Genomic DNA, 49,769 nt, shown 5'->3' with positions numbered 1-49,769 from the left:
CCCCGCCGCCGCTCCGGCCGCGCCGGCGCAGCAGGCCCCCGCCGCGGCGGCCGCCCCGGCGCCGATCCAGGTCGACACCACCCTGCGCGGCACCACGCAGAAGATGTCCCGCCTGCGCAAGGTCATCGCCGACCGCATGCTCGACTCGCTGCAGACCACCGCGCAGCTCACCACGGTCGTCGAGGTCGACGTGACCCGCATCGCGCGGCTGCGCGACCGGGCCAAGGCGGCGTTCGAGGCCCGCGAGGGCGTCAAGTTGTCGTTCCTGCCGTTCTTCGCGCTGGCGGCGGTCGAGGCGCTCAAGGTCCACCCCAAGCTCAACGCCGTGATCAACGACGAGACCAGTGAGGTGACCTACCACGACGTCGAGAACCTCGGCATCGCGGTCGACACCGACAAGGGCCTCATCGTCCCGGTCGTCAAGGGCGCCGGCGACCTCAACATCGCCGGGCTGGCCCGCAAGATCGCCGACCTGGCCGAGCGCACCCGCACCAACAAGATCAGCCCCGACGACATCGCCGGCGGCACCTTCACGCTGACGAACACGGGCAGCCGCGGCGCCCTGTTCGACACGCCGATCCTGAACAAGCCGCAGGTCGGCATGCTCGGCACCGGCGTCGTCGTGAAGCGCCCCGTCGTCGTCGACTCGCCCGAGGGCGAGGTCATCGCGGTCCGCTCGACGGTCTACCTCGCGCTGACCTACGACCACCGCCTGGTCGACGGCGCCGACGCCGCCCGCTTCCTGACGACGATCAAGCGCCGTCTCGAAGAGGGCCGCTTCGAGGGCCAGCTCGGCCTCGCCTAGCCGCACCTACGGAACCCCCGCTCGGGCCGAGCGGGGGTTCTCGTGTTTCCGGGGCGATCCTTCTTCCCTCACGGCTCCGCCCACCCCGGGGCCCCGGCCGCCGTCTCCGCATCGCACCGCATCCGGCACCCACGACCCGCTGCCGCCCCACGCCGTCACGTCCTCTCCCGCACGCGCGAGATCCTCGGGGGGCACGTTTGAACGAGTCCGCGTCCGGTACGTCACCAAACGGGGGCGTGCTACGAAGGGGTGGTTATGAAGATCGCGGTGACGGGGGCCTCGGGCCTCATCGGGACGGCGCTGACCGCCTCCCTTCGGCAGTCGGGCCACGAGGTGCTCTCGCTGGTCCGCAGACCGCCCACGAGCCCCGGCCAGGTCCAGTGGGACCCTTCGGGCGGGGTGCTCGATCCGGCCGACCTGGCGGGCGTCGAGGCGGTCGTCCATCTGGCGGGGGCCGGGATCGGCGACCACCGGTGGACCGACTCGTACAAGAAGACGGTCACGGAGAGCCGGCGCAAGGGCACCTCGACGCTGGTCAGGGCGCTCAACGCGATGGACGAGCCGCCGTCGGTGTTGTTGTCGGGGTCGGCGGTCGGCTACTACGGCGACACCCGCGACCGGGTCGTCGACGAGACCTCGCCCCGCGGGGCCGGGTTCCTGGCCGACGTCTGCGGGGCCTGGGAGGAGGCCGCGCAGCCCGCCCGGGAGTCGGGCATGCGGGTGGTGACCATGCGGACGGGCGTGGTGTTGTCGAAGCGGGGCGGGATGCTGGGGCAGATCCTGCCGATCTTCCGGATCGGGCTGGGCGCCCCCCTCGGGTCGGGCGAACAGTACCTGTCGTGGATCTCGGTGCCCGACTGGGTGAGCGCCGCGCGGTTCCTGCTGGGGGCCGACATCGACGGCGCGGTCAACCTGACGGCGCCCGAGCCGGTGACCAACAAGACGTTCACCAAGGAGGTCGCGGCGGCGGTGAAGCGGCCGTCGATGCCGCTGGCCGTGCCGGGGTTCGTGCTGAAGGCGGCCGTCGGCGGGTTCGCCGAGGAGGGCGTCCTCATGGGGCAGCGGGCGGTGCCGGCGCGGCTGACCGCGGCGGGGCACCACTTCTCGCACCCCACGATCAAGGAAGCCCTGGCAGACGCCCTGCGGTGAAGGAGCGTCTCCCGTAGCATTGGCCCCCTCATTTGGCCGACGACACGGGAGTGAAGCATGGGACGCAGCGGTCAGTCGCACATCGTCGCCATCGGTGGCGGCTCGTTCCGCCCGACGAAGCGCTTCGGCACGATGGAGGCCACCGGCCTGCTGCGCTACGTGCTCGACCTGACCGGTGTCGACCGGCCCAGGCTGGGGCTGATCGCCACGGCGGTCGGCGACTCCGCCGAGTGGCTGCTGAAGATGTACGAGGCCTTCCGGTCCTTCGACGTCGACCTCAGCCACCTGTCGCTGTTCCCGATGCCCAACGTCGACGACCCGCGCGAGTGGCTGCTGGAGCAGGACGCCGTCTACGTCAGCGGCGGCAGCGTCGCCAACCTGATGGCGTTGTGGCGGCTCCACGGCCTCGACGAGGCGATGGAGGAGGCCTGGAACAGCGGCGTCGTGTTGTCGGGCCAGAGCGCGGGCGCCCTGTGCTGGCACGTGGGCGGCAACACCGACTCGTTCGGGCCCGAGCTGCGGCCGTGGGCCGAGGGGCTCGGCCTGCTGCCCTACTCGTGCGGGGTCCACTACAACAGCGACGCGCAGCGTCGTGACCTGCTGCAGCGGTCGGTCGCCTCGGGCGAGCTGCCCGACGGTTACGCCGCCGACGAGGGTGTCGCGCTCCACTACGTCGGGACCGAGTTCATCCAGGCCGTGACGGTCGACCCCGACGGTTACGCCTACCGGATCGAAAGAGACGGTGAAGAAGGGGTCAAGGAGTTCCGTATCGAACCACGGCGACTCGCGTCTACAGTTGACGTGTGAGGCTGGCGATCGTCCGACTTGGTGTCGATGTCCCCTATGAACAGGCGTGGAGCCTGCAGCGGGTCGTCCATCGGCGCCGGGTCGCCGACGAACTGCCCGACACGGCGCTTCTCCTGGAGCACGCGCCGGTCTACACGGCCGGCAAGCGCACCCGCCCCCATGACCGGCCGTCCGACGGCACCCCCGTCATCGACGTCGACCGGGGCGGCAGCGTCACGTGGCACGGCCCCGGCCAGCTCGTCGGCTACCCGATCGCGAAGATCGACGACGTGATCCCCTACGTCCGCCTCCTCGAAGAGGTCCTGATCCAGGTGTGCGCCGACTTCGGCGTGGTCGCCGGGCGGGTCGAGGGGCGGCCGGGGGTCTGGGTGCGCGGCGAGGCCCACCACGGCATCCCCGACCGCCGCCTGGGCGCGATCGGCATCCGGGTGGAGCGCGGCGTGACGATGCACGGTTTCGCGCTCAACTGCGCCAACGACCTGAGCTGGTTCAACCGGATCGTGCCCTGCGGCATCCCCGACGCCGGGGTCACCTCGTTGTCGGCCGAGACCGGGCGGCGCATCACGGTCGACGAGGTCATTCCGTTCGCGGAGAAACGGCTCGGCGACGCGTTCGGAGCCGAGCCGGTGTCGATGTTCGAAGAGGAATTGCTCGGACGCCGGCAATAACGCATCTGAATTGGAACACCAGGTGGCCGCATTCCATGCCTAGACTGCGATCATGACGAACGGCGAACCTCGTCCGGACGCGATGCTGGACCATCTGATCGCCGTGCTCTCCCAGCTCACCACGGAAGACGCGCCGAGCGACCCGCAGGCGGCCGAGGCGCGGGCCATGCTGGAACTCGGGATCGACGTGGCCTATCTCGACGACCCGGAGGGCGCGGCGAAGGCCGCGGAATGGCTGCAACAGCGAGTGAAGCTCATATTGGGGCAGCTCGAAGAATGCCGAATGGGTTTCGTGGAGTAGCGGGGTACTCAAGCCTTCCGGCCGAAAGAGCACGACCGTCGGAGACATGCCGACCCGTACCCTCCGGGTGGTCCCTGCCCTGTTCCTGACGCTGTTCCTGACGCTCTCCGGGATCGCCCTTCTCACCGCACCAGCACGAGCGGCCACCACGCAGCCGCTCACCGTCCGCGTCCTGCTCGTCTCCTGCGTCGCCGACTGCGACGAGGCGGGCCTGGAGGCCCTGGGCGAATCGACCCCCGACTTCTACGCGGAGATCACCTACGCCGGGTTCCCCGTGCACATCACGCCCCGCGCCCCCGACGACTAGGTGCAGATCGCGCCGTTCTGGACGCTCACCCAGCAGATCCCCACGACCGTCGTGGTGCAGGAGATCTCGGTCCTGGTCAAGGACCACGACTCGACCGGCGGCGACGACTGGGCCGACACCTCGCCCCGGGCGGGCGACCCGTTCACCCGGTTCAAGGTCAGCATGATCGACGGCACGGTCACCGGCGACCTGACCGGGACCGGCTGCGTCACCGGGAACGGCGAGCCCGGCGGCGGCGTCTTCGGCGCCGACCCCCAGCCGTCGGTGCGGCTCTGCCTGGAGATCAGCCCCGGCCCGGGATTCGACTCCGACGGCGACGGGTTCTCCGACTGGGAGGAGTACCGGGGCCGGGACTTCGACGGCGACGACGTCGTCGACATGACGCTCCCGGACGCCGACCCGAACCGCCGCGACCTCTACGTCGAGCTCGACTACATGGCCGGCCACAAGCCCCTCGACGACGCCGTCGCCGACGTCGAGGACGCCTTCGACATCGCCCCGGTGAGCAATCCGAACACCGGCGCGACCGGGATCAACCTCCATCTCCTCGTGGACGAGGAGGTGCCCGCCGCCGACGAACTCGACTTCGACGACTACTCCGACCCCGGCGACCGGCCCTCGGGCGCCTATGACGACTTCGACGACCTGAAGTCGGGCAACCCGGCCCGGCCCTGCGGCGGCGGGAACACCGGCCGCTTCCTGACGCCGGCCGACCGGTCGAGCCCCCACTGCCAGGACATCCTGAGCTTCAAGCGGCTGAAGTTCCGATACGGCGTCTTCATCGACGAACTCCTCGGCGGCGGCACCATCTCGGGGCGGGCCGAGCTGCACGAACGGGGCGGCAACGACTTCGTGGTGTCGCTCGGCGGCTGGGCCGGCTTCGACGACGTCGGCGGACGGCGGGCGGCCGAGGCGGGCACGCTCATGCACGAGCTCGGCCACACCCTGGGCCTGGCCCACGGCGGCCGCCGCGACAACGGCACCCTCGACGAGATCAACTGCAAGCCGAACTACCAGAGCGTCATGAACTACATCTGGCAGTTCCCCCGCTACGACGCGGGCCGCCCGCTGAGCTACTCCCGCCTCACCTCGACTACACGGAGGTGACCCGGAGCGCCTCCCCCGACCTGAAGGCGGCGCTGGCGTTCGACAAGGCCCAGGCCGCCCCCGGCGAGACGGTCACCGCGACCGCCACGCTCACCAACCAGGGCGCGGTGGCGTCGGAGAACACGTCGGTGACCGTCGACGGCGTGACCCGGCAGCTCCCGCCGCTCGGATGGGCGGCGGAGGCGTTCACCTCGACGGTGCCGTGTGACGCCGCCGACGGGACGACCCGGCGGAGCGGCGCGACCGTGACCGCCGCCAACGAGAACGCCGCGCTGAGAGCCGACAACACGGCCACGGCGAGCTACACGGTCAAGGCGCCCAAGGTCACGGTGTCGGTCGCCGCCACGCCGTCGGTGAAGGCGGGCGAGACCGTCACCTATGTGGTGACGTACAAGAACGAGGGGACCTCGGCCGCGAGCGGCGCAAGACTGGCCTTCACCCCGCCGCCGGGCGTGTACACCACCGGGCCGCTGACCCGGGAGCTGGGCACGCTGGCCCCCGGCCGGCAGGGCACGGCCACTTTCACCGGGCGGCCGGGCCTGCTCACCGAGGCGGGCACGCTCCAGGCCGCCGCGAAGGTCGCCTACGGCTCCAACGCCTGCGCCTACGAGGCGTCGGGGTCGGCGGCGACCACGGTGACGGTCCAGGCGCCGGGCCGCGACCCGATGCTCCCGGCCCTGTGGGCGCTGCGCGGCGACCTGCAGACGGACGAGGTGCTGGCCCGGGTGCACGCCACCGACCAGCGCTACGACACCGGCGGCGACGGCACGCTCAGCCGCCAGGAGACCGGGGCGGCGTTCCTGCTGCCGGTGCTCCAGCCCCGGCGGTTGCGGGCCGAGATGCCGGCCACGCTGCTCAACCTCGGCACCCGGCGGATCAACGCCGGCACCCGGGTCGAGACCGTCACGATCAGGAGACTCGGCCTGAGAACGGCCGGCGACGCCGTCAGGTATGCCCAGGCCACCCTCGCCCAGCCGCCATCGCTCCAGAACGTGATCCGTTACACCGACGCCACACTCGCGCTCACGGAAATCAACTCCGGAATCGCGGAACGTTACTGACCACGGATGACGCGGGCGCCCCTCGGGTGCCCGCGTTTCCCTTTGTTTACATCACGCCGGAAAGTAACTATCTTGCTCCCACATGGGCGGCGCCATGGAGCGCACCCGCACGCGTTCGGGGGCGCTGAACGTCGCTCTGAACGAGACGAGAGCCATGGGTTTCAATCGTGACACGATCAGGTCTAAGGCGTTCTCCCTGCTCGTCGTGCCCCTGCTGGCCCTGACCGCCGTCTGGGCCTACGTCGCCGTCACCTCGGTCGCCGAAGCCACCAGCCTGTTACGGTCCGGTGAACGTTACACGGCCTATCTGCGGCCCGTGGAGGCCCTCCGCGACGCCCTGCGGCAGGAACGCCGTTTCAGCGTCGCCGCGCTCCGCGACGCACGCGTGAGCGCGGTCGAATACCTGGCCCAGCGCCGCGCCGACACCGACCGGGCGGTGGCCGGCTTCCGCGAGGCGACCGCGAGACAGGACCCGGCCGCCCTGCCGAGCACGACCCGGCTGCTGCTGGCCCGGCTCGACGGGCTCACGGCCGTGCGGGGCTCCGTCGACGGAGGGGTCTCGACCGCGGTCACCACCGTCGGCGTCTACAGCGACCTCGTCGACGAGATCTACAACCTCACCTCCAGCCTGGCCAGGGACGGCGGGCTCACCCCCGAGCAGTACTCGCAGGTCCGGTCGCTGAACTCGCTCGACTTCGGGCTCGACCTGCTGGCCCGCGAACAGAGCCTCATCGGGTACGCCATCGCCGACGAGAACCTGGCCCCCTCGATGCACGCCTCCTTCGTCGAACTGGTCATCAGCCGCCGGTTCCTGCTGCGCAACGAGGCGGCGGCGCTCGACCCCGGCGTGCGGGCCGGGCTGGAGGGGCTCTTCGCCAAGCCCGTCTACAGCGCGCTGACCGAGGGCGAGAACCGCATCGCCGCCTTCGTGCCGACCGACGGCGAACTCCCCTACGGCCTGCAGCAGTGGCTCAGGAACGGCACCGAGGTCATCGCCGAGGTCGAGGGCCTGACCGGCGCGGCGATGGACCGGGCGCTGGGCGCGGCCGGGCAGCGGGTCAGCACGATCCTGTGGCGGACGGCGATCATCACCGGCGCCGGCCTGGTCATCCTGATCGTGTCGGTGCTGATCTCGGTCCGGTTCGGCCGCCGTCTCGTGCGCGAGCTGGGCGACCTGGAGACGACCGCCACCGACGTGGCGCGGTCGCGGCTGCCCGAGCTGGTCCGGCGGCTGCGCGCCGGCGAGTCGGTCGACCCCGCCCAGGAGACCCCGCGGGTGGCCGAAGGCCGCACGGTCGAGGTCAGGAACGTTTCAGGGGCCTTCAACCACGTGCTCGGCGAGGCCGTGCGGGCCTCGGTCGGGCAGGCCGAGCTGCGGCGCAGCGTCGGCCAGGTGTTCCTCAACCTGGCCCGGCGCAACCAGTCGCTGCTGCACCGCCAGCTCTCGCTGCTGGAGGTCATGGAGCACCGCGTCGACGACCCGGCCACGCTGGAGGACCTGTTCCGGCTCGACCACCTCTCGACCCGCATGCGCCGGCACGCCGAGAACCTGATCATCCTCTCGGGCGCGGCGCCGTCCCGCCGGTGGCGGGAGCCGGTGCCGATCCTCGACCTGGTCCGGGGCGCCGTCACCGAGGTCGAGGACTACACCCGGGTCGTGGTCCAGGAGATGCGGCAGGCGCCGACCGTGCAGGGCCCGGCGGTCAACGACCTGATGCACCTGGTCGCCGAGCTGATCGAGAACGCGACCGTGTTCTCCCCGCCCGGCACCCGCGTCTACGTGCGCGGCGAGATCGCCGCCAACGGCTACGCGCTGGAGATCGAGGACCGCGGGCTCGGCCTCGACCCCGCCAAGCTGGAGGCGCTCAACCGGCGGATCGCCGAGCCGCCGGAGTTCGACCTGGCCGACAGCGAGCGGCTCGGCCTGTTCGTGGTGGCCCGGCTGGCCGCCCGGCACGGCGTGCGGGTGCTGCTGCGCAAGTCGCCGTACGAGGGCGTGACCGCGATCGTGATGATCCCGCCGGGCCTGCTGGCGGCGCCGGAGGAACGGCGGGCCGGCTACTTCCCCCCGCCCCCACCGGCTCCCGTCCCGGCGCCACCGGCCCGGCGCATCCTGCCGCCGCCGTCCGCGCCGCCGGTCGTCCCGGACGACTTCGACATGGAGGGACTGCCACAGCGGGTCCCGCAGACCCATCTGGCGGCGCCCCTGCGCGGTGCGGCGCCACCACGGGAGGAACCACAGCAGACCGGCGCGGACGCGGACTCCGCCGAACGGCGGGCCGGTCTGATGACGTCCATGCAGCGCGGCTGGGAACGCGGCCGGCGCGAAACGGGGATATGGAAGGACAGGACCGATGGCTGATCTCGCCAGGGAACTCGACTGGTTGCTCGACGACCTCATCCGGCGGGTACCGGGGGTGCGGCACGCGGTGGTGCTTTCCGCCGACGGGCTGGCGATGGGCGGGTCCCAGGGGCTGAGCAGGGAGGACACCGAGCACCTGGCCGCCATCGCGGCCGGGAGCCACAGCCTGGCCCAGGGAGCGGGCCGGCGGTTCGGCGTCGGCAACGTACGCCAGACGATCATCGAGCTCGACGGGGCGTTCCTGTTCGTCACCGCCGCCGGGGACGGCGCCCGGCTGGCCGTCATGACCAGCCCCGACTCCGACCTGGGCGTGGTCACCTACGAACTCACCATGCTCGTGAAGCGGGTCGGGGAGCACCTGAGCGCGCGGCCAAGGGCGGTACATGGCCGCTGACGAGGACCCGGAGCCAGGGCCCCTGGTCCGGATGTTCGCCGTCACCGGCGGACGCGCCCGCCCGGTGGGCGAGGCCTTCGACGTGATCGCCGTGGTGACCACGATCGGCATGCCGTACGACCCGGCCGGCCTCTCCCCCGAGCACCTCGAAGCGCTCCGGGTCGCCACCCGGCCCACCACGGTGGCCGACATCGGCACCCGGTTGCGGCTGCCCCTGAACATCACCCGCGTACTGCTGAGCGACCTGCGGCGCGAGGGACTGGTGTCGATCGACCCTCCGGCGGCGACGGCCGGAGTCCTGAACGAGCGGATCTACCAGGAAGTGCTCAATGGACTACGCGCGCTCTGACGCCCGGTCGGGCGCGCTCGCGATCAAGATCCTGATCGCGGGCGGGTTCGGCGTGGGCAAGACGACCATGGTCTCGGCGGTCAGCGAGATCCAGCCGCTGTCCACCGAGGAACTGCTCAGCGACCGCGGCGCCGGGGTCGACGACACCAGCGGCGTGGAGGCCAAGACGACGACCACGGTCGCCCTGGACTTCGGCCGGATCACGCTCCGCGAGGGCCTGTGGATCTACCTGTTCGGCACCCCCGGGCAGGACCGGTTCTGGTTCATGTGGGACGAACTGGCCATCGGGGCGCTGGGCGCGGTCGTGCTGGCCGACACCCGCCGTCTCGGCGACGCCTTCCCCGCGGTCGACTTCTTCGAGCAGCGGCGGATCCCGTACATGGTCGCGGTCAACCTCTTCGACGGCGCCCGCCGCCACGACCCGGCCGTGATCCGCCGGGCGCTGGCGGTGCCCGGCCACGTGCCCCTCGTGCCGTGCGACGCGCGCGAGCGGGAGTCGGTCAAGGAGGTGCTGCTGACCCTGATGCGCCATGCCCGGGAGATGTCGCGGGTCGGGGCCTGACAGGACGGCCCGCCGATCTGCACAATGCTGACATGTCTCGCGTGCCGGCCGTCCTGGTGGCCCTCGTGGTGCACCTGTTCACGCTCGCGTTCGTGGCCGTCGGCGTCGCGCTGGTCGCCGCGGCGCCCGGTTTCCCGCCCGCCTGGCTGCTCGGCCTGTTCCTGGTCGCGGTCGGGGTCATGCTCCGGCCCCGCCTGGGGCGGGTGCCGCCCGACGCCGAGGTCCTCCCCGAGGACGAGGCCCCGTTCCTGTACGGCCTCGCGGCCCGGGTGGCCGCCGAAGCCGGGGTGCCCCGGCCGCTGGTGGCCGTCCACGACCTGGGCCTGGGCGCGACCTACGAGCGGGTCGGCCTGCGGCGGCGGCCGGTGCTGACGATCGGCCTGCCCGTCTGGCTGGCCCTGTCCCCGTCGCTGCGGGTGGCCCTGCTGGCGACGGCGTGCGCCCAGGACCGGCTCGACGACGGCGTGATCGTGGGCGGGGCGAAGGCGACGCTCGCCGAGGTCAAGGTGGCCCTGTTCGGGCTGGGCGCCAACGAGGTGCGGCAGCGGGCCCACCTGGAGATGGCCATGACGCTGGGGGCGTGGGCGCCCAAGACCGCCTACGAGACGGCCGGCTGGTTCGGCCGGATGCTGGGCTGGATCGTGGGATGGCCGGCGGTGGTGGCGGGGGCCGTGCTCGACCGGCTGACCCGGGCGGCCACGGCCCGCGCGGAGGCCGGCATCGCGGCGACGGCGGCGGCCGTCGCCGGCCCGGACGCCATCGCCGAACTCGCCGAGGTGATCACCTCCCGGAGCTACCTGGCCCCGATGCAGGCCGCCGCGCTGCGCGGCGAGGACGTGACCACCATCCGCCGGGCCGCCCTCGACCGGGCGGCGGTGCGCGAGATGACCTCCGGCGACCCCGGCCCCCCGGTGGCCGTGCTGACCGAGTCGGAACACGTCGATCAGGAGCTGCGGGTGCACTACGAACGGGCGGTCAGGGGGCTTGGCCTGCTGTCCTGAGCGAGGGCATAAGCTGTCAAGGTGAGTGTTGCCCCTGACGGCCGTAAGCTCCTCCGCCTGGAGGTGCGCAACAGCCAGACCCCGATCGAACGCAAACCAGCGTGGATCAAGACCCGGCTGAAGACGGGCCCTGAATACACCGAACTGAAATCCCTCGTCCGCCGCGAGGGCCTGCACACGGTGTGCGAAGAGGCGGGTTGCCCGAACATCTACGAATGCTGGGAAGACCGCGAGGCGACCTTCCTGATCGGCGGCGACCAGTGCACCCGGCGCTGCGACTTCTGCCAGATCGACACCGGCAAACCCGCCGAGTACGACCGCGACGAGCCCCGGCGCGTCGCCGAGTCGGTCCAGCAGATGGGCCTGCGCTACGCGACCGTGACCGGCGTGGCCCGCGACGACCTCCCCGACGGCGGCGCCTGGCTCTACGCCGAGACCGCCCGGCAGATCCACTCGCTGCTCCCCGGCTGCGGCGTCGAACTGCTCGTGCCCGACTTCAACGGCAACCCCGACCAGCTCGCCGAGGTCTTCTCCGCCCGGCCCGAGGTGTTCGCCCACAACATCGAGACGGTGCCGCGGATCTTCAAGCGCATCCGCCCCGCCTTCCGCTACGAGCGCTCCCTCGGCGTGATCACCATGGCCCGCGAGGCCGGCATGGTGACCAAGTCGAACCTCATCCTCGGCATGGGCGAGGAGCGGGAGGAGGTCGTCCAGGCGATGCGCGACCTCCACGAGGCGGGCACCGACCTGCTGACCATCACGCAGTACCTGCGGCCCACGCCGCGCCACCACCCGGTGGAGCGGTGGGTCAAGCCCGAGGAGTTCGTCGAGCTCCAGGCCGAGGCCGAGGCGATCGGCTTCGCCGGGGTGTTGTCGGGCCCCCTGGTCCGCTCGTCCTACCGGGCCGGAAGGCTCTACCAGCAGGCGATCGAGCAGCGCGCCCGCGCCTGAGCCGGACAGACGGGAACGGCCGGGGAGACGACTCCCCGGCCGTTTTTATACGTGCCGGAGCACTTCCGGCACCGGGATCAGCGAACCTCACCTACAGTCGGGTGATCTCCAGGTAGGAGACACCCGGCATCGGGAGGTCGAAGGCCACCCTGATCGACGGGCCGCTCGTGGTCACCGGCGGGGTGAGCTCCTCCAGGACGTTGGCCGCCCGCAGGGTCTCCCATTCCTCGCCGGTCGGCCAGTCGGTCTTCCCGTGCCAGTGGGCGCGGATGTTGGAGTGGCGTTCGTCGATGCGGTGGTGGGTGACCGTGTGGTCGCCCTCGGCCAGGTCACTGATGGTCAGCGTCACCGTCCGGGACAGGCCGGGGTCGCCGTCGGCCTTCGCCTGGTTCAGGGTGCCGTTCCAGAGCAGGACGCCGACCGTGCCGTCGGCGCGGCGGGCGGCCCAGACCTCCACTCCCCCGGCGTCGCCCTCGACCTTGGCGGCCAGTTCCGCGTCGCCGAGGCGGTTCGCCAGTTCGAGCGCCCACCAGCGGGGTTTGCGCAGGTTGCCGACGGTCAGCAGGCCGAAGCCGCCGTGGAACAACCTCGGCGGGCGGCCCAGTTCCTCGAAGTGGTCGGAGGCCACCCAGTGCGACAGCGACTCCACCCGTCCCGCCGCCGACCGCATGCCGTGCAGGAGGAAGGACGCGCCGAACGGGCCGTCGCCGATGCCGTGGAAGTGGGTCGGGGTCGGGCCCCATTCGGTCCACCAGATCGGGGTGCCCTCCCGGCCGTGCCTGGCCAGCGCCGGACGCCAGTCGAGGGGCGCGTTGCCGTAGGTGTGGGTGGAGACGAAGTCGACCGGCAGGTCCCGGGCGATCAGCTCCTCGACCCAGCCGTTGGCGGCCGACGACGGGCCGCCCACCCGCAGGTCGGGGTGCACGTCCTTCACGGCGGCGGCGCTGATCGCGTACAGGCGGAAGTACTCCTCCGGGGTGCCGGACCAGAAGACCTCCAGGTTCGGTTCGTTCCAGACCTCGAAGGCCCAGTCGTCGATCAGCTCCTGGAGGCCGTAGCGGTCGGCGCAGTGCTGGGTGAAGGCGCGGACCAGGTCGCCCCAGGCGTCCCAGTCCTTCGGGGGGCTGATGATCGCCTCGTAGCCGAAGACGGTCTTCGACGGGTCGGCGGCCAGTTCCGCCGGCATGAAGGAGAGTTCGACGATCGGGCTCAACCCCAGGCCGGTGATCGTGTCGTAGATCTGGTCCACCCGCGAGAAGTCGTAGCCGTCGTCGAGGACGCGGACCTCGTCCAGGATCGCGTGGGCCCGGACGGTCGCCACGCCCAGCTCCGTGCGGGCCAGCCGGAGGGCCTCGACGAGCTCCTTCTCCTCGAACAGGTACGACAGATGCTCCGACCCGATCATGAACCGCCACGGCCGGGGGAGTTCGCGGGCGACATCTCCGGAGATCTCGACCCGCGTCACGCCCGATCCGCCCGGCGAACCGTGCACCGGTGAGCCCGCCGGGCCGCCGACCGCCGACACCCGGTACCAGCACGGGTCCTGGCCCGTGTCGACGTAACGGCACGACGGCACCGCCGCGACGTCCACGTCGGGCTGGCTCGTCACCCCGTAGGGGCCCTCGCGGAACGGCGAGCGTTCGACCGTGTAGCCGGTCGCTCCCGGGACCGGCTCCCAGGTCAGGGTCACGCAGCCGCGGCCGGGGGTGGCGCGCAGGCCCCCCGGCGGGGGAAGGTCCACGGGCGGGACCGCGGTCACCTCCCCCGACCGGCGATGGATGCGAGCCTGCCAGTCGTGACGGGCCTTCACGAACGGACCTCCCAGGTCTCCTGCGACAACACCGGCTTCAGGGCCCTCTCGACGTCGCGGGAGGCGAAGTAGCCCCGCAGCCCGTCCCCGGTCAGCCGGTTGCCGAGCGCGATCATGATCATGCCCTGGTCGAGGGCGAGGTACTGCTTGGCGACGGTCCCGCTCTTCACGGCCACCGCGTCGTAGAAGCCGCCGGGGCCGTAGGAGTCGAAGTCCTTCCTGATCTCGGCGAGGTTGGCGAGCGCGTCCTTCTCGGCGTAGCGCAGCGCCAGGAAGGAGGCGTGCGGGGTCACCACGCCGTCGCCGTAGGCCGCGGGCTCGGGCTTGGCCGGGCGGCAGTCGCCGTAGCCGTAGTCGACCGAGGTGCGCTCCTGGTCGGAGGTGTAGCCGTCGGTGTCCATGCCGAGCGCGTCGACGCCGTACTCGCGGTAGCCACCGGCCGGGTCGTTCGACGGGGAGAAGCCCCAGTAGCCGTACTTGGCGTCGTCGAGCCCGTGGACCTTCTGGGCCTTCACGTAGACCGGGTGGTTGCGGCCCCACGACTTCGCGCCCCAGACGTCCTCCGGTACGAGCTGCGGCACCATCAGCGCCTCGAACATGCTGCCGCCCCACGTGGGGACCAGCCGCATGCCCTTGTAGCCGTAGGTGCCCTGGAAGACCCGGACCCCCTCGAACGTCCGCCACGAACCCTCGGCCCGCTGCTCGGCCCACCCGAAGGCGCAGTCGTCGTTGGGGTGGGTGCGCAGCATGCCGAAGTAGTGCGCGCGGGGGATCTGGCCGAGGGCGATGCCGACGTAGGAGGTGATCCGGGTCTCGGTCATCGCGCCGTAGTGGTGGCAGGTCGAGTAGACGGTCGTGCCGGAGTCGTTGTAGTCGCTGGGGGTCGAGCAGCCCTCGGGCTCGTCCGGCCAGAACCCGCCGCGCAGGAGCCCGGTGCCCTGGGCGGCGGCGCCCTGCGGGTCGTAGTAGGAGGAGAAGTCCATGCTGCGCACCAGCCGGTCGGCCTCCCGCGCGACCGACGGCACGGCCGAGCGGATCATGAGTAAGGCCGCGCCGAGCCAGCCGTTGTCGACGCTGGAGGCGAACGGGGCGACCGGGTCGCCGCTGTCGGGCCAGGTCGTCACGAGTGCGAGCGTGTGGGGGTCGTACCAGTTGAAGAACTGGCCGGTCGGCTCATGGCGTTCCAGCTTCTGGACGTTCCGCAGGACCGTGGCGACCCGCTGCTCGGCCTCCCGTTTCGAGATGATCCCGGTGTCCCGGGCCGCGACCGTGCTCCACAGGTAGGTCGCGATGTTGGTCGGCGAGGTCACCTTGGCCCGCGTGGCGGGGTCGAGGTCGCCCTCGATCTTGTCGGCCGGCAGGCCCGTCGCCGGGTCGACCATGGCCACCATGGACTTCCAGGTGTCCTTCGCGTAGGTCGTCAGGGTGTTCTCCGCGGGTGCCGCCGGGGATACGGCCAGCAGCACGGCCAGCGCCATTCGCATGCGCGGTTCCTTACTTGAGTCCGGTCGAGGCGATGCCCTGCACGAAGTAGCGCTGCAGGAACAGGAAGAGCAGGAGGATGGGCGCGACCACCACGACGGCGCCCGCGATGAGCAGGCCGTACTGGGTCGCCTGGGCGTTGCTGAAGATGGCCAGCGCGACGGGCAGGGTGTACATGTCCTCGCTCTGGGCCACCACGGCGGGCCACAGGAAGTTGTTCCACGAGGTCATGAACGTGATCAGGCCCAGGGTCGCGAGCGCGGGCCGGCACAGCGGCAGCACGATCGAGAAGAAGACGCGGAACTCCCTGGCCCCGTCGACGCGGGCCGCCTGGAGGAGCTCGTCGGGGATGTCGGCGATGAACTGGCGCATCATGAAGATCCCGAGCGGCGCCACCACGAACGGCAACACGATCCCCAGGAACGTGTTGACCAGGCCCAGCTTCGCGATCAGCACGAACTGCGGCACCATCACGACGATCGCCGGCACCATCATCTGCACCATCACCAGGCCGAACAGGGTGTTCCTGAACCGGAACCGCAACTTGGCGAAGGCGTAGCCGACCATCGAGCAGAACAGCAGGTTCGCGACCACCAGGGCGATCGCGATGACCGCGCTGTTGAGGAACGCGGTGCCCATGTTCATCCGCTCGAACAGGCCGGTGTAGTTGCTCGCCGTCCACTCGGCCGGCAGCAGCGTGGGCGGGTTCCGCCGGATCTCGCCCTCGGGCTTGAACGAGGCGAGCAACGTCCACAGGAACGGGAAGACCACCACGAGCAGGCCGGCGGCGAGCAGGACGTAGGTGGACACGCGACGTCTCACGACCGCCTCCCGATCCGGAACTGGAGGAACGCCAGCGCGACGATCACGGTGAACAACACGGTCGCGGCGGCGCCCGCGTAGCCGTAGGCGCCCGCGCCGAACTGGTTGTAGATGGCCAGCGACGCCGACGTGGTCGCCCCGGCCGGGCCCCCCTTGGTCATGACCAGGGGTTCCTCCATGAACTGGGCGAACCCGATCGACGAGTAGACCGTGCAGAACAACAGCGCAGGCTTCAGCATCGGCACGGTGACCGACCGGAACCGCTGCCGGCGCCCGGCGCCGTCGATGTCGGCGGCCTCGTAGAGCTCCTTCGGGATGCCCTGGAGCGCCGCCAGCAGCACGACCATGTCGAACCCGAAGCTCCGCCAGGCCGTCATCACGATGATCACCGGGAGGGCGGTGCGCTCGTCCGACAACCAGGCCGGGCCGTCGATCCCGATCCAGCCGAGGAACTGGTTGACCGGCCCGGCGTCCGGGTCGAGCAGGAAGCGCCAGGCCACCGCGATGCCGATGATGCTGGTGATGTACGGGGTGTAGTAGCCCAGCCGGAAGAACGCGGCGGGCAGCCGGGCGATCCCCGAGTTGAGCGCGACGGCGGCGGCCAGGCCGAGCACGATCGTCAGCGGGAGCGTCGTCACCACGAAGATCAGCGTGTTGAGCGCCGCCTTGCGCATCAGCTCGTCGTCGAACAGGCGCAGGTAGTTCTCCACGCCGACGACGTCGACGGCGAGCGGGTCGCGGACGTCGGTGCTGCGCATGTCGGTGAAGCTCATGCCGAGGCCGGCCAGCAGCGGACCGGCCCAGAACACGACGAACACGACGAGGAAGGGCAGCACGAAGATCCACGCCACCCAGGAGTTCGCGGGCCTTCTCGGAACCGCCGGCGGTCGCTTCAGGACCGCGGGTCTTTCGAGCGTGGTCGCCATCGCTCAGGCCCCGGTGCCGATCTGGTCGGCCTGCTCCTGCATCCGCTTGGCGGTCGTGGCGGAGTCCTGCTTGCCGAGGGCGTACTTCTCCAGCTCGGTCTCCATCACCCGGGCGACCTGCTCCCACGTCGGCACGGCGGGCGCGGGCTTGGCGTCTTCGAGCTGCGCGCCGAACACCTGGACCCGCTCGTCGGCGGTCAGCGCGGGCTCCCGCCAGGCGGCCTGGACGCTGGGCAGCGACGAGGCCGTGGTATACCACTCGGCCTGCACCTTCGGGTCGGTCAGCCAGGTGAGGAACTTCCAGGCGGCGGCGCGGTTCGGCTTGTCCTTGAAGACGACCATGTTGCTGCCGCCGACCAGGCTGGTGCCGCCGGACGGGCCCTTCGGGTAGGGCGCGACGGCGAACTTGTCCTCGAAGCCGTCGCCGCCCTCCTGCTCCATCGTGGTGATCATCCACGGGCCGGAGTAGAAGGCACCGACGCGACCGGCGACGAAGGTCTGCGGGAACGCGCCCGTCGGCTGGTCGGTGACGGCGAGGCCGTCCTTGAAGAACGAACCCCAGTGTTCGAGGGCCTGCACCATCTGCGGGGTGTCGAGGGTCCACTTGCCGTCGGCCTGGAAGTCGCCCCCGGCCTGGTAGAGCAGCGGGGCGATCTCCTGCCAGGAGCCGGTCCGGAAGTTCTGCTCGACGCCGAGTCCGGCGCCCTCGTCCTTGAGCCGCTTGACGAAGCCGGTGACCTCGTCCCAGGTGGCGGGGGCCTTGGCGTCCTTGACCAGGTCGGTGCGGTAGTAGAAGGCGCGGGTCTCGACGTACCAGGGGATGCCGTAGGCGGCGCCGTCGACGACGCCGGTGGCCCACGCGCTGGGGAAGAAGGCGTTCTGGTCGACCAGGCCGGCGGGGGTGGGCTCGATCGCGCCGGTCTTCACCATCTCGCTCAGCCAGGTGTTGCCGATCATCGAGACGTCGGGGGTGGCGTTGCCGGCGATGGCGGCGGTGATCTTGTCGTGGGCGACGTCCCAGCCCAGGGCGGTCACGTTGACCGTGATGCCGGGGTTGGCCTGCTCGAACTTCTGGGCGAAGGCGTCGAGCTTCTCCCCCTCGGTGCCCATCGCCCAGACGGTGACGGTCCCGCCGGCCTTGGCGGTGTCGACGGCCTGGGCCTCCTCCGCGGCCCCGCCGGAGTCCCGGCCGCAGGCGGTGGCGGCCAGGGCGACGGCGAGCAGGCCGATGGCGTACTTCTTCACTTCTCCTCCTGGTGTGCTGGGGGGTGCACGCCGCAACTCGCCCGCACGACGAGGTCGGTGGCGAGGACGCGCGTGGTGTTCGTGGGCTCCGCTCCGGCGATCAGCTCGTCCAGGAGGCGGGCGGCGGCGGCGCCGAGCTCCCGCAGGGGCTGGCGCACGGTGGTGAGGGCGGGCCGGGAGTGGCGGGCGGCCATGATGTCGTCCCAGCCGGTGACGGCGACGTCGTCCGGGATCCGCAGGCCGAGCTCCTCGGCGGCCAGGATCACGCCGAGGGCGACCTGGTCGTCGGCGCACATGACCACGTCGGGGTGGTCCCGCAGCAGCCGGAGCCCGGCTTCGTGGCCGCCCTCGACCGTGTACGGGCACTCCACCGGTCGCGGCGCGGTGATGCCGTGGTGGCCGAGGGTGCGGGCGACGGCCGTCCACCGCTGGCTGACGTCGCCCTCGTCGTGGCCGCCGGCCAGCACGAACCTCCGGTGCCCGTGGGCGATCAGGTGCACGGTGAGCGCCTCGGCGGCGTCGGAATTCTCGCTCCGCACGGCCTCGGTGCCGGGGTGGGCGTCGCGGGCCAGCATGACCATCGGCAACCCCGAATCGGCCAGTTCGGCGAGCAGCGCGCCGGGCAGCGTCTGGCCGAAGACGACGAGCCCGTCGACCCGGGTGGCCAGGTCTTTCACCGTCTCCGGCATCCCGGCCCCGTCCCGGGTCGACAGGATCAGCACCGACCGGCCGAGTTCGGCGGCCACCTCCTCGTAGCCGAGGAGGACCTCGCCGAAGTAGGGGCCGGACAGGTCGGGGAAGACGATCCCGTTGGCGGCGTGGCGGCCCTCGGCCAGCGAGACCCCGAGGCGGCTCGGCGTGAACCTGAGCTGCTCGACCGCCCGCCGCACCTTCTCGCGGGTCGCCGGCGACACCGGCCCGGTGCCACGCAGCGCCCGGGAGACCGTGGCGATCGAGACCCCGGCCAGCCGCGCCACTTCGTAGATCGTCGAATCGGACACCCGTTGACCCCTCGCTCTGGGCTGTAAGCGCTTCCACTGCCCGTGCGCATGGGGATCACACCGAGTTTTATTACGGTTTTATAACTACGGCTCCGGTCGGCTCCGGTCTCGTTTTCACGATTGGAGCCCGGGATTTGTATCCTTCAGGCATGGCGAAGGACTCGGCGAACCCAGGCCGCATCAAGCAACTCCGGATGGTCGCTCAGATCATCAAGAAGGCCAACCCCAAGGGGATGCCGATCGTATACGCGACGGTCGTCGCGGTGATCGCGCTGGCGGTCGTCATCGGCCTGCTGACCGGCGCGTTCTGGTATGCGCTGATCCTCGGCATCCCGGTCGCGCTGCTGGCCGGCATGTTGCTGTTCGGCCGGTTCGCGCAGCGTGCGCAGTACTCCCTGCTCGACGGCCAGCCCGGCGCGGTCTACGCGATCCTCCAGGGCATGCGCGGCAACTGGATGGTCGAGGAGAAGCCGGTCGCGGTCAACCGCGAGCAGGACCTCGTCTTCCGCCTGGTCGGCTACCCCGGCGTGATCCTCGTCTCCGAGGGCCCCGGCACCCGCGTCCAGAAGATGCTGGTGGCCGAGAAGAAGCGGGTCCAGCGGGTCGCCATCGACGTGCCGGTCTACGACGTGCAGTGCGGCGACGGCGAGGGTCAGATTCCGCTGGCCAGGCTCCAGCGCCACCTGATGAAGCTGCCGCGCAACCTCAAGAAGCCGGCCGTCTCCGAGGTCAACAACCGCATGCGCGCGCTGACCCCGTCGATCCCGATGCCGAAGGGCCCGCTGCCCAAGGGCGCCCGGCTGCCGAAGGGCGTCCGCCCCCGGTGAGCGTGCCCGACAGCGCCGTCTCCGCGCGCGCGAACCGGGGCTACTGGGACTCCGCGGCCGACGACTACCAGGCCGAGCACGGCGAGTTCCTGCGTGACGACGGGTTCGTCTGGTGCCCCGAGGGCCTCGACGAGGCCGAGGCGGGGCTGCTGGGCGACGTGCGCGGCCTGGCGATCCTGGAGGTCGGCTGCGGCGCGGGCCAGTGCGGGCGCTACCTCGCCGCCCAGGGCGCGTCGGTGGCGGCCTTCGACGTCTCGCACCGGCAGTTGCAGCACTCCCGCCGCATCGATCTGTCCGCCGGTACGACCCTGCCGGTCGTGCAGGCCGACGCCGAGAAGATCCCCTTCCTCACCGGCACCTTCGACCTGGCCTGCTCGGCCTTCGGCGCCATGCCGTTCGTCGCCGACGCCACGGGCGCCCTGCGCGAGGTGGCCCGGGTGCTGAAGCCGGGCGGGCGGTTCGTCTTCGCCGTGTCCCACCCGATGCGCTGGGCCTTCCCCGACGACCCGGGCCCCGGCGGCCTGACCAGCGACCGCTCCTACTTCGACCGCACGCCCTACGTGGAGCGGAACGAGGCGGGCGAGGTGACCTACGTGGAACACCACCGCACGATGGGCGACTGGATCACGGCGATCACCGGGGCGGGGCTGCGGCTCGACGAGCTGATCGAACCCGAATGGCCTGCCACGCACGACCGGGTCTGGGGTGGGTGGAGTCCTCTGCGCGGGCGGCATTTCCCCGGGACCGCGATCTTCCGGGTCGTCTCCCCCTGAGCCCGCGCGGCGGCCGGCCCCGGGCGGCGCCTGGGCAGGCGGAGTCGTAACGGAGACGAAGGATTTACTTCTCTTTGAGGACGACGGTTCCGGCGGCGCGGTCGTGGAGGCCGCGCTGGTCCTTGTCGAAGATCAGGGCCGGCACCGCCAGGACGAGCAGGACGGTCCGGATCAGCACCGCCTTGGGCGACGGCTGGCCGCCGTCGAGGGTGGCGACCCTGACGTTGAGCAGGCGCATGCCGAAGGTCATGCCCATCGTGCCGACGAGCAGGATGTATTCGAGGGCGAGAATGCCGATGGTGACCAGGGCGGCGTCGGTGCCGGTCAGCCGGAGCAGCCCCTGGCTGATCGCCCACGCGCAGATCAGCCAGTCGATGAACAGCGCCCCGAGGCGTCTGCCGAACCGCGCGATCGAACCTTTACCCTGCTCAGGCAGGCCCAGCCGCTGTCCCGGATAGTCTTGAACGGCGGGCGTGCCGCTCAACCAGGTCTGCGTCCAGCGGGGTTCTCTGCTCATGACTCCAGAGTAATGGCCGCCCTATTCGGTCGTAACGATGACCTGCGGCGACGCCGGTAGTTACACCCTGCGGTCAGGTTTCGACAGCGTGCTTCCCATTAACACGTGTGAAACAAACGAGACATGGGACGGAAACGGCACAGTCCTACTTTCAGTCTGCTAAGCCAGTGCCCCTGGGAGGTTCGAGAGTGTTTAACTCCGCCGACGACGTCCTGTCGTACATCCGGGACGAAGGCGTGCAGTTCGTTGACGTCAGGTTCACCGACCTGCCGGGGACGACGCACCACTTCACTTTCCCCGTCGAGAACTTCGGCCCGAACGTCTTCTCCGACGGCCTCATGTTCGACGGGTCGTCCATCCGAGGTTTCCAGGCCATCCACGAGTCGGACATGCTGCTGCTGCCCGACCCGTCCACGGCCGTGATCGACCCGTTCCGCCAGCACAAGACGCTCAACATCAACTTCTTCGTGCACGACCCGCTGACCGGCGAGGCCTACAGCCGCGACCCGCGTAACGTGGCGCGCAAGGCCGAGGAATACCTCAAGGGCACCGGCATCGCCGACACGGTCTACTTCGGCCCCGAGGCCGAGTTCTACATCTTCGACGACGTGCGCTTCCAGACCAACCAGCACTCGTCGTTCTACTACATCGACTCGATCGAGGGCGCCTGGAACACCGGCACCGCGACCGAGGGCGGCAACCTGGGCTACAAGCCGCGCTACAAGGGCGGCTACTTCCCGGTCCCGCCGATGGACCACTTCACCGACCTGCGTTCGGAGATGGTCCGCCGTCTGATCGACTCGGGCATCGAGACCGAGATGCAGCACCACGAGGTCGGCACCGCCGGCCAGGCCGAGATCGACTTCCGCTTCGGCACGCTGCTCAAGACCGCCGACAAGCTGATGCTCTACAAGTACATCATCAAGAGCACGGCGCTGGAGTTCGGCCACACGGTCACCTTCATGCCCAAGCCCATCTTCGGCGACAACGGCTCCGGCATGCACTGCCACCAGTCGTTGTGGAAGGACGGCGAGCCGCTGTTCTACGACGAGGTCGGCTACGCCGGCCTGTCGGACATCGCCCGCTACTACATCGGCGGCCTGCTCAAGCACGCGCCGTCGCTGCTGGCCTTCACGAACCCGACGGTGAACTCCTACCACCGTCTCGTGCCCGGCTACGAGGCCCCGGTCAACCTGGTCTACTCCCAGCGCAACCGGTCGGCGTGCGTCCGCATCCCGATCACCGGCTCGAACCCGAAGGCCAAGCGCATCGAGTTCCGGGTGCCCGACCCGTCGTGCAACCCGTACTTCGCGTTCGCGGCCATGCTGATGGCCGGCATCGACGGCATCCGCAACAAGATCGAGCCGCCGGAGCCGGTCGACAAGGACCTCTACGAGCTTCCCCCGGAGGAGGCGCGTTCGGTCCCGCAGGTGCCGGGGTCGCTCCCCGAGGTGCTCGACGCCCTTGAGGCCGACCACGACTACCTGCTTGAGGGCGGCGTGTTCACGCCCGATCTGATCGAGACGTGGATCGCGTACAAGCGCGAGAACGAGATCGACCCGATCCGGCTGCGCCCGCACCCGCACGAGTTCGAGCTCTACTACGACGTCTGATCGTCGATTCGGGACAGGCCACCGGTTTCCGCCGGTGGCCTTTCTCTTTGCCGGGTGAACCAGGTCGCGATCGAACGTCTGTAGTTCTCCGGCATACGCAGCGCGGCGGCCTCCGCTTGGGTGAACAGGCCGAACTCCCGGTGTTCGTGACTGAGGACCGGCGGCCGGCCGGTGGCGACCGTGACGCCGTAGGTGACGATCAGGACGTCGGCGCCCTCGAAGATGTGGTACTGCCAGGAGTCGAGGATCGGGCCGACGTCGGCCCGCCAGCCGGTCTCCTCCTCGATCTCCCGTGCCAGGCAGCCGGCCGGGTCTTCGCCGAGTTCGAGCCGTCCCCCGGGCAGCTCCCATTCGTCGCGTTCGTTGCGGAGCAGCAGCACCCGGTCGTCCTGGACGACGACGCCCTTGATCGAGACGGGGAACCTCGGCGGGCGTTGCCGGACCCGCACCCCGGCCCGTTCGGCGACCTTCGCCACGTGGGACTCGTAGTCGCCGCGGGGGTCGTCGCTGAAGGAGGCGAGGGCGATGAGGGCTGTGACGGCGACGTCGCACAGTTCGTCCACGACGTCCTGACGGGTGTGGGCGCGGGCCTTGCGGGGGTTGTGGCCCAGCAGGCCGATCACGGCCTCGGCGGCCTCGCCCGCCTCTTCGGTGATCTTGAGGACGCGGAGGAGCGGGCGTTCCGGGCCGTCGGGGCTCGACCGGTCGAGCCACTCCACCAGACCGGCCAGCCGCTGCCACGTGGTGTCGCTCATGCACCGTCTCCCCTCACGACGCTTCGTCGGTCTCGGTCACCAGGGTGCCCCGGGAGGAGGTGCTCGCTCAGCCGAACCGAGTTCCGGCCGTCAGCGGCGTGCCGGGACCGGGCGTGCCGTAGGTGGTGGATCCCACCCGGCTCGCCGACGGTCACGCAGCGACGATGTGGGTCCTGTAGTCGTAACGCGTCAGCGTGCGTCTCACGACGCCCATCTGAAGGCGACGCGGTGCTCGCGCAGGAAGCGGCGGCGGGTCAGGGCCAGGAGCAGCCGGAGGATCGGCCCGCCCTCGGCCAGGGCCTCGCGGAAGGTGTCGGGGGGCACCTCCAGTGCCGTCCACGGCAGGGTGAAGCTCAGGTCGGCGAGCTTGAACTCCGCCTGCGCGGCCTTCTCGCTGTCCTGCCAGGCCGCCAGGCTCAGGTGGCGCTGGATGAGCGGCAGCGCCTCGGTCTCCTCATGGGCGAGGTGGTCTTCGAGCACGTCGCGGAAGCGGGCGACGTCGGCGGCCAGGGTCTCGCGGGTGCGGGCGTCGGGGATCAGGGTCATGCCGTGGAAGCCCTCGGCGCACTTGTCGAGCAGCGGGTCGATCAGGTCGTGCTCGGCCTCCATCGCGGCCATCGTCGCGGCGACGTCGGCACGTTCCAGGACGCGGGGCCAGATCGCGGTGTCCTCGATGGTGTGGTGGTGGTGCAGGGTGGTGGCGAAGGACGTCCAGCGGCGGGCGAGGGCGGCCCAGGCCTCGCGGTCGGTGAGCGGGGTGGCGGGCACCGCGCGGGAAAGGTCGCGCAGGTCCCGGCGGAAGGCGTGGTGCATCACGTACATGGTGCCCAGCGGGATCGGGCCCTCGGCCGTGCACGACTGGCCCAGCCGGGGCTGGCGGGCGTTGCGGCGGCCTTCGACGAGGTCGGCCATGCGGTCGAGCGACCCTGCCATGTCGGGGCGGCGGTCGCGGTGGCGGGGCATGATCAGGGCCGCCGCGCGCTGCTGGCCCGGGGTCATGCGGCGCACGATCTCGTAGGAGTGGGTGACGCGGGTGCCGCCGTCGGCGGGCTCGAAGCGGTAGCTCCAGACGGTCGAGTCGGTGATCTTGCCGGCCGGGACCGTGCGGAACGCGAACTCGCGTCCGGGGTCGGCGGCGACGACCTCGCACTCGCGGGTCCAGCGCCACAGGCCGTACACGTTGAGCCCCTGGAACCGCGCGCCCACCCCGCGCCCGTCGCCGAGCCAGTCGCACCGGCGGGTCTCGGGGCTCCATTCGGGTGTACGGGTGACGTCGGCCACCCATTCGTAGAGGTGTAACGGGTCGGCCGCGATGACCCGCGACATGCTCCCCTCCGGACGCAGGACCTGGGGCGGTTCGGTCGTCGTGGCCACCATCACGTCTCCTTTGGTACAGTATTCGAACCAGTCAAACTTGATTGGATACATGATGACTGTAGCCAAAAAACCCGACGCGTCAAGGCGCTACCGATCGCCCCTGCGCGAAGAACAGGCCCGCCGCACCCACGCCGCCGTGATCGAGGCCGCCACGGCGTGCTTCGTCGAGAAGGGCTACGCCGCGACGACGATGAAAGACGTCGCCGCCCGCGCCGGGGTGTCGGTGGAGACCGTCTACGGCCAGGGCGGCAAGGCCTCACTGCTGCTCGCCGCCGTCGACCGCACCCTCGTCGGCGACGACACCCCCGTCCCCGTGATCGAACGCGCCCCGCTGCGTGAGGTCATGGAGACACCCGACGCACGCGCGGCCCTGCGCCGGTTCCGCGACGCGGTGATCGAGGGCATGCCGCGGGTGCTCCCGGTCATGCACGCCTTCCACGTCGCGGCGGGGGGCGACGCGGAGATCGGGGCGGCGTACCAGACCTATGAGCAACGCCGCCTGGCCGACATGACGAAGATCGCCGAGTCGCTGGAACCGGGCCTGCGCGTGCCGACGGCGGAGGCGGCCGACGTGATCTGGGCGCTGTTCAGCACCCCGGCGGTCCAGGCGCTGATGGTCGACCGGGGGTGGGGAGTGGAACGCTGGGCCGACTGGGCGATCTCGGTGCTGGAACGCACGCTGCTCGACTAGCCCTGCCGATAGGGATCGGTCAGCGTGAACGGCTCGCGGGCGATCTCCCGCACCTCCTCGGGGAACCGGGGTCCCGCGGTGTAGAAGCGGGCCCTGGTCCGCCCGACCGACTCGATGACGCCCGCGACCGTGAGATCGCGGAGATCCCGCTGCGCCTGCTGCACGCTCAGGGCCTCGGCCTGTTCGTAGCGGCTGCGCCGCACCCGGCCCTCCATGGCCACGTCGTGCAGGGCCGTGGCCATGCGGGAATCGAGGCCCAGCGCCCGGACGAACGCCTCAAGCGCCTCCCACACCCGGCCCGACCGCTCGATCCGCTTCGCCACGGTCTGCGCCTGCTGGTGATAGGCCACCAGGTTGAACCGCACCCACGACGAGACGTCCTGGTCGGGCCGGTAGTCGGCGCCTCGGGCGGCCAGCTCGCGGTAGTAGTCCCAGGTGTTCCCCGGGCGGCCCAGCCACGCCTCGATGGAGGAGAACTCCGGCGCCAGCACCCCCTCACGGCCGATCATGAGCGTCTGCAGCGACCGCGACAGCCGCCCGTTGCCGTCGGCCCATGGGTGGATCGAGACGAGGTGCAGGTGCGCCATCGCCGCCCGGATCAGCGGATGGCTGCCGTCGGGCGCGTTCAGCCAGTCGACCAGCTCGGCCATCAGCGCGGGCACGTCCGCCGCGCCGGGCGCCGTATAGGCGGCGATGCCGGGGTCCCGGGCGTCGCTTACGTAGACCGGCCCGCGCCGCCACTGGCCGGCGGGCGAGCGCGGGGTGTGCCGATGGCCCTGCAACATCCAGTGCAGTCCGTTGAGCAACCCTTTTCCATAGCGGAAGTCGGCGGCGTCGTGCAGCGTCTGGACGTAGGTCATCATGCGCCGGCAGGCGAGCGTCTCCTCCCGGTCGACGGCGGAGACGTCGACGTCGCGCTCCCCCGCGAACAGGTCTTCCACGTCGACCGTGGACACCCGGAACCCTTCGATGGAGTTCGACGCGGCCACCAGATCGGCGGTGAGGTATTTCCGCATCCCCGCCGTCCATTTGGCGGGGGCGGCCCGCATCTGGTGCCGCAGAGCCTCCCGCATCTGGTCGATCTGTTCCAGCACCCTCTCGTCGGAGCCGCTGGTTCGCGGAGTGGGGTACAACATGCACCGCGTCATCGGACTAGCCCTGGGAGGTGTTCGGGGCCTTCGACTTCAGGCCGGTGACGCGGCGGAGCATGTCCCACCAGAACGACGAACCGAACAGCAGCGCCACCAGCGTCAGCAGGAAGCCCGGCCAGTGGCTCGGGCTCTTGAGCCGGTCCCACCAGTCGCCGCCGCCCCACTTCCACACCGGGGTGCCCGTGCCGGGCATCTCCACGCTCACCGGGGCGTGGGTGAAGATCTTCACGAAGGCCGGGGTGCTCAGCACCTCGGTCACGCACGCGTAGGTGTCGGCGCCGGGCGCGCACTGGTCTTTGATCGGGGCCAGGGCCTCCTCGCCCTGCTCGGCGAAGGCGGCGATGGCCGAGCGGTGGGCGCTGTCGTTGAGCAGGGTCTTGCCGTATTCGAGGGAGTCCATGCTGAACAGCAGGGTGACCAGCAACGACAACATGCCGACCGCGACGCGCACGTAGCGACGGTAGAGGACGGTGAGGCGCTCCATCTCGCCGTCGAACCATCCCTCGACGCCCTTGCGGAAGGTCTCCAGGTCGACGCCCGCCTTGGCCCACAGGCCGGCCAGCGGGCGGTAGAGGGGCGAGTCGAGGCGCTTCAGCTCGGCCAGCAGGGCGTCGACGCCGCCGCGTTCGCTGGCGATCTCCAGGACGGCGACGCTGAAGCGGGACGGAGGGATCTCGGCGATCGACGTCTTGCCCTGGCGCGCCTCGTCGATCTCCTGGAGGCGCTCGTGGAGCAGGTCGGTGAAGGGTTCGCCCTGGTGGTGGGCGGGGGCCTCGGCGGCGGTGGCGGGGGCGATGTCGACGGGGGCCGGGGTGGGGCTGAACTTGGGGCGGGGGTCCTTGCCGAAGGGGAGTTTGACGAAGACGCCGAGGATCGTCGCGGGCAGCCGCGAGCGGGTGGAGCTCCGGCGCGGCGGCAGCAGGTCGGCGAGGGCGCTGCGGAGCCGGCGTCCCAGGACGGTCACGCCGTGGAGCCGCTTGTCGAGGAAGCGGACCAGGCCGGAGACCTTCTCGATCTGCTCGCCGCCGTCGAGGGTGTCGCGCAGGTAGGCCCAGAGGAACTTGCTCCGGATCCCCAATAATCGGACGATGCCCTCGTTCAGGCCGCTGACCAGGAGGGATAACAGCAGGAACGCCAGCACCAGCCCGATGGCCAGATCCACGTAGTAGGACACCACGGGACCGTGATACACCCCCTCCGGCACGGCCGCAACAGGGTGATCACGCTTGGTAGGGAAACGCAAGATTCCCGGTCAGCCGAACTTCACGACACCTTCCGTGTCATGAAATTTCCGGACAGCGCGGAGCGCTGTCCGGACACCGCCGCCCGGATTTCAGTCCCGGATTTCAGTCTTCGTAGAAGACCCTTTCGACCACCGCGCGAGCTCGCCGGGTCGTCCGGCGGTAGTCGTCGATGAAGTCCTCCGACCCGTCCGGTGGGTAGCCCAAGGCGCGGGACACCAGGGCCCGCTCCCGGACCAGCCCCGGGATCGAGTCGGCCGAGCGGCCCTTGACCAGCATGATCGCGTCGCGCACTCGGGAGGCGAAGCGCCAGGCGTCGGCGAGGGTCTGCTCGTCGGCCGCGTTCAGCAGTCCCTCGCCGACCGCCGAGCGCAACGTGTCGAGGGTGCGGGTGGTGCGCAGGGCGGGGACCGTGCCCGCGTGGCGCAACTGGAGGAGCTGGGCCACCCACTCCACGTCGGACAACCCGCCGCGTCCCAGCTTCGTGTGGAGGGTCGGGTCGGCGCCGCGGGGCAGGCGTTCGGCCTCCATGCGGGCCTTCAGTTTGCGGATCTGCAGCAGGGCGTCGGGGGCCAGGCCCTCCTCGCGGTAGCGCAGCGGGTCGATCAGGGCCGTGAACTCGGTGCCGAGGTCGAAGTCGCCCGCGCAGAAGCGGGCCCGCAGCAGCGCCTGGGCCTCCCACGGCGACGACCAGCGTTCGTAGTAGGCGCGGTAGGAGGAGATCGTGCGGACCAGCGGGCCCTGGCGGCCTTCGGGGCGCAGGCCCGCGTCGACGGCCAGCGGCGGCTCGGGCGTCGGGAGGATCAGCAGGCGGCGCAGTTCCTCGGCGACCGCGTGGGCCGCGTCGGTGGCGTCCTTCTCCTCCGCGCCGGGGAGCGGGGCGTGCACGAACATGACGTCGGCGTCGCTGCTGTACGAGCACTCGAAGCCGCCCAGCCGCCCCATCGCGATGACCGCCATCCGGGTCGGGAACTCGCCCCGGCGTTCCTCGGTCACCTTGCGGACGGCCGCGTTGAGCGCCCCTTCGATGGTCGCGTCGTTGAGCTCCGACAACGCCTGCCCGACGCCCTCGATGTCGAGATGGCCGCCGAGGTCGGCGCAGGCCACCCGGAACAGCTCCCGCCGGCGCAGCGCGCGGACCGCCGCCACCGACGACTCGGCGTCCTGGCCGTAGCGGGCCACGGCCGCGTTCGCCTCGGCGTGGAGGGCCTCGACGGGGCGGACGGCCAGGTCGGTGGACGACCCGAGCATGGCCACCGCGTCGGGGGCGTGCTGGAGCAGCGTCGTGACGTAGCGGGAGGTGCCGAGCAGCCGGGCCAGGCGTTCGGCCACGGCCGTCTCGTCGCGGAGCAGCCGCAGGTACCACGGGGTGGCGCCGAGCTTGTCGCTGATCTGGCGGAAGCCGAGCAGGCCCGCGTCGGGGTCGGGGGCGTCGGCGAACCAGCCGAGCATGACCGGCAGCAGCGTGCGCTGGATGGCCGCGCGCCGGGAGACGCCGCTGGTCAGTGCGCTGATGTGGCGCAGGGCCCCGGACGGGTCGGCGTAGCCGAGCGCCTCCAGCCGCACGTGGGCGGCCGAGGTCGACAGGCGGGCCTCCTCGGAGGGCAGCCGGGCGGCGGCCTGGAGCAGCGGCCGGTAGAACAGCTTCTCGTGCAGCCGGCGCACTTCGAGGGCGTGGCGCTTCCAGGTCGTGGTGAACTCGCCGACCGGGTCGGTCAGCATGCCCAGGCCCCGGCCGATCCGCCGCAGGTCGGCGCTGTCGGACGGGACGACGTGGGTGCGCCGCAGCCGGTGGAGCTGGAGCAGGTGCTCGACGTGGCGCAGGAACGAGTAGGCCTCGGCCAGCGCCTTGGCGTCGTCGCGGCCGACGTAGCCGCCGCGCGACAGGGCGGCCAGCGCGGGCAGGGTGGCCTTGCGGCGCAGCAGCGGGTCGGTGCGGCCGTGGACGAGCTGGAGGAGCTGCACCGCGAACTCGATGTCGCGCAGCCCGCCCGGCCCGAGCTTGATCTGCCGCTCGGCCTCGGAGACCCGTACGTGGGCCTCGACCCGGCGCCGCATGGCCTGCACGTCCTCCACGAAGTTGTCGCGGGCCGCGGCCTCCCACACCATGTCGTTGACGAGCTCGACGTACTCCTCGCCCAGTTCCACGTCGCCGGCGACCGGCCGCGCCTTCAGCAGGGCCTGGAACTCCCAGGTCTTGGCCCAGCGGCGGTAGTAGGTCAGGTGGCTGTCGAGGGTGCGGACCAGCGGGCCCATCTTGCCCTCGGGGCGCAGCCCGGCGTCGACCTCCCACAACGAGCCCTCGGGGGTGCTGGTCGAGCAGGCCCGCATCATGGCCTGGGCCAGCTTGGTCGCCGACTTCAGGGCGAGCGCCTCGTCGACGCCCTCCTTCGGCTCGGCCACGAAGACGACGTCGACGTCGGAGATGTAGTTGAGCTCGCGGGCGCCGCACTTGCCCATGCCGATGACGGCCAGCCGGGCCTGCTCCCAGCCGGGGGTCTCGGCGCGGGCGACGGCGAGGGCGGCGTCGAGCGCGGCGGCGGCCAGGTCGGACAACTCGGTGGCGATCTCGGCCAGGGTGAGCACGCCGGTGACGTCGAGCCCGGCCAGGTGGAGCAGGCGGCCCCGGTAGGAGGCCCGCAGGGCGTCGAGGGCCTGCTCGCCCGACGCGACCGGCTCGGGCAGCGTCGGGTCGGCGCCGACGGCGAACAGCAGCTCCTCGCGGTGGGTCAGCGGTTCTTCCGGGTCGGGGCCGGTGACGTGTTCGGGGTGGCGGACCACGTGGTCGCCGAGGGCGGCGCTCAGGCCGAGCACCCGCAGCAGGCGGCGGCGCAGGCCGGGATCGGCGCGCAGCGCGCCGAGCACGCTCGGGTCGCGTTCGACCAGCCGGCTCAGCGAGGTCAGGGCGAGATCGGGGTCGGCGGCGGAGACCAGGTCGTCGAGGAGGTCGAAGTCGGCGACGGCCTCGGGGCCGAGCGCGTCCAGCAGCCGTTCGGCCCTGGCGCCATCGGCGAATCCGAGGCGGGCCAGGCGCCCGGCGGTGGTCTGCATCCGGAACGCGGCGTTCACCGGTCCTTCCTCCGCCTCGATGTCCGCGACGTCAATGCGCAATGGTCTTCCTTTTCCAGGAGGAATCCTCGCGACATGACCACTTGACCTGTTACCCCGCGTTTCTCAGTTTCATGGCCGTGTCGCAAACTTTCGCACACGGTAACCCCACGGCTTGTGCGACGTCGTTAGTGGTTTCGGACCGTAATCGAGCCACTACGCGCGTTTTCCGCGACGACCGCCGCGAACGCCTCGGCCAGCGGCCTCCACGAGGCCACCAGACCAGCTTCGGCCGCACTGACCTGCTCGTTCAACTCTTCGGCGGGGTGTGTTGTCAATTCCGTCGTCCATTGCGCGAAAATGGCGGGAGTGGCCTCCGGGTGGAATTGCACCCCCCACGCGCAGGGCCCCATGCGGAACGCCTGGTGGGGATACTGCGTGCCCGTGGCGATCAGGACCGCTTCGTCGGGAAGGACGGTCATCGCGTCCTGGTGGTACTGGATCGCCGGGACCGGGCCGGTCAGATGCCCGAGCAGCCGGTCGTCCGTCAATGGCACGATCTCGCCGAGCCCGACTTCGAGCCCGTTCGCGCCGCGCGTGACCTGGCCGCCGCAGGCGAGCGTCATGAGCTGGGCGCCCAGGCAGACGCCCAGGGTCGGCACCTCGTGCTCGACCGCGGCGCGCAGCAGCGCCCGGGTCGCGGGCAGCCACGGGTAGTTCGCGTCGTCCCAGGCCGACGCCGCGCCGCCGAGGACGAGCAGGCCGTCTCCGGGCTCGTCGGGCAGGGCCTCGCCCAGGTAGGGCCGGTGGACCACCACGTCGCCGAGCCACCCGGCGAAATATCCCAGACCGGCTTCGGCTTCGTGCTCGATCACGGTCACGCGCGCACTCACCCCCCGAGCATAAACAGGCCCGATCGTGGGACAGGATGGCGGGATGTACGTAGAGAACGTCCCCGTGCCCGGCGGCGAACTGCGCCTGGCCCGGTTCGGGAGCGGCCCCCGCCTGATCATCGCCGTGCACGGCATCACCGCGTCGCTGATGGCCTGGGCGGCCGTCGGCGAGGCCCTCCCGGAGGGCTGGACGCTGGCCGCGATGGACCTGCGCGGCCGGGGCCACAGCCGCGACGTCCCGGGCCCCTTCGGGCTCCAGGCGCACGCCGACGACGTCGGGCGGGTGGCGGAGCATCTGGGCGCCGACGAGACGACGGTCCTGACGGGCCACTCGATGGGCGCCTATGTGGCCGTGCTGCAGTCCGTCCAGCGGACCTACGCCAAGACGGTGCTGGTCGACGGCGGCCTGCCGCTCCCCCTGCCGCCCGGCCTGGACGTCGACCAGACGCTGGAGGCGACCCTCGGCCCGGCCCTCACCCGGCTTAGTCAGATATTTCCCGATGAAGATTCTTATGTCGCCTTTTTTCAACAACACCCTGCCTTGCAGGACTGGTCCCCCGCCGTCGACCGCTACGTCCGATACGACGTCCTCCCCGTCGAGAGCGGGGTCAGGTCACGCGCCGTCGAGAAGGCGGTGCGCGCCGACGGCCGCTGGTTGTTGTCGGAGACGGCCGCGATCAGTGCGGCCCTGCACGCCATCGGCCACCCGTTGTCGCTGATCAGGGCACCTCGCGGGCTGCTGAACCAGGAGGTGGGCCTGCTCCCCGACCCCCTGGCGGAGGCCTGGCGCGCGGAGCTCCCGGCGCTCGCCGACGAGGTGGTGCCCGACTGCAACCACTACACGATCGCGTTCGATCCGCGGTGTGTGCGGGTTCTGGTCGAACGTCTCACCGATATACGGCAATAGCCATTTCTGTTGCGCGCCGCAGGAAATTTCCTGAAACTGTGGCTGGCGCCAGGCTTTCCGGATCACTTGACGGGATTCGCATGCTTCCTGAGCACGACCTGACCTCCGATCTCGCGGCGACCCTGGCGCGGCTCACCGAGGAGGTCGGGCGGGAGCACGAACGCGCCGCCCACCGTGAGCAGATCATCGACCGGCTGCACGCCGAGAACCAGGAACTGCGCCACGGCCTGCTCCAGGAGGCGCTCACCCCGGTGCGCAACGGCCTCTACCGGCTCCACGACACGGTCACCCGCGAGGCGGCCCGGCTGGAGCCCGGCCATTCGCGCGCCCTGCTGGAGGCCATCGCCGAGGAGGTCGCCGAGGTGCTGGCCCGGACCGGCGCCGACCGGATCGAGGTGGCCGAGGGCGACGTCTACGATCCCGCGCTCCACCGGCCCGCGGGCACGGCCGAAGGCCCGCCGAACAGGGTCGTGAGCGTGGTCAGCGAGGGGTTCCGCGCCGGGGAGCGGGTGCTGCGCAAGGCGGGGGTCGTCATAGGAAAAGAGGAGATCTACTGATGGCCGTGCACGGCATCGACCTGGGCACCACCTACTCCTGCATCGCGAGCGTCGACGACGTGAGCCGGCCGACGGTCCACCGCAACGCCGAAGACGCCGACACGACGCCCTCGGTGGTGTTCTTCGAGACGCCCGAGAACGTCGTGGTCGGCCAGACCGCCAAGGACAGCGCGGTCCTCGAACCCGACCTGGTGGTCAGCCGCGTCAAGCGCGACATGGGCCTCGACGTCACCCGCACCATGCACGGGCGGCCCTACACGCCCGAGGAGATCTCGGCGTTCGTGCTCCGGAAGCTGGCCGCCGACGCCGAGATGGCCACCGGCTCCCGCGTCGAGGACGTCGTCGTCACCGTCCCGGCCTATTTCGGCGCGGCCGAGCGCGACGCGACCCGCAAGGCCGGTCAGATCGCCGGGCTCAACGTGATCGACATCATCTCCGAGCCGATCGCCGCCGCGATCACCTACGGCGTGCTCAACCCGGGCGAAGACTGCCGGATCCTCGTGTACGACCTGGGCGGCGGCACCTTCGACACCACCGTCATCACCCTGACCGGCGGCGACATCGAGGTCGTGTGCACCGACGGCGACCACGAGCTCGGCGGCGCCGACTGGGACGACCGCCTGGTCGAGCTGCTGGCCGAACGGTTCCGGCTGGAACACCCCGACGTGACCGACCCGCTCGACGACAAGCAGACCGAGCAGCAGTTACGCCGCGACGCCGAGGAGCTGAAGAAGTCGCTGACCTCGCGGACCCGGCACACCGTCCGGGTCATGCACGACGGCCGGGTGGCCAAGGCCGAGGTGTCGCGCGAGGACTTCGAGCGGCTCACCCGCGACCTGCTCGACCGCACGGTCGAGATCACCCGCCGGACCCTGGCGACCGCCCGGTCGAAGGGCGTCGAGTCGTTCGACCACCTGGTGCTGGTGGGCGGCTCGTCGAAGATGCCGTCGGTGGCCGAGGCGCTGGCCAAGGAGCTCGGGGTGCAGCCCCGGTTGCAGGACCCCGACCTCGCGGTGGCCAAGGGCGCGGCCCTCTACGCCTTCGAGGAGACGTACCGGCGGCTGCTGGCGGGCGGAGCCCGCGAACAGGCCGAGGAGATGGCCGCCCGCGCGGGCCTGAGCTCGGGCGAGCGGCAGCGCATCGCCGGGCGCACGATCAAGACGGTCGCCTCGCGGGCCTTCGGCATCAAGGCCGTCTCGGTGAACACCCGCCGCGAGTACGTCGCCCATCTGGTCCAGGCCAACGACCCGCTGCCCGCCGACGTGACCGAGGGGTTCGCCACCCTCGACGACTACCAGACCCGGGTCGCCATCGAGGTGATGGAGCAGGCCGGGGCCGAGGCGTCGGAGGCGGTCGAGGACAACAACCGCATCGCCGAGGGCGACCTGGCGATCCCACCGGGGAAACCGGCCGGGTTCCCGATCGAGGTGACGTTCACCCTCGACACCTCCGGGCTGCTCCACGTGACCGCGCGCGAGCACGAGACGGGGCAGCAGCTCGACCTGAACGTGCAGATCGGCGGCATGACGGAGGAGGACGTCGCCGAGTCGCGGGCGAGCCTGTCGCACCTGACGGTCAGCTGACCCCGCGATGCCCTTCGACGAGGCCCGCTACGTGCGGGAGGTGCTCGATCCGGCCCGCGCGGCGGGCGCTCCGCCCGACGACCTGCTGGTCCGGTACGCCCTGGGCCACGACCTGGCCGACGTCGGCGACGACGTGGGCGACACGGTCAGGGCCGTGCGGCAGTGCTGGCGGCGGCAGCGGAGCCAGCTCAAGTTCCGGCGGCTCGTCGACCGGCTCGAAGCCGACCACGCCCGGCTGGCCCCGATCTTCGACGCGGCGGCCGGCGGCGACCTCGGGCCGCTGCGGAGCGCGCTGGCCGAGGCCGGGGCCCGCGACCGCGCCAGGCTGGAGGAGGCCCGTCGGCGGCTCGACGACGCGGCCGGACGGCTGCGCATGGTCACCCCGGAGGTGGCCGACGGCATCGCCCGGTCGACCGGCTGCGACCTGGGCCCGCTGGCGCGTGAGCTGGGGGTCGCCGTCCAGGAGCCCGAGGCGTTGCCGGCCGTCTCGCCCTATGCCGCCTACGACCGGGTCCGGGAGGCGCTCGACACGCTCCAGGTGCGGCACCTGGCCGCCTTCGTACTCGGCGAGAGGGGGCCCTACCGGGTGCTGCGCCCGGGGAGCCTGCCGCTCGCGGCGGTGGAGGCCGACTGGCGGCGGCGGACGCGGGGACCGTGGACGACGGCGGCCGACACCCTGCTGACCGCGCTGAGGTCCGACCCGGCGGCGCTGATCCGCTACGACCTGGTGACCCGGTTGCGCGAACGGGTTCGTGAGCACCCCTACGACGACACCCTGCTCCGCCACGCCGTCGACGACCTGGGGCTGGAGGCCGCCGAGGCGCGGCGGCTGGTGTTCGCGGTCCGGCAGGAGACCGGGGTCGCGGCCGGGCCGCGGGCGCGGCTGCGGGAGCTGGCCGACGCCGGGGAGATCCACGCCGCCGCCGACCTGGCCGCCACCCTGACGGAGCTCGACGGGCCCGCCGCGGAGCTGGCCGCCGAGATCCGGGCCCGGCTGGCCGCCGCCGAGGCGCTGCGGGACAAGGCGCTGGCCGCCCGCGACTCCGACGAGGCCTGGCTCGCTTTGGCCGACGCGCTGCGCCGGGTGCCCGACCTGCCGGGGGCGGCCGATCTGCAGCGGCGGCTGGCCCCGCTGCCCGCCGAGGAGGTGACGGCCAGGGCCGACGGCGCGTCGGTGGTCGTCACGTGGCGGCCGTCGGGCTCGAAGGCGGGCGAAATATCGTACGAAATCCTGAGAAACGGCTTTCCCATCGACGGCGGCGAGCCGTTCCGCGTGACCGACCCGGCACCGCCGATCGACGAGCCGGTCGTCTACGGCGTGGTGGCCCGACGGGGTTCCGCCGCCGCCCGCGTGACCACCGCGCCACCCGTCACCGTGCGGCCCGAGGTCGCCGACGTGCGCGTGCGGGCGGGCGACGGCCTGGTCACCGGCCGCTGGACCCGGCCTCCGGCGGCGGCCGGAGTCGTGGTGACCCGCGACGGGACGCCGATCGAGCTCGACGGCGACGGCTTCGTCGACCGGAAGGTGCACAACGGCACCGGACACGTCTACCTGATCAAGGCGGTCTATTCGGGTGGGGTGACGACGGCCGGGGTCCGCGCCCGCGCCACCCCGCACGCCCGTCCCGTGCCCGTCGAGGAGTTCACCGTCGAACCCGCGCCCGACGGGCAGGTCCTGCTGCGCTGCGCGCCGCCGCCCGCCGGTCACGTGGAGTTCCGGCTGCTGGAGTCGGCTCCCCCGTGGCCCTACGGCACCACGGTCTCCCTGGCCGAGGCGCGCGCCACCGGCCGCGCCCTGGCGGTGCTGCCCGCGCCCGACGGCCACCTGGTCAGGGCGGCGTCGGGGGTGCTGCTGGCGCTGACCGTGGCGGGCGACCTGGCCACGATCGGCGGCGCGCGGGAGCACGTCAACCTGACCCCGCCGCGCTCGCTGACCGCCGAGCGCCTCGGCCGCACGCTCCACGTCGGGCTCGACTGGCCGGCCGACGTGCCCGAGGTCGAGGTGGTGGTGAACGGCGCGGCGACGCTGGTGAGCGCGGCGTCCTACCGGGCGCAGGGCGGGATCCGGCTCGACGTGGCCGAGGACGAACCCGTCACGGTCGAGGTGGTGCCGACGGCGCTGGTGGCCGGGGTGCGGCTGCGCGGGCCGGGCCTGTCCCGGTCGCTGGAGGCGGCGGCGACGGTGCGTTACGACCTGTCCCGGACCGGGCCGTTCTGGCGGCGGCGGCTGGTCGTCGAGGTCGACGCGGAGCGGCCGGTGACGCTGGCCCGGCTGGCGCTGGTGCTGCGGCCGGGCCGGGTGGAGCCGCTGTCGGAGGACCAGGGCACGGTGCTGGCCGAGTGGACCGGGGTGCGGACCCCCGCCCGGTTCGAGGTCGCCGCCCCCCGGCGGGCGAAGCCGTACTGGCTGAAGTGCTTCGCCCCGGGAGTCGAGCTGATCGGCCCGCCGGTGCGGCGGCTGAAGGCGGGGTCATGATCACCTGTCCGTACTGCTTCGCCCGGGTGGCCGAGGACCGGATCGCGTTCCGGTGCTCCGGCGGCTGCGATCCGGTGGCCGACGAGCTCCTCGGGAGGTTGCGGGGCGGCACTCCCCCGTCGCTGCCGCCGGTCTTCCAGGTGCGGCGGCCCGGACGGCGGGCCGGCTGCCCGGCGTGCGGGCGCGACACCGGTCGGCGGGTCTGCCCGGAGTGTCACAGCGGCCTGGCCGCCGAGTACTGCGCCAACCCCGGCCGGATCGTCGCCCTCGTCGGGGCCAAGGGCTCGGGCAAGAGCACGTACATCGCGGTGCTGCTGCACGAGCTGATGAACCGGGTGGGCGCCGAGCTCGACGCGTCGCTGGTGCCGTGCGACGACCGGACGATCGAACGCTACCGCCGCGACTTCGCCCGGCCGTTGTTCGGCGAGCACCGGCTGCTGCGGGCCACCCAGTCGGCGGTGACCGACACCCTGCGCGACCCGCTCGTCTATCTGCTGACCCGGACGGTGAAGGGCCGCTTCCGGAGCCGCCGGGCCGCGCTGACGCTGGTGCTGTTCGACACGGCGGGCGAGGACCTGCGCAGCCGCGAGGTGACCGAACGGCACCTGCGCTACCTGCGGGCCTCGGACGCCGTGGTGTTCCTGGTCGACCCCTCCTCGTTGCGGAAGCCGCCGGACGACCCCGACAGCGACCCCGACAGCGACCCGGTGAACGTGATCGCCCGGGTGACGGAGCTGCTGCGCACCGGGGACGGGCCGTTGAGGATCCCCGTGGCGGTGGCGCTCAGCAAGATCGACGTACTGCGGCGCGAGACGTCCTCGGCGCTGCACCGGTCGCGGGCCCCCTCCGGGGCCTTCGACCTCGACGACCACGAGGGCGTGCACGAGCAGGTCCGGGCGCTGCTGGAGAGCTGGCAGGCCGGGGGGCTCGACCGCTATCTGCGGCAGAACTACGCCGACTTCGCGTTCTTCGCGTTGTCGTCGCTCGGCGAGGTGCCCGGGGAGGCCGAGGTCGGCCCCGGCGGCATCCGCCCCTATCGGGTGGAGGATCCGCTGCTCTGGCTCCTGCACCGGTTCAAGATGCTCGACGGCGTGCGGAGGTAGGTCATGGCCTGGCAGCTCCACTACACGTCGGCCGAATCGGGACCCTCGGGCCGTTCGGGGTTCCAGGTGACCGCCGAGACCCCCGGCCTGCCGCCGGTCCTGCGGGAGCGCAGCGCGCCTTACCTGGTCTACCAGCCCCCGCCGGACGCCCCGCTCGCGCCGACCCCCGCCGAGATCGCCGCGTTGCCGGTCGCCATGGCCTACGGGGCCGGGGTGCTCGCCCGGTGCGTCTACCTGGGCCAGGACTATTCCGGACGTTATGGGAACTTCCTGGCGCACGCCGTGGTGCCGGGCGAGGGGGAACTGGTCGGGTTGCGGCCGATCGAGTTCTGGGAGGCGCCCTGGTGGGCCGCCCGGCCGTCCGACGGCCCGGAGTTGCCCCCGCTGGAGCCGTCGCCGGGCCCGTTCCTCGACCCCGAGGGGCTGGTGGCGTGGCTGGCCTCCCTCGGCCCCGACGCCTACGTGCGGCTCGGCGGGCTGCTGGAGGCGGTGCGGCTGTTCCTCACCCGGGGGCACGGGCGGCTGGTGCTGGTCAGCGCCGACGTGGCCGAGGTGGTGCGGTGGATCGCGGTGATCTCGTTCTCGCTGCCGTGGGCGTCGGCGATCCGGTTGTCGTTCGTGACGTACACGGCCGACCCCGCCTCGTCGGGCCAGGTCATCGCCGGGACCACCCCCGACGTGCGGATCCCGCCCGACGTCGACGCGACCGTCGTCCGGCTCGACGAGCCGCCCGCGCCGGTGCGGACCGGCCGCTTCGCCGGGACCGTCGCCGGGTTCTGGCGGCGCGGCGACCTCGACGGGCTCGACGCGCTCGGCGAACTGGGCGACGACCCCGAGACGGCGGCGGCGCTGCTGGCGCTGTGCCGGGGCGACCACACGGTCTCCCCCGAGGAGCAGACCGCCGTCGCCCGGTTGTCCATGGGCGGCCTGCCCGACTGGGCGTGGCAGCGGCTGGCGTCCCAGGCCGGGCTGCTGACCTACGACCTGGCCGCCGAGGTGGCCGTCCACGCCGCCGAGGGCGCGGCCCGGTGCGTGTCGCTCGCGCTGCGCGACCCGGCGCTGCCGTTGCCGGTACGGCTGCCGCCCCCCGGCCACGCGTCCGCGCTCGGAGCAGAGGCCACCGCCGCGTTGCGGTCGGCCGTCACCCCCGCCCAGGTGGCCGGGATCGCGCGGGTGGCCGACGCCTGCGACCTGCCGGTCGACGCGGCCGAGGTGGAGTCGGCGGCGGCGCGGGCCGTGCCCGGCAACCAGGAGGAGGCGGCGGCCGAGCTGGCCCGCGTCCCCTCGGCCTGGCGCGAGCCGGTGATCGCCGGATACGTGGCCGGCCTGGAGGCCGCCCCCGGCGAGGTTGGCGCCACCCTGTGCGGCCTGCTCGCCGGGGCCCGCCGCGACTGGCGCCGCGCCCCCCGCACCGGCGTGGCGGTGCTGCGCTGGCAGACGCTCCACGGGGGCCGCGACCGTGTCGAGACCACCGCCGAGCTCATGGACCGCGCGTTCGACGGCTTCCGCGAACAGGTCCTCCCGTCGCTCTGGACCGCGCAGCCGACGCCGGGCGAGATCGGCCGCCTGGTCGACCTGCTCGGCCCCCGCATGGACGCCAGCCCGACCCTGGGCGAACTCCCCGGCCGCGCGTTCGTCAAGGCGGGCCTGGCCAGCGGCGAGGCCCTGGCACTGGCCGAACGTGTCCGCGACGGCCTGCCCGGCTTCCCCGCCGACGACGCCGAGGCGACCCTGATCGCCGCCCGCCTGCCGTCGGCCCCCACGCCGGTGGACGCCGCCGGCGCGATCGACCGCCTGACCGACCTCACCCGTGAGGGCAACGCCGAACTCGCCGAACTGACCCGCGCGACCGCCGCGAAGGTGCTGGCCGCCCGCGACCCCCGCTTCCGCTCGACGGTCGCCAAGGCCGTCACCGACGCGACCCGCCGCTGGCTGATCCCCGAATGGCTCAAACCCCGCCGCAACCGCGACCAGCAGATGGCCCTCCTGGAGATCGCGATCAGGATGCGCGTCGCCGGGGTGATCGAACCCCGCCTGGACGCCTGGGCCCGCTCCGAGGTCAACAACTGGGGCCGCTTCGGCTCGATGGAGGCCCGCTTCAAACAGGACGCCGAACTGGCCGCCGGCCTGCGGGAACTGGCCGGCCAGCGGAGACGGCTGTTCGGGCGCGGAGAACGGTAGATGTGGTGGCTCGTCCTCGCCGGCTTCTGGCTCCTCGCCATGTGGGCGGCCTTCGCGTTCGTCTTCCCGGTCGTCTTCGCGGCGACCGTGGCGGTGGCGGTGCTGGGGGCGCTGGGGGCGTACTTCGCGACGGCGGCCCGCGTCCTGCTGCCCGACCGCGGGGTGCGCGCCCCGCCTGAGGGCGCCGAACCGGCGTACCGGCACTACCTGGTCTCCCAGGTCTGGCACGACTGGTGGTCGGTCCTGGCCGGGGCGGTCCCCCTCGTCGACGGGCGGGTCCGGCGGCTCATCCGCTTCCTGACCAGAGTGCTGATGTCGGACGAGCGCCGCTACGTGCTCTTCCCCCTGTGGCTGGCGGTCATGGCCGGCCTGCTGGCCGCCCTGTTGCCGCTGAGCGTGGTGGCGCTGCTGGTCACGGCGGCCTACCTGGTGACGGTGGTGGCCGGTCTGCTGGCCTGGCTGGCGTTCGTCGGCCTGCTGCGCGGGGTGGAGCAGTCGGTGATGCTGCTGCGGCGCATCCTCCAGGCCTGCCCCTATCCGGGGTGCTACGCGCGGATCGCCCGGCCCATCTACGCGTGCCCGTCGTGCGGGGCCCGGCACCGGGCGCTGCGCCCCGACCGGAACGGGGCCTTCCGGCACGTCTGCCGCTGCGGCGCGCGGCTGCCGACCACGATCCTGCTCGGACGCCACCGGCTGCGGGCCCTGTGCCCCCACTGCGGCCGGACGTTGCCCGGCAAGATCGGCAAAGTCCGGGTGGAGCCCGTCCCGCTGGTCGGCGGACCCGACGCGGGCAAGACGACGTTCCTGGCGGTGGCCGTCGACGCCCTGCGGGAGACGGCCGGGGCCGGCTTCGTCGACGAGGGCGACGAGCAGACCTTCCTCCGTCTGCGCCACCAACTGGCGGCCGGGACGATGACCAAGACGGGCACCCAGTTGCCGAAAGCGGTCATCCTGGACGTGTCAGCCCGGATCCTGTACCTGTTCGACCCCTCCGGAGAGCACTACACCGGGGCCGGCCGCGTCGAGGCGATGGGCTACCTGGCGCACGGCGAGGCGATGGTCCTGCTGATCGACCCGTTCGCGCTGCCCGCCGTCCAGGACAGCCTCGTCCCGGCCGACCGTGACCTTCTGGCGGCCTGGGGCGTGGTGCCCTCACGGGAGGACCCGGCCGACACGGTCCACCGGGTCCGCAACGAGCTCTCCACCCGCGCGGACGGGGGACGCCAGCGGCGGATCGCGGTGGTGGTGACCAAGGGCGACCTCCTCGACCGGACGACGACCGGGCGGGGGGCGTCGGAGGACCCTCGGGCGTGGCTGACGACCATGGGCATGGGGAACCTGGTCCGCGACCTGTCGAACCGGGGCTCGGAGGTGCGCTACACGACGTCGGGGCTGCCGCCGAAGCCGGACGAGATCGCGGGGCTGCTGACGTGGCTGACCGGCCTGAACGGCGACCGGAAGGTCGACCGGGCGGCCGGGGAACCGTGGCGGCCTCGCGCCCGGCCCGAGGGGCGACCTCCGCTGAGCTACACGGTGGTGCGACGGCTGCTGTTCGCGGCCAGCGTGTTGCTCAGCGTAGGAACGGTCGCCGGTTTGATCCTCTGGTACGTCAGCAGATGACTACGATCGAGTCGTGTACGTCACGGAGCTCAAGATCTCGAACGTCAAAGGCTTCACCGGAGCCCGTGACTTCGATCTGCGCCTGACCCGGCCCGACGGCAGCCACGCCGGCTGGACCGTACTGGCAGGCAGGAACGGCTCCGGAAAGACGACCATTCTGCGGGCGATCGCGCTCGCGCTGGCCGGGCCGGACGTGGCGTTGGGCCTCACCCTCGAATTCGAGAGCTGGGTCACCGACGAGTGTGCCCAGGCGACGGTGACGACCGGCCTCACCCAGGATGACGGCGACGTCTCGATCGACGACCGGCCCCTGCTGCCCGGGACCATGATTTCATGGCGTCGGCTCAGGAGCGGTCGCGTGGTGATGATCGGCCACGCTCCGGATGCCGAGCTCGGTCCCTGGGCACCCGATCTCCAGGGCTGGTTCCACGCGGGATACGGCCCCTTCCGGCGCCTGGTCGGCGGCTCGGCCGAGGCGCAGCGCCTGATGCAGCGGCCGGGTCAGATCTCCCGCCTCGCGACACTGTTCAACGAGGACGCCTCGCTCGCCGAAGGCATCACCTGGTTGATCGACCTGCACCTGAGACGACTCGAAGGCAACGAGCAGGCGGCGGTTCTGCTCACCTTCGCCCTGCGCCTCCTCGACGACGGGCTGCTTCCTGACGGCTTTCAGGTGGACGGCGTCGACAGCGACGGCCTGTGGGCACGCAGAGACGGCCGCCGGATCCCGATGCGCGAGATGAGCGACGGCTATCGCGCGGTCACCGCCCTGGTTCTCGATCTGGTGCGGCAGATGAGCGCCGCCTTCCCGGACGCGACGCCCAGCACGGCGATCACCCGATCAGGAGTCGTGCTCATCGACGAGATCGACGCCCATCTCCATGTGAGCTGGCAGCAGAAGATCGGCGGCTGGCTGAAGACCCACTTCCCCAACATCCAGTTCATCGTCTCGACGCACAGCCCCTATATCTGCCAGTCGGCCGACCCGGGTGGCCTGATCCGCCTCCCCGGAGTCGACGAAGACCTTCCACCGGCGGTCGTGGACGACGACCTCTACGAGCGCGTTGTCTACGGCAGCGGTGACGACGCCCTGCTCAGCGACCTGTTCGGCATCGAGACGCCCTACTCCCCCAGAGCCGAGGCCATGCGCAGGCGTCTGGTGGCCCTGGAGCGCGCCGTCCTCCGAGGCCAGGCCACACTGGAAGAGCTGGTGGAGTTCGAGGAGTTGCAGGAGACGCTGAACAGCTCCCTCATGGCCAGAGTCGACGAGATCGCGGCCCGGATCCGCCCGGCAGAATGATCCGCATCCATCGCGTGGAGTTACCGGAGAGTCTGGCCCAGGACCTCGCCCGTCGTACCGGCGGACTGTCGGCTGAGAAGCCGGCGCCGACCGGGCCCGAGCGGCCTGGAAATCCGCGAAGACCACCCGGAGCAAGCTGACCGGGCACCTCGTGGGGATGGCGACCGGCATCAGCCGGTGCATGTACTGCGGTGACAGCCTCGGCACCGCCATCGACCACTTCGAGCCGCTGCACGAGACCCCGCTACGCGCCTTCGACTGGCTCAACCACCTGCTCGCCTGTACTCACTGCAACAGCCACGGCAAGCGGGACCGGTTCCCCCGCGACGGCGTCGGCGCCCCTCTGCTGATCGATCCGTCGTCCACCGACCCGGCCGACCATCTGTGGCTCAGCCTGACCGGTGGCGAATACGAGCCGCTCACCCCACAGGGCCGGGCGACCATCGACGTGTTCGGCCTCAACCGTGCGGATCTGGCGAAGGGCCGGAGGGCGGCCTTCACCCGCACCAAATGCATGCTGAGGGAACTGGGCAGATGCGCGGGAGAGGAAGCCGACGAGATCCGTTCCTCGTTGTCCGCGCAGCCCTTCGCGGACGTGCTGGCCGCCATGATCACCGCGAGTGCTCTCCCGAACCCGCCCCGATTCCTGGGGGGACCGGAGGTCGTCGCCGTACTGAGGACCTACGGGATCAGACCTTGATCCCACAATGGAGGGGATGTCCCCTTCCCTCGCCCGCGCCTCCCTGCTCGGCCTCGCCCTCGGGCGGCGTCGTCGCCGCTTCGCCGGGGGTGGAGTTGCCCGGCGAGTGGACGGTGCGGTGTGAGCCCTTGCCCGGCTGGGCGGGCGTCTAGGTCGCGGAGAACGACGAAGGGCCGGCGCCAAGGCACCGGCCCCCGGTCGTGCCTAGAGAACGGGCAGGTAACGCCCCAGCTCGAACTCCGTCACCTGACGCCGGTACTCGCGCCATTCGGCCCGCTTGTTGCGCAGGAAGTAGTCGAACACGTGCTCCCCGAGCGTCTCGGCCGCGAGTTCGGAGTGCTCCATCGCCGTGATCGCCTCGTCGAGCGACTGCGGCAGGGGGTGGATGCCCAGCGCCCGCCGCTCACCCGAGGTCAGCGCCCACACGTCGTCTTCGGCCCCGGCCGGGATGTCGTATCCCTCCTCGATCCCCTTCAGGCCGGCCGCGAGGATCATCGCGTACGCCAGGTAGGGGTTGCAGGCCGAGTCGAGCGACCGGAACTCGATCCGGGTCGAGCCGCCCTTGTGCGGCTTGTACATCGGCACCCGTACCAGGGCCGACCGGTTGTTGTGCCCCCAGCAGATGTACGACGGCGCCTCGCCGCCCGCGCCCGCGATGGCCTCGGTGTCGCCCCACAGCCGCTTGTAGGAGTTGACCCACTGGTTGCACACGGCCGTGATCTCGGCGGCGTGCTTGAGCAGGCCGCCGATGAACGACCGGCCGACCTTGGAGAGCTGGTAGTCGGAGCCGGGCTCGTAGAAGGCGTTGCGGTCGCCCTCGAAGAGGGACATGTGGGTGTGCATGCCCGAGCCGGGGTATTCGGTGAAGGGCTTGGGCATGAACGAGGCCCAGACGCCCTGTTCGAGCGCGACCTCCTTCATGACCAGCCGGAACGTCATGATGTTGTCGGCGGTCGACAACGCGTCGGCGTAGCGGAGGTCGATCTCCTGCTGGCCGGGGGCGCCCTCGTGGTGGCTGAACTCCACGGAGATGCCCATGGCCTCCAGCATCATGATCGCGTTGCGGCGGAAGTCGTGGCCGGCGCTGTGGGGGGTGTGGTCGAAGTAGCCGCCGTCGTCGATCGGCTCGGGGCGCACGCCCTTCTCGGGGCGATTCCTGAGCAGGAAGAACTCGACCTCGGGGTGGGTGTAGAAGGTGAAGCCCATGTCGGCGGCCCTGGCGAGGGTGCGCTTGAGCACCCAGCGGGGGTCGGCGTGGGACGGGGAGCCGTCGGGCATGAGGATGTCGCAGAACATCCTGGCCGCGCCGGGGGTCTCGCTGCGCCACGGGAGGATCTGGAAGGTCGACGGGTCGGGCTTGGCGAGCATGTCCGACTCGTAGACGCGCGAGAACCCCTCGATGGCGGAGCCGTCGAAGCCGATGCCCTCGGCGAACGCGCCTTCGAGCTCGGCGGGCGCGATGGCCACGGACTTCAGGAAACCGAGGACGTCCGTGAACCAGAGCCGGATGAACCGGATGTCGCGCTCTTCTAGCGTGCGGAGGACGAATTCCTGCTGGCGGTCCAAGGCGACTACCTCACGAAAGTTCCATGTCTGGGCACCTACAGTGTGCCCCTTGTGTGTTTCACATACGTTACGCACCTGCCGTGAGGACACCCCGTCGCGCCTCAGGGACAAGTGGTGAATGCTCACCTACCGTGTCATCTTATGACCCCTGAGCTGCGCATACCTTCGGCTGCGGCCGTTCTGGCCCCGCTCGCGTACGGTCTCCCGCCGGTCCTCGGAGAGCCGGTCGAGTGCGACACGCGCGCGCTGGCGGCCTGGGCCGGGCTGTACGGGCTGTCGATCTCCCCCCGTCCGCAGCGGCTGGCCGCCCGGGTGCTGCCGGGCAACGAGCTGCTGGCCCGCTGGGTCACCTGGCAGCTCGCCTACGACGACTGGTGCGACGAGGGCAGCGGCAGCCGGGACACCACCGTGCTCGACCAGATGCAGGGCCGGCTGCGCGACGCCGCCCGGACCGGCCGGGCGACCGACGAGCCGCTGGTGGCGGCGTTCGCCGACCTGTGGCGGGTGACGGCGCCCGACATGAGCCCGGCGTGGGAGCAGCGGTTCGCGGCGCGGATGGAGGCGCAGGCGCAGGCCTGCCGCATGCAGGCGGTGAACCGGTCGATCGGGCGGGTGCCGTCGGCCGGGGAGTACCCCTCGCTGCGGCGGGACGTCTTCGCGGGCCCCGGCGCCGAGATCGTCGAGGGCTGCCTGCGGATCGAGGTGCCGGGACGGCTGCACGCCACGCCGCCGTGGCGGACGCTCGTGGAGGCCGTGGTCGACGTGACGGCCTGGTGCAACGACGTGGCCTCACTCGGCAAGGAGCGCGGCGACCCGCACAACTACCTGCGAGTGGCCGCCTCGCGGATCGGGGTGCCCGCCCCGGCCGAGTGGGTGGCCGACCGGATCGTGGAGCGGGCCGAGGACCTGACCGACGCGGCCAAGGCGCTGCCGGAGACATACGCGGAGCTCGGGGTGCCCGACGAGGTCGACAAGGTGGCCGCGGCGCTGTTCGGGGCGCCCCGGGCCTATCTGGAATGGCTGCTGGAGTCCCCGCGCTACCAGTGAAGATCTACGTAACGTGATCGCCGCGTGTCCCTATGTATCCGGCATGAGGCACGCGAGACGCCGTAAGAGGCCACGGGTGGTGTTCGCCGTCGCGGCGTTGGTGGCGGCGGCGGTGTTCGTCCAGCTCACCGGCCCGGTCTGCGCCTCGCCCGACCGGCGGGGGCGGGCCTACTTCTACGAGGCGCGGACGCCGGGGAACTGCTCGCTCCCCCGCCACGGCATGTTGTTCGCCTCGGTGTCGACGGCCGAGTACGCCGGGTCGGCCGCCTGCGGCGGCTATCTCGACGTGACGGGGCCGACCGGCACGGTCCGGGTGCTCGTGGTCGACCGCTGCCCGGCCTGCGGCCCGGGTGACCTCGACCTGTCGGCCGAGGCGTTCGTCAGCATCGCCGACCGCGGCGACGGCAGCGCCGCCATCGCCTACCGGGAGGTGCGCGACCCCGAACCGGCCCGGCGGCTGGCGTTCCGGGTGAAGCCGGGCTCGACCGTCCACTGGGCGGCGCTGCAGGTGCTCGACCACGGCAACCGGCTGGCGCACGTGCGGGTGCGCAGCGGGCCCCACTGGCGTGACCTGCGCCGGGGGGCCGACAACTACTGGGTGTTCCCGGCGGCGCCGGGGCCGGGGCCGTACACGGTGAGGGTCTCCGACGTGAACGGCGGGGAGGCCACCGTCACCGGCGTCCGGCTGCGGCCGGGCGCGACCCAGCGCTTCTCCCAGCGCCTCTACGGCACGCCCCCGCCGATCGTCCGGGCCATCACCACTCCGTCTGACAAAGCGTCACCCGAAATGCCGGAGATCTGCTGAACTTTCGCGCACCGGGCCCCGTCTCAGAAGCCGTGGAGCTGCCCGAGAGACAGACGACCGGCGTCTCTCCCGACGTGGAGACCCGGCCGAGGTGGATGCGACTGCCCGACCGGGCGGCCCGGATCCTCGCGGCGGGCATCGCGGGCGCCGCGCTCCTCCTGGTCGTCGCCGACCTCGTGATCGGCGAGCGGCTGCCGCGCCCCGCCGGCGGGCCGCTGCCGTTCGCGCCGCAGGACGTGATGGGGGTCGCCTTCTCCCTCTTCGGGGCGCTGCTGGTGCAGCGGCGGCCGAAACTGGTGATCGGCTGGTTGCTGACGCTGGGCGGGCTCGGCGCGGCGGCCAGCGTCGCCTCGGCCAACCTGGCCGCGCTGCCGGCCCGGACGGGCGGCCACACCGTGGCCGAGCCGCTCGGCGTCTTCTCCCACGTCTTCTCCCACGGCGTGTGGAACCTGACCACCTACGCCCTCGGCGTGCTGCTGCCGATGCTCTACCCGACCGGGGCGCTGCTGTCGAAGGCGTGGTGCTGGCCGGGCGGCTTCGCGGCCGTGGTGCTGGCCGCCGACTGGATCGTGCCGGGCACCGAGGTGCTGCCTCCCCTCGTCACCGCGGCGCTGCTGGTGGCCTTCTCGTCGCTGGTGATCAGGTTCCGGCGGGCCGAGGGCGACGAGCGGCGGCAGATCCTCTGGCCGCTGCTGGCCATCGCCTGCCTGAGCGTGCCGTGGATCATCGGCGGACCGGTCTGGGGCATCACCGCGATCACGATCCCGCTGATCCCCGCCGCGATCACGCTGGCCGTGCTGCGTTACCGGCTGTTCGGCATCGACACCCTGATCACCCGGGCGCTGGTCGGCGCCGGGATGGTCACCGTGTTCGCCTCCGCGTACGTCCTGGCCGGCACCGCCTCCAGCCTGTTCCTGGCCGAGGTCGACCGCTACTTCGGGCTGGTCGTGGCCCTCGGGGCCGGGGTGTTCTTCCACCCGATGAGGCGGGCGCTGCACCGGCTGGCCGACCGGGCCCTCTACGGCACCAGGGGCGACCCGGTCACGCTCGCCGCCGACCTGCGCCGGCGGCTCCAGCAGAGCGACCCCGTCCACGGCCTGCTGGCCACCCTGGAGACCATCAGGGAGGGCCTCGCGGTGACCGGCGCGGCCCTCGACCTCGACGGCGCCCGCACCCAGTGGGGCGAGTTGCCCGTGGTGGCCCGCCGGGTCGACCTCGTCTGGCACGGCGAACCCGTCGGCACGCTGCTCATCGGCCCGCCCGGACGCCGCCGCTTCCCCGCCGCCCACGACGAGCGGGTGATCGCCGGGCTGATCCCCTACATCGCCGACGCCGCCCACACCATGCGGCTGACCACGGCCCTGCGCCGGTCGCGGGAGCGCATCCTGACCGCCCGCGAGGAGGAACGCCGCCGGCTCCGCCGCGACCTGCACGACGGCCTCGGCCAGACGCTGAGCGCGATGGCGATGCGCATCACGATGGCCCGCATGAGCCTCAACGGCAGCCCCGAGACCGCCGACACCCTGCTCGCCGACCTCCGCTGCGGCATGGACGCCGTCTCCGGCGGCATCCGCGAACTCGTCTACGGCCTGCGCCCGCCCGCCCTCGACGAGCTCGGCCTGAGCGGGGCGCTCAAGGACCTCGGCCCCGACGAACTCGTCGTCGACGGCGACCTGACCGGCCTCCCGGCGGCGGTCGAGGTCGCAGCCTACCGCATCAGCCAGGAGGCCCTCACCAACATCCGCCGCCACGCCGCCGCGACGAGGTCGGCGATCACCGTCAGACGGGCCGGGGAACTGGTCCTGGAGATCCGCGACGACGGCACGGGCCTGCCCGCGGGCGCCCGTCCGGGCGTCGGCCTCTCGTCGATGCGCGAACGCGCCGCCGAACTGGGCGGGACGTGCGAGGTGCGGAGCTCCGCCGAAGGC

The 49,769-nt window shown here is 71.7% G+C and carries 44 protein-coding genes; 30 read left to right on the top strand and 14 right to left on the bottom strand.

Annotation, left to right across the window (positions count from 1 at the left end; all coding sequences use genetic code 11):
- From sucB to lipA, 14 genes are all read left to right on the top strand, one after another.
- Positions 1–805: 2-oxoglutarate dehydrogenase, E2 component, dihydrolipoamide succinyltransferase (gene sucB / locus AW273_RS34955; RefSeq protein WP_063910212.1), on the top strand; the 805-nt coding region annotated here is incomplete at its 5' end.
- Positions 806–1,060: 255 nt separating this feature from the next.
- On the top strand, positions 1,061–1,954 hold the full coding sequence (locus AW273_RS34950; RefSeq protein ID WP_062357883.1) for a TIGR01777 family oxidoreductase: 894 nt from the start codon (positions 1,061–1,063) through the stop codon (positions 1,952–1,954).
- 57 nt (positions 1,955–2,011) lie between these two features.
- Positions 2,012–2,761, top strand: coding sequence for a Type 1 glutamine amidotransferase-like domain-containing protein (locus tag AW273_RS34945; RefSeq protein WP_062357881.1), 750 nt, complete (start codon positions 2,012–2,014; stop codon positions 2,759–2,761).
- Positions 2,758–3,429: a lipoyl(octanoyl) transferase LipB gene (gene lipB, locus AW273_RS34940; RefSeq protein ID WP_062357879.1), complete on the top strand. Its 672-nt coding sequence runs from the start codon at positions 2,758–2,760 to the stop codon at positions 3,427–3,429. The genes AW273_RS34945 and lipB overlap by 4 nt, the downstream gene beginning before the upstream one ends.
- A 52-nt stretch (positions 3,430–3,481) precedes the next feature.
- Complete coding sequence (locus tag AW273_RS34935; RefSeq protein WP_157556468.1) at positions 3,482–3,730, top strand: hypothetical protein; 249 nt, start codon at positions 3,482–3,484, stop codon at positions 3,728–3,730.
- A gap of 46 nt (positions 3,731–3,776) precedes the next feature.
- A complete protein-coding gene (locus tag AW273_RS34930; protein WP_062357874.1) occupies positions 3,777–4,037 on the top strand; it encodes a hypothetical protein in 261 nt (86 codons plus the stop codon).
- Entirely contained in the window at positions 4,038–5,144 is a 1,107-nt protein-coding gene (locus AW273_RS34925; RefSeq protein WP_062357871.1) for a zinc metalloprotease, read from the top strand.
- Positions 5,141–6,205, top strand: coding sequence for a COG1361 family protein (locus AW273_RS34920; RefSeq protein ID WP_062357869.1), 1,065 nt, complete (start codon positions 5,141–5,143; stop codon positions 6,203–6,205). The genes AW273_RS34925 and AW273_RS34920 overlap by 4 nt, the downstream gene beginning before the upstream one ends.
- A 154-nt stretch (positions 6,206–6,359) precedes the next feature.
- The gene (locus AW273_RS34915; RefSeq protein ID WP_198168519.1) at positions 6,360–8,567 is read left to right on the top strand and encodes a sensor histidine kinase; all 2,208 of its coding nucleotides are present in this window, start codon (positions 6,360–6,362) and stop codon (positions 8,565–8,567) included.
- Positions 8,560–8,961 carry a roadblock/LC7 domain-containing protein gene (locus AW273_RS34910; RefSeq protein WP_062357864.1) on the top strand — a complete coding sequence of 134 codons (402 nt, stop codon included), beginning with the start codon at positions 8,560–8,562 and terminating at the stop codon, positions 8,959–8,961. Before AW273_RS34915 ends, AW273_RS34910 begins: the two co-directional genes overlap by 8 nt.
- Positions 8,951–9,310: a DUF742 domain-containing protein gene (locus AW273_RS34905; protein WP_062357861.1), complete on the top strand. Its 360-nt coding sequence runs from the start codon at positions 8,951–8,953 to the stop codon at positions 9,308–9,310. Before AW273_RS34910 ends, AW273_RS34905 begins: the two co-directional genes overlap by 11 nt.
- Positions 9,291–9,872, top strand: a complete 582-nt coding sequence (locus AW273_RS34900; protein ID WP_062357858.1) for a GTP-binding protein — start codon at positions 9,291–9,293, stop codon at positions 9,870–9,872. The genes AW273_RS34905 and AW273_RS34900 overlap by 20 nt, the downstream gene beginning before the upstream one ends.
- A gap of 32 nt (positions 9,873–9,904) precedes the next feature.
- Complete coding sequence (locus AW273_RS34895) at positions 9,905–10,873, top strand: M48 family metallopeptidase (RefSeq protein WP_157556466.1); 969 nt, start codon at positions 9,905–9,907, stop codon at positions 10,871–10,873.
- 21 nt (positions 10,874–10,894) lie between these two features.
- A complete protein-coding gene (lipA, locus tag AW273_RS34890; protein ID WP_062357853.1) occupies positions 10,895–11,824 on the top strand; it encodes a lipoyl synthase in 930 nt (309 codons plus the stop codon).
- Between the two features lie 91 nt (positions 11,825–11,915).
- Here lipA and AW273_RS34885 read toward each other — a convergent pair whose 3' ends face one another.
- From AW273_RS34885 to AW273_RS34860, 6 genes are all read right to left on the bottom strand, one after another.
- Positions 11,916–13,634, bottom strand: coding sequence for a GH39 family glycosyl hydrolase (locus AW273_RS34885; protein ID WP_157556464.1), 1,719 nt, complete (start codon positions 13,632–13,634; stop codon positions 11,916–11,918).
- A complete protein-coding gene (locus AW273_RS34880) occupies positions 13,631–15,118 on the bottom strand; it encodes a glucoamylase family protein (RefSeq protein WP_083950293.1) in 1,488 nt (495 codons plus the stop codon). Before AW273_RS34880 ends, AW273_RS34885 begins: the two co-directional genes overlap by 4 nt.
- A gap of 10 nt (positions 15,119–15,128) precedes the next feature.
- Positions 15,129–15,938 carry a carbohydrate ABC transporter permease gene (locus AW273_RS34875; RefSeq protein ID WP_062357848.1) on the bottom strand — a complete coding sequence of 270 codons (810 nt, stop codon included), beginning with the start codon at positions 15,936–15,938 and terminating at the stop codon, positions 15,129–15,131.
- Positions 15,935–16,789: a carbohydrate ABC transporter permease gene (locus AW273_RS34870; protein ID WP_062357892.1), complete on the bottom strand. Its 855-nt coding sequence runs from the start codon at positions 16,787–16,789 to the stop codon at positions 15,935–15,937. Before AW273_RS34870 ends, AW273_RS34875 begins: the two co-directional genes overlap by 4 nt.
- Before the next feature lie 78 nt (positions 16,790–16,867).
- On the bottom strand, positions 16,868–18,109 hold the full coding sequence (locus AW273_RS34865) for an extracellular solute-binding protein (protein ID WP_062357846.1): 1,242 nt from the start codon (positions 18,107–18,109) through the stop codon (positions 16,868–16,870).
- Positions 18,106–19,110, bottom strand: a complete 1,005-nt coding sequence (locus AW273_RS34860; protein ID WP_062357844.1) for a LacI family DNA-binding transcriptional regulator — start codon at positions 19,108–19,110, stop codon at positions 18,106–18,108. Before AW273_RS34860 ends, AW273_RS34865 begins: the two co-directional genes overlap by 4 nt.
- 149 nt (positions 19,111–19,259) lie before the next feature.
- On the opposite strand from AW273_RS34860, the gene AW273_RS37685 reads away from it, so the two are divergent.
- Together AW273_RS37685 and AW273_RS34850 are read left to right on the top strand one after the other, a co-directional pair.
- Complete coding sequence (locus AW273_RS37685; protein WP_062357841.1) at positions 19,260–19,937, top strand: DUF4191 domain-containing protein; 678 nt, start codon at positions 19,260–19,262, stop codon at positions 19,935–19,937.
- The gene (locus AW273_RS34850; protein ID WP_062357838.1) at positions 19,934–20,710 is read left to right on the top strand and encodes a class I SAM-dependent methyltransferase; all 777 of its coding nucleotides are present in this window, start codon (positions 19,934–19,936) and stop codon (positions 20,708–20,710) included. Before AW273_RS37685 ends, AW273_RS34850 begins: the two co-directional genes overlap by 4 nt.
- A 64-nt stretch (positions 20,711–20,774) precedes the next feature.
- Here the strand turns inward: AW273_RS34850 and AW273_RS34845 are convergent, their stop codons facing one another.
- Positions 20,775–21,227, bottom strand: coding sequence for an RDD family protein (locus tag AW273_RS34845; protein ID WP_062357836.1), 453 nt, complete (start codon positions 21,225–21,227; stop codon positions 20,775–20,777).
- A gap of 188 nt (positions 21,228–21,415) precedes the next feature.
- Here AW273_RS34845 and glnA point away from each other — a divergent pair, with 188 nt between their 5' ends.
- Positions 21,416–22,840: a type I glutamate--ammonia ligase gene (glnA, locus tag AW273_RS34840; protein ID WP_061300799.1), complete on the top strand. Its 1,425-nt coding sequence runs from the start codon at positions 21,416–21,418 to the stop codon at positions 22,838–22,840.
- Here glnA and AW273_RS38290 read toward each other — a convergent pair.
- Both AW273_RS38290 and AW273_RS36805 read right to left on the bottom strand, forming a co-directional pair.
- The gene (locus tag AW273_RS38290; protein WP_083950290.1) at positions 22,828–23,595 is read right to left on the bottom strand and encodes an NUDIX domain-containing protein; all 768 of its coding nucleotides are present in this window, start codon (positions 23,593–23,595) and stop codon (positions 22,828–22,830) included. The genes glnA and AW273_RS38290 overlap by 13 nt on opposite strands.
- A gap of 201 nt (positions 23,596–23,796) precedes the next feature.
- Positions 23,797–24,972 carry a hemerythrin domain-containing protein gene (locus tag AW273_RS36805; RefSeq protein WP_062357834.1) on the bottom strand — a complete coding sequence of 392 codons (1,176 nt, stop codon included), beginning with the start codon at positions 24,970–24,972 and terminating at the stop codon, positions 23,797–23,799.
- 52 nt (positions 24,973–25,024) lie between these two features.
- Between AW273_RS36805 and AW273_RS34825 the strand changes: the two genes are divergently transcribed.
- Entirely contained in the window at positions 25,025–25,663 is a 639-nt protein-coding gene (locus AW273_RS34825; protein WP_198168518.1) for a TetR/AcrR family transcriptional regulator, read from the top strand.
- On the opposite strand, the gene AW273_RS34820 is transcribed toward AW273_RS34825, so the two are convergent.
- The 4 genes from AW273_RS34820 to AW273_RS34805 all read right to left on the bottom strand — a co-directional run bounded on the left by AW273_RS34820 (position 25,660) and on the right by AW273_RS34805 (position 31,984).
- Positions 25,660–26,799, bottom strand: coding sequence for a Fic family protein (locus AW273_RS34820; protein ID WP_062357830.1), 1,140 nt, complete (start codon positions 26,797–26,799; stop codon positions 25,660–25,662). The two genes, AW273_RS34825 and AW273_RS34820, sit on opposite strands and share 4 nt — an antisense overlap.
- Positions 26,800–26,815: 16 nt before the next feature.
- Complete coding sequence (locus tag AW273_RS34815; RefSeq protein ID WP_198168520.1) at positions 26,816–27,988, bottom strand: hypothetical protein; 1,173 nt, start codon at positions 27,986–27,988, stop codon at positions 26,816–26,818.
- A 172-nt stretch (positions 27,989–28,160) separates the two neighbouring features.
- The gene (locus AW273_RS34810) at positions 28,161–31,106 is read right to left on the bottom strand and encodes a bifunctional [glutamine synthetase] adenylyltransferase/[glutamine synthetase]-adenylyl-L-tyrosine phosphorylase (protein ID WP_062357886.1); all 2,946 of its coding nucleotides are present in this window, start codon (positions 31,104–31,106) and stop codon (positions 28,161–28,163) included.
- Between the two features lie 185 nt (positions 31,107–31,291).
- On the bottom strand, positions 31,292–31,984 hold the full coding sequence (locus AW273_RS34805) for a type 1 glutamine amidotransferase (RefSeq protein ID WP_063910210.1): 693 nt from the start codon (positions 31,982–31,984) through the stop codon (positions 31,292–31,294).
- 55 nt (positions 31,985–32,039) lie between these two features.
- Between AW273_RS34805 and AW273_RS34800 the strand changes: the two genes are divergently transcribed.
- The 9 genes from AW273_RS34800 (at position 32,040) to AW273_RS34760 (ending at position 44,423) form a co-directional block, all read left to right on the top strand.
- The gene (locus AW273_RS34800) at positions 32,040–32,903 is read left to right on the top strand and encodes an alpha/beta hydrolase (protein WP_062357824.1); all 864 of its coding nucleotides are present in this window, start codon (positions 32,040–32,042) and stop codon (positions 32,901–32,903) included.
- Positions 32,904–32,983: 80 nt separating this feature from the next.
- Positions 32,984–33,460: a nucleotide exchange factor GrpE gene (gene grpE / locus AW273_RS34795; protein ID WP_062357821.1), complete on the top strand. Its 477-nt coding sequence runs from the start codon at positions 32,984–32,986 to the stop codon at positions 33,458–33,460.
- Positions 33,460–35,043 carry an Hsp70 family protein gene (locus AW273_RS34790; RefSeq protein WP_062357818.1) on the top strand — a complete coding sequence of 528 codons (1,584 nt, stop codon included), beginning with the start codon at positions 33,460–33,462 and terminating at the stop codon, positions 35,041–35,043. The genes grpE and AW273_RS34790 overlap by 1 nt, the downstream gene beginning before the upstream one ends.
- Positions 35,044–35,050: 7 nt before the next feature.
- Positions 35,051–37,519, top strand: a complete 2,469-nt coding sequence (locus tag AW273_RS34785; protein WP_062357816.1) for a fibronectin type III domain-containing protein — start codon at positions 35,051–35,053, stop codon at positions 37,517–37,519.
- Positions 37,516–38,622: a TRAFAC clade GTPase domain-containing protein gene (locus AW273_RS34780; RefSeq protein ID WP_062357814.1), complete on the top strand. Its 1,107-nt coding sequence runs from the start codon at positions 37,516–37,518 to the stop codon at positions 38,620–38,622. The genes AW273_RS34785 and AW273_RS34780 overlap by 4 nt, the downstream gene beginning before the upstream one ends.
- 3 nt (positions 38,623–38,625) lie before the next feature.
- The gene (locus tag AW273_RS34775) at positions 38,626–40,803 is read left to right on the top strand and encodes a GAP1-N2 domain-containing protein (RefSeq protein ID WP_062357812.1); all 2,178 of its coding nucleotides are present in this window, start codon (positions 38,626–38,628) and stop codon (positions 40,801–40,803) included.
- On the top strand, positions 40,804–42,423 hold the full coding sequence (locus AW273_RS34770; RefSeq protein ID WP_062357809.1) for a TRAFAC clade GTPase domain-containing protein: 1,620 nt from the start codon (positions 40,804–40,806) through the stop codon (positions 42,421–42,423).
- A gap of 13 nt (positions 42,424–42,436) precedes the next feature.
- Positions 42,437–43,723 (top strand): AAA family ATPase, encoded by a 1,287-nt coding sequence (locus AW273_RS34765; protein ID WP_062357807.1) that lies wholly within the window; start codon positions 42,437–42,439, stop codon positions 43,721–43,723.
- A gap of 157 nt (positions 43,724–43,880) precedes the next feature.
- The gene (locus tag AW273_RS34760) at positions 43,881–44,423 is read left to right on the top strand and encodes an HNH endonuclease family protein (protein ID WP_062357804.1); all 543 of its coding nucleotides are present in this window, start codon (positions 43,881–43,883) and stop codon (positions 44,421–44,423) included.
- 204 nt (positions 44,424–44,627) lie between these two features.
- Here AW273_RS34760 and glnA2 read toward each other — a convergent pair whose 3' ends face one another.
- Positions 44,628–45,989, bottom strand: a complete 1,362-nt coding sequence (gene glnA2 / locus AW273_RS34755) for a gamma-glutamylpolyamine synthetase GlnA2 (protein ID WP_062357802.1) — start codon at positions 45,987–45,989, stop codon at positions 44,628–44,630.
- Between the two features lie 141 nt (positions 45,990–46,130).
- Between glnA2 and AW273_RS34750 the strand changes: the two genes are divergently transcribed.
- From AW273_RS34750 to AW273_RS34740, 3 genes are all read left to right on the top strand, one after another.
- Positions 46,131–47,036: a terpene synthase family protein gene (locus AW273_RS34750; RefSeq protein WP_062357799.1), complete on the top strand. Its 906-nt coding sequence runs from the start codon at positions 46,131–46,133 to the stop codon at positions 47,034–47,036.
- Between the two features lie 43 nt (positions 47,037–47,079).
- Positions 47,080–47,841 carry an expansin EXLX1 family cellulose-binding protein gene (locus tag AW273_RS34745; RefSeq protein ID WP_157556462.1) on the top strand — a complete coding sequence of 254 codons (762 nt, stop codon included), beginning with the start codon at positions 47,080–47,082 and terminating at the stop codon, positions 47,839–47,841.
- A 32-nt stretch (positions 47,842–47,873) separates the two neighbouring features.
- On the top strand, positions 47,874–49,769 hold a 1,896-nt coding region (locus AW273_RS34740; RefSeq protein WP_062357794.1), incomplete at its 3' end, for a sensor histidine kinase.

The organism is Herbidospora yilanensis, from assembly GCF_001570565.1.
GTDB classification, from domain to species: Bacteria; Actinomycetota; Actinomycetes; order Streptosporangiales; family Streptosporangiaceae; genus Herbidospora; species Herbidospora yilanensis.
This window is presented reverse-complemented; position numbering and strand designations above follow the sequence as displayed.

Bases quoted from the DNA above. Each gene is read 5' to 3' on its own strand.
- AW273_RS37685 (WP_062357841.1), top strand. From the start codon at position 19,260: ATGGCGAAGGACTCGGCGAACCCAGGCCGCATCAAGCAACTCCGGATG.
- AW273_RS34800 (WP_062357824.1), top strand. From the start codon at position 32,040: ATGTACGTAGAGAACGTCCCCGTGCCCGGCGGCGAACTGCGCCTGGCC.
- AW273_RS34895 (WP_157556466.1), top strand. From the start codon at position 9,905: ATGTCTCGCGTGCCGGCCGTCCTGGTGGCCCTCGTGGTGCACCTGTTC.
- AW273_RS34930 (WP_062357874.1), top strand. From the start codon at position 3,777: ATGCCGACCCGTACCCTCCGGGTGGTCCCTGCCCTGTTCCTGACGCTG.
- AW273_RS34915 (WP_198168519.1), top strand. From the start codon at position 6,360: ATGGGTTTCAATCGTGACACGATCAGGTCTAAGGCGTTCTCCCTGCTC.
- AW273_RS34810 (WP_062357886.1), bottom strand. From the start codon at position 31,106: ATGCAGACCACCGCCGGGCGCCTGGCCCGCCTCGGATTCGCCGATGGC.
- AW273_RS36805 (WP_062357834.1), bottom strand. From the start codon at position 24,972: ATGGTGGCCACGACGACCGAACCGCCCCAGGTCCTGCGTCCGGAGGGG.
- AW273_RS34950 (WP_062357883.1), top strand. From the start codon at position 1,061: ATGAAGATCGCGGTGACGGGGGCCTCGGGCCTCATCGGGACGGCGCTG.
- AW273_RS34790 (WP_062357818.1), top strand. From the start codon at position 33,460: ATGGCCGTGCACGGCATCGACCTGGGCACCACCTACTCCTGCATCGCG.
- AW273_RS34845 (WP_062357836.1), bottom strand. From the start codon at position 21,227: ATGAGCAGAGAACCCCGCTGGACGCAGACCTGGTTGAGCGGCACGCCC.
- AW273_RS34785 (WP_062357816.1), top strand. From the start codon at position 35,051: ATGCCCTTCGACGAGGCCCGCTACGTGCGGGAGGTGCTCGATCCGGCC.
- AW273_RS34760 (WP_062357804.1), top strand. From the start codon at position 43,881: ATGGCGACCGGCATCAGCCGGTGCATGTACTGCGGTGACAGCCTCGGC.
- AW273_RS34880 (WP_083950293.1), bottom strand. From the start codon at position 15,118: ATGCGAATGGCGCTGGCCGTGCTGCTGGCCGTATCCCCGGCGGCACCC.
- AW273_RS34905 (WP_062357861.1), top strand. From the start codon at position 8,951: ATGGCCGCTGACGAGGACCCGGAGCCAGGGCCCCTGGTCCGGATGTTC.
- AW273_RS34750 (WP_062357799.1), top strand. From the start codon at position 46,131: ATGACCCCTGAGCTGCGCATACCTTCGGCTGCGGCCGTTCTGGCCCCG.
- AW273_RS34780 (WP_062357814.1), top strand. From the start codon at position 37,516: ATGATCACCTGTCCGTACTGCTTCGCCCGGGTGGCCGAGGACCGGATC.
- AW273_RS34745 (WP_157556462.1), top strand. From the start codon at position 47,080: ATGAGGCACGCGAGACGCCGTAAGAGGCCACGGGTGGTGTTCGCCGTC.
- AW273_RS34775 (WP_062357812.1), top strand. From the start codon at position 38,626: ATGGCCTGGCAGCTCCACTACACGTCGGCCGAATCGGGACCCTCGGGC.
- AW273_RS34945 (WP_062357881.1), top strand. From the start codon at position 2,012: ATGGGACGCAGCGGTCAGTCGCACATCGTCGCCATCGGTGGCGGCTCG.
- grpE (WP_062357821.1), top strand. From the start codon at position 32,984: ATGCTTCCTGAGCACGACCTGACCTCCGATCTCGCGGCGACCCTGGCG.
- AW273_RS34820 (WP_062357830.1), bottom strand. From the start codon at position 26,799: ATGTTGTACCCCACTCCGCGAACCAGCGGCTCCGACGAGAGGGTGCTG.
- AW273_RS34770 (WP_062357809.1), top strand. From the start codon at position 40,804: ATGTGGTGGCTCGTCCTCGCCGGCTTCTGGCTCCTCGCCATGTGGGCG.
- AW273_RS38290 (WP_083950290.1), bottom strand. From the start codon at position 23,595: ATGAGCGACACCACGTGGCAGCGGCTGGCCGGTCTGGTGGAGTGGCTC.
- AW273_RS34935 (WP_157556468.1), top strand. From the start codon at position 3,482: ATGACGAACGGCGAACCTCGTCCGGACGCGATGCTGGACCATCTGATC.
- AW273_RS34825 (WP_198168518.1), top strand. From the start codon at position 25,025: ATGACTGTAGCCAAAAAACCCGACGCGTCAAGGCGCTACCGATCGCCC.
- AW273_RS34910 (WP_062357864.1), top strand. From the start codon at position 8,560: ATGGCTGATCTCGCCAGGGAACTCGACTGGTTGCTCGACGACCTCATC.
- AW273_RS34900 (WP_062357858.1), top strand. From the start codon at position 9,291: ATGGACTACGCGCGCTCTGACGCCCGGTCGGGCGCGCTCGCGATCAAG.